Source organism: Streptomyces sp. NPDC048211 (assembly GCF_043202315.1).
Taxonomy (GTDB): domain Bacteria; phylum Actinomycetota; class Actinomycetes; order Streptomycetales; family Streptomycetaceae; genus Streptomyces.
In genome coordinates this window covers 228390-284440 of sequence record NZ_JBIDAD010000011.1, presented here as the reverse complement: position 1 = coordinate 284440, position 56051 = coordinate 228390, and the positions used below count along the sequence as shown (strand labels likewise).

General features: G+C 71.4%; 54 protein-coding genes (2 of these 54 cut by a window edge). 21 read left to right on the top strand and 33 right to left on the bottom strand.

Annotation, left to right across the window (positions count from 1 at the left end; genetic code table 11):
- The 4 genes from ilvD to ACGFZA_RS33505 all read right to left on the bottom strand — a co-directional run.
- Positions 1-181, bottom strand: partial view of a dihydroxy-acid dehydratase gene (ilvD, locus tag ACGFZA_RS33520; protein WP_385288294.1) — the beginning only. Its footprint begins 1670 nt before the window's first position; the window shows 181 of its 1851 coding nt (coding positions 1-181); the start codon lies at positions 179-181; the stop codon falls past the left edge of the window.
- A gap of 179 nt (positions 182-360) precedes the next feature.
- On the bottom strand, positions 361-1038 hold the full coding sequence (locus tag ACGFZA_RS33515) for a TetR family transcriptional regulator (protein ID WP_385288297.1): 678 nt from the start codon (positions 1036-1038) through the stop codon (positions 361-363).
- Positions 1035-1844 carry a sugar phosphate isomerase/epimerase family protein gene (locus ACGFZA_RS33510; protein WP_385288324.1) on the bottom strand — a complete coding sequence of 270 codons (810 nt, stop codon included), beginning with the start codon at positions 1842-1844 and terminating at the stop codon, positions 1035-1037. Before ACGFZA_RS33510 ends, ACGFZA_RS33515 begins: the two co-directional genes overlap by 4 nt.
- A gap of 106 nt (positions 1845-1950) precedes the next feature.
- Positions 1951-2901, bottom strand: coding sequence for a Ppx/GppA family phosphatase (locus tag ACGFZA_RS33505; RefSeq protein ID WP_385288298.1), 951 nt, complete (start codon positions 2899-2901; stop codon positions 1951-1953).
- Positions 2902-2996: 95 nt separating this feature from the next.
- On the opposite strand from ACGFZA_RS33505, the gene ACGFZA_RS33500 reads away from it, so the two are divergent.
- Positions 2997-3836: a hypothetical protein gene (locus ACGFZA_RS33500; RefSeq protein ID WP_385288300.1), complete on the top strand. Its 840-nt coding sequence runs from the start codon at positions 2997-2999 to the stop codon at positions 3834-3836.
- 14 nt (positions 3837-3850) lie between these two features.
- Here ACGFZA_RS33500 and ACGFZA_RS33495 read toward each other — a convergent pair whose 3' ends face one another.
- Positions 3851-5749, bottom strand: a complete 1899-nt coding sequence (locus ACGFZA_RS33495; protein WP_393684139.1) for a hypothetical protein — start codon at positions 5747-5749, stop codon at positions 3851-3853.
- Between the two features lie 183 nt (positions 5750-5932).
- Here ACGFZA_RS33495 and radA point away from each other — a divergent pair, with 183 nt between their 5' ends.
- Both radA and disA read left to right on the top strand, forming a co-directional pair.
- A complete protein-coding gene (gene radA / locus ACGFZA_RS33490; RefSeq protein ID WP_385288305.1) occupies positions 5933-7345 on the top strand; it encodes a DNA repair protein RadA in 1413 nt (470 codons plus the stop codon).
- Positions 7346-7491: 146 nt separating this feature from the next.
- Entirely contained in the window at positions 7492-8616 is a 1125-nt protein-coding gene (gene disA / locus ACGFZA_RS33485; protein WP_114245192.1) for a DNA integrity scanning diadenylate cyclase DisA, read from the top strand.
- A 333-nt stretch (positions 8617-8949) separates the two neighbouring features.
- Here disA and ACGFZA_RS33480 read toward each other — a convergent pair whose 3' ends face one another.
- Positions 8950-9774 carry a hypothetical protein gene (locus ACGFZA_RS33480; protein WP_393684136.1) on the bottom strand — a complete coding sequence of 275 codons (825 nt, stop codon included), beginning with the start codon at positions 9772-9774 and terminating at the stop codon, positions 8950-8952.
- 336 nt (positions 9775-10110) lie between these two features.
- On the opposite strand from ACGFZA_RS33480, the gene ACGFZA_RS33475 reads away from it, so the two are divergent.
- From ACGFZA_RS33475 to cseC, 5 genes are all read left to right on the top strand, one after another.
- Positions 10111-11013 carry an A/G-specific adenine glycosylase gene (locus tag ACGFZA_RS33475; protein WP_385288311.1) on the top strand — a complete coding sequence of 301 codons (903 nt, stop codon included), beginning with the start codon at positions 10111-10113 and terminating at the stop codon, positions 11011-11013.
- A gap of 205 nt (positions 11014-11218) precedes the next feature.
- Positions 11219-11863 (top strand): SigE family RNA polymerase sigma factor, encoded by a 645-nt coding sequence (locus ACGFZA_RS33470; RefSeq protein ID WP_385288314.1) that lies wholly within the window; start codon positions 11219-11221, stop codon positions 11861-11863.
- Positions 11851-12594 carry a hypothetical protein gene (locus ACGFZA_RS33465; RefSeq protein WP_393684134.1) on the top strand — a complete coding sequence of 248 codons (744 nt, stop codon included), beginning with the start codon at positions 11851-11853 and terminating at the stop codon, positions 12592-12594. Before ACGFZA_RS33470 ends, ACGFZA_RS33465 begins: the two co-directional genes overlap by 13 nt.
- Before the next feature lie 10 nt (positions 12595-12604).
- Positions 12605-13309: a two-component system response regulator CseB gene (cseB, locus tag ACGFZA_RS33460; protein WP_393684132.1), complete on the top strand. Its 705-nt coding sequence runs from the start codon at positions 12605-12607 to the stop codon at positions 13307-13309.
- Positions 13306-14703, top strand: coding sequence for a two-component system sensor histidine kinase CseC (gene cseC, locus ACGFZA_RS33455; RefSeq protein ID WP_393684130.1), 1398 nt, complete (start codon positions 13306-13308; stop codon positions 14701-14703). Before cseB ends, cseC begins: the two co-directional genes overlap by 4 nt.
- A 79-nt stretch (positions 14704-14782) precedes the next feature.
- Here cseC and ACGFZA_RS33450 read toward each other — a convergent pair whose 3' ends face one another.
- Positions 14783-16354, bottom strand: coding sequence for an MDR family MFS transporter (locus tag ACGFZA_RS33450; protein ID WP_393684128.1), 1572 nt, complete (start codon positions 16352-16354; stop codon positions 14783-14785).
- A gap of 123 nt (positions 16355-16477) precedes the next feature.
- Between ACGFZA_RS33450 and ACGFZA_RS33445 the strand changes: the two genes are divergently transcribed.
- The gene (locus tag ACGFZA_RS33445) at positions 16478-17062 is read left to right on the top strand and encodes a TetR/AcrR family transcriptional regulator (protein WP_385289106.1); all 585 of its coding nucleotides are present in this window, start codon (positions 16478-16480) and stop codon (positions 17060-17062) included.
- Between the two features lie 21 nt (positions 17063-17083).
- Here ACGFZA_RS33445 and ACGFZA_RS33440 read toward each other — a convergent pair whose 3' ends face one another.
- The 3 genes from ACGFZA_RS33440 to ACGFZA_RS33430 all read right to left on the bottom strand — a co-directional run bounded on the left by ACGFZA_RS33440 (position 17084) and on the right by ACGFZA_RS33430 (position 22338).
- Entirely contained in the window at positions 17084-17809 is a 726-nt protein-coding gene (locus ACGFZA_RS33440) for a M23 family metallopeptidase (RefSeq protein ID WP_385289103.1), read from the bottom strand.
- A 583-nt stretch (positions 17810-18392) separates the two neighbouring features.
- Positions 18393-19586 carry a PQQ-binding-like beta-propeller repeat protein gene (locus ACGFZA_RS33435; protein WP_393684125.1) on the bottom strand — a complete coding sequence of 398 codons (1194 nt, stop codon included), beginning with the start codon at positions 19584-19586 and terminating at the stop codon, positions 18393-18395.
- 223 nt (positions 19587-19809) lie between these two features.
- Entirely contained in the window at positions 19810-22338 is a 2529-nt protein-coding gene (locus ACGFZA_RS33430; RefSeq protein ID WP_148020025.1) for an ATP-dependent Clp protease ATP-binding subunit, read from the bottom strand.
- A 442-nt stretch (positions 22339-22780) separates the two neighbouring features.
- On the opposite strand from ACGFZA_RS33430, the gene ACGFZA_RS33425 reads away from it, so the two are divergent.
- The gene (locus tag ACGFZA_RS33425; protein WP_385277403.1) at positions 22781-23401 is read left to right on the top strand and encodes an SCO3374 family protein; all 621 of its coding nucleotides are present in this window, start codon (positions 22781-22783) and stop codon (positions 23399-23401) included.
- On the opposite strand, the gene ACGFZA_RS33420 is transcribed toward ACGFZA_RS33425, so the two are convergent.
- The 10 genes from ACGFZA_RS33420 to ACGFZA_RS33375 all read right to left on the bottom strand — a co-directional run bounded on the left by ACGFZA_RS33420 (position 23380) and on the right by ACGFZA_RS33375 (position 31527).
- Positions 23380-23715, bottom strand: coding sequence for an Lsr2 family protein (locus ACGFZA_RS33420; RefSeq protein ID WP_359134104.1), 336 nt, complete (start codon positions 23713-23715; stop codon positions 23380-23382). The genes ACGFZA_RS33425 and ACGFZA_RS33420 overlap by 22 nt on opposite strands.
- A 144-nt stretch (positions 23716-23859) precedes the next feature.
- On the bottom strand, positions 23860-24417 hold the full coding sequence (locus ACGFZA_RS33415; protein WP_385277401.1) for an amino-acid N-acetyltransferase: 558 nt from the start codon (positions 24415-24417) through the stop codon (positions 23860-23862).
- A 9-nt stretch (positions 24418-24426) separates the two neighbouring features.
- The gene (locus tag ACGFZA_RS33410) at positions 24427-24876 is read right to left on the bottom strand and encodes a BlaI/MecI/CopY family transcriptional regulator (RefSeq protein ID WP_393684121.1); all 450 of its coding nucleotides are present in this window, start codon (positions 24874-24876) and stop codon (positions 24427-24429) included.
- 124 nt (positions 24877-25000) lie between these two features.
- Positions 25001-25180, bottom strand: a complete 180-nt coding sequence (locus ACGFZA_RS33405) for a hypothetical protein (RefSeq protein WP_385277397.1) — start codon at positions 25178-25180, stop codon at positions 25001-25003.
- Positions 25181-25222: 42 nt separating this feature from the next.
- Positions 25223-25798: a hypothetical protein gene (locus tag ACGFZA_RS33400; protein WP_385277418.1), complete on the bottom strand. Its 576-nt coding sequence runs from the start codon at positions 25796-25798 to the stop codon at positions 25223-25225.
- A 183-nt stretch (positions 25799-25981) separates the two neighbouring features.
- The gene (locus ACGFZA_RS33395) at positions 25982-26779 is read right to left on the bottom strand and encodes a type III pantothenate kinase (RefSeq protein ID WP_024493731.1); all 798 of its coding nucleotides are present in this window, start codon (positions 26777-26779) and stop codon (positions 25982-25984) included.
- Complete coding sequence (nadC, locus tag ACGFZA_RS33390; protein WP_393684118.1) at positions 26779-27822, bottom strand: carboxylating nicotinate-nucleotide diphosphorylase; 1044 nt, start codon at positions 27820-27822, stop codon at positions 26779-26781. Before nadC ends, ACGFZA_RS33395 begins: the two co-directional genes overlap by 1 nt.
- Positions 27823-27824: 2 nt before the next feature.
- Positions 27825-29561, bottom strand: a complete 1737-nt coding sequence (locus ACGFZA_RS33385; protein WP_393684116.1) for an L-aspartate oxidase — start codon at positions 29559-29561, stop codon at positions 27825-27827.
- The gene (panC, locus tag ACGFZA_RS33380) at positions 29558-30574 is read right to left on the bottom strand and encodes a pantoate--beta-alanine ligase (RefSeq protein WP_393684114.1); all 1017 of its coding nucleotides are present in this window, start codon (positions 30572-30574) and stop codon (positions 29558-29560) included. Before panC ends, ACGFZA_RS33385 begins: the two co-directional genes overlap by 4 nt.
- Positions 30571-31527: a Rossmann-like and DUF2520 domain-containing protein gene (locus tag ACGFZA_RS33375; protein ID WP_385277388.1), complete on the bottom strand. Its 957-nt coding sequence runs from the start codon at positions 31525-31527 to the stop codon at positions 30571-30573. The genes panC and ACGFZA_RS33375 overlap by 4 nt, the downstream gene beginning before the upstream one ends.
- Positions 31528-31714: 187 nt before the next feature.
- Here ACGFZA_RS33375 and ACGFZA_RS33370 point away from each other — a divergent pair, with 187 nt between their 5' ends.
- Positions 31715-32929 carry a threonine aldolase family protein gene (locus tag ACGFZA_RS33370; RefSeq protein ID WP_393684111.1) on the top strand — a complete coding sequence of 405 codons (1215 nt, stop codon included), beginning with the start codon at positions 31715-31717 and terminating at the stop codon, positions 32927-32929.
- 124 nt (positions 32930-33053) lie between these two features.
- A complete protein-coding gene (locus ACGFZA_RS33365; RefSeq protein WP_385277384.1) occupies positions 33054-34172 on the top strand; it encodes a DUF5937 family protein in 1119 nt (372 codons plus the stop codon).
- A 152-nt stretch (positions 34173-34324) separates the two neighbouring features.
- On the opposite strand, the gene ACGFZA_RS33360 is transcribed toward ACGFZA_RS33365, so the two are convergent.
- From ACGFZA_RS33360 to ACGFZA_RS33350, 3 genes are all read right to left on the bottom strand, one after another.
- On the bottom strand, positions 34325-34933 hold the full coding sequence (locus ACGFZA_RS33360) for an AAA family ATPase (protein WP_385277382.1): 609 nt from the start codon (positions 34931-34933) through the stop codon (positions 34325-34327).
- A 3-nt stretch (positions 34934-34936) separates the two neighbouring features.
- Positions 34937-35611 carry a response regulator gene (locus tag ACGFZA_RS33355; protein WP_385277380.1) on the bottom strand — a complete coding sequence of 225 codons (675 nt, stop codon included), beginning with the start codon at positions 35609-35611 and terminating at the stop codon, positions 34937-34939.
- A 71-nt stretch (positions 35612-35682) separates the two neighbouring features.
- On the bottom strand, positions 35683-36903 hold the full coding sequence (locus ACGFZA_RS33350; RefSeq protein ID WP_385277378.1) for a sensor histidine kinase: 1221 nt from the start codon (positions 36901-36903) through the stop codon (positions 35683-35685).
- A gap of 96 nt (positions 36904-36999) precedes the next feature.
- On the opposite strand from ACGFZA_RS33350, the gene ACGFZA_RS33345 reads away from it, so the two are divergent.
- Together ACGFZA_RS33345 and ACGFZA_RS33340 are read left to right on the top strand one after the other, a co-directional pair.
- Positions 37000-37992 (top strand): SAM-dependent methyltransferase, encoded by a 993-nt coding sequence (locus ACGFZA_RS33345; protein WP_393684107.1) that lies wholly within the window; start codon positions 37000-37002, stop codon positions 37990-37992.
- 58 nt (positions 37993-38050) lie between these two features.
- A complete protein-coding gene (locus ACGFZA_RS33340) occupies positions 38051-39193 on the top strand; it encodes an NADH-quinone oxidoreductase subunit D (protein WP_393684105.1) in 1143 nt (380 codons plus the stop codon).
- Positions 39194-39334: 141 nt separating this feature from the next.
- On the opposite strand, the gene ACGFZA_RS33335 is transcribed toward ACGFZA_RS33340, so the two are convergent.
- From ACGFZA_RS33335 to ACGFZA_RS33320, 4 genes are all read right to left on the bottom strand, one after another.
- Positions 39335-40369 carry a hypothetical protein gene (locus tag ACGFZA_RS33335; RefSeq protein WP_393684103.1) on the bottom strand — a complete coding sequence of 345 codons (1035 nt, stop codon included), beginning with the start codon at positions 40367-40369 and terminating at the stop codon, positions 39335-39337.
- Between the two features lie 204 nt (positions 40370-40573).
- Positions 40574-41560: an ABC transporter substrate-binding protein gene (locus ACGFZA_RS33330; RefSeq protein ID WP_385277371.1), complete on the bottom strand. Its 987-nt coding sequence runs from the start codon at positions 41558-41560 to the stop codon at positions 40574-40576.
- Between the two features lie 70 nt (positions 41561-41630).
- Positions 41631-42305 (bottom strand): ABC transporter permease, encoded by a 675-nt coding sequence (locus ACGFZA_RS33325; RefSeq protein WP_385277369.1) that lies wholly within the window; start codon positions 42303-42305, stop codon positions 41631-41633.
- Between the two features lie 4 nt (positions 42306-42309).
- A complete protein-coding gene (locus tag ACGFZA_RS33320; protein WP_385277367.1) occupies positions 42310-43023 on the bottom strand; it encodes an ABC transporter permease in 714 nt (237 codons plus the stop codon).
- A gap of 129 nt (positions 43024-43152) precedes the next feature.
- Here ACGFZA_RS33320 and ACGFZA_RS33315 point away from each other — a divergent pair, with 129 nt between their 5' ends.
- Positions 43153-44340, top strand: coding sequence for a betaine/proline/choline family ABC transporter ATP-binding protein (locus ACGFZA_RS33315; protein ID WP_393684099.1), 1188 nt, complete (start codon positions 43153-43155; stop codon positions 44338-44340).
- A gap of 319 nt (positions 44341-44659) precedes the next feature.
- On the opposite strand, the gene ACGFZA_RS33310 is transcribed toward ACGFZA_RS33315, so the two are convergent.
- Positions 44660-45781 carry an alpha/beta hydrolase gene (locus tag ACGFZA_RS33310; RefSeq protein ID WP_385277363.1) on the bottom strand — a complete coding sequence of 374 codons (1122 nt, stop codon included), beginning with the start codon at positions 45779-45781 and terminating at the stop codon, positions 44660-44662.
- Positions 45782-45921: 140 nt separating this feature from the next.
- Here ACGFZA_RS33310 and ACGFZA_RS33305 point away from each other — a divergent pair, with 140 nt between their 5' ends.
- The 6 genes from ACGFZA_RS33305 to ACGFZA_RS33280 all read left to right on the top strand — a co-directional run bounded on the left by ACGFZA_RS33305 (position 45922) and on the right by ACGFZA_RS33280 (position 50870).
- Positions 45922-47763, top strand: coding sequence for a phosphatidylglycerol lysyltransferase domain-containing protein (locus tag ACGFZA_RS33305; protein WP_385277361.1), 1842 nt, complete (start codon positions 45922-45924; stop codon positions 47761-47763).
- Positions 47764-47856: 93 nt separating this feature from the next.
- The gene (folP, locus tag ACGFZA_RS33300; protein WP_385277416.1) at positions 47857-48654 is read left to right on the top strand and encodes a dihydropteroate synthase; all 798 of its coding nucleotides are present in this window, start codon (positions 47857-47859) and stop codon (positions 48652-48654) included.
- Positions 48651-49133, top strand: coding sequence for a nuclear transport factor 2 family protein (locus ACGFZA_RS33295; protein WP_393684096.1), 483 nt, complete (start codon positions 48651-48653; stop codon positions 49131-49133). Before folP ends, ACGFZA_RS33295 begins: the two co-directional genes overlap by 4 nt.
- Positions 49134-49345: 212 nt before the next feature.
- Positions 49346-49705 carry a dihydroneopterin aldolase gene (gene folB / locus ACGFZA_RS33290; RefSeq protein WP_326736961.1) on the top strand — a complete coding sequence of 120 codons (360 nt, stop codon included), beginning with the start codon at positions 49346-49348 and terminating at the stop codon, positions 49703-49705.
- Complete coding sequence (gene folK / locus ACGFZA_RS33285) at positions 49702-50313, top strand: 2-amino-4-hydroxy-6-hydroxymethyldihydropteridine diphosphokinase (RefSeq protein ID WP_385277358.1); 612 nt, start codon at positions 49702-49704, stop codon at positions 50311-50313. The genes folB and folK overlap by 4 nt, the downstream gene beginning before the upstream one ends.
- Before the next feature lie 74 nt (positions 50314-50387).
- A complete protein-coding gene (locus ACGFZA_RS33280) occupies positions 50388-50870 on the top strand; it encodes a DUF3180 domain-containing protein (RefSeq protein ID WP_385277356.1) in 483 nt (160 codons plus the stop codon).
- Between the two features lie 31 nt (positions 50871-50901).
- Here the strand turns inward: ACGFZA_RS33280 and folE are convergent, their stop codons facing one another.
- The 5 genes from folE to ACGFZA_RS33255 form a co-directional block, all read right to left on the bottom strand.
- Complete coding sequence (gene folE / locus ACGFZA_RS33275; RefSeq protein ID WP_385277354.1) at positions 50902-51507, bottom strand: GTP cyclohydrolase I FolE; 606 nt, start codon at positions 51505-51507, stop codon at positions 50902-50904.
- 187 nt (positions 51508-51694) lie between these two features.
- The gene (gene ftsH, locus ACGFZA_RS33270; protein WP_385277352.1) at positions 51695-53719 is read right to left on the bottom strand and encodes an ATP-dependent zinc metalloprotease FtsH; all 2025 of its coding nucleotides are present in this window, start codon (positions 53717-53719) and stop codon (positions 51695-51697) included.
- A gap of 196 nt (positions 53720-53915) precedes the next feature.
- Complete coding sequence (gene hpt / locus ACGFZA_RS33265) at positions 53916-54455, bottom strand: hypoxanthine phosphoribosyltransferase (protein WP_037777945.1); 540 nt, start codon at positions 54453-54455, stop codon at positions 53916-53918.
- 99 nt (positions 54456-54554) lie between these two features.
- Entirely contained in the window at positions 54555-55637 is a 1083-nt protein-coding gene (gene tilS / locus ACGFZA_RS33260; protein WP_385277350.1) for a tRNA lysidine(34) synthetase TilS, read from the bottom strand.
- A gap of 201 nt (positions 55638-55838) precedes the next feature.
- Positions 55839-56051: the 3' end of a zinc-dependent metalloprotease gene (locus ACGFZA_RS33255; protein ID WP_393684091.1), read on the bottom strand. 921 nt of this gene lie beyond the right edge of the window; only the last 213 of its 1134 coding nucleotides appear in the window; the start codon falls outside the window, past its right edge; its stop codon occupies positions 55839-55841.

The window sequence follows — 56051 nt, the reverse complement described above, 5'->3', positions numbered from 1 at the left end:
AGACGATCCGGCCGACCGGGGCGAGGTGGGTGTGGCCGGGGACGAACTCCGTGAAGGAGTTGGCGACCGCGATGATCGGCTTGCCGATGTCCTCGCTCGCTACGCCCGAGGCGCGCATAAGGGCGCGCGCGCCCGCCATGTTGCGGCCGTGGGTGACAGTGCGGGACCTCAGCTGCGGCATCGTCTCTCGCTCCTTCGACAGAAAAGACTGACTTCGAGCGTACGCCTCCCGTGCCAGGATCTGGACAGGGTGTCCGAAATGCGGGATGCGGTGCTCAGGGGTTGGGCGGGGTGTACGGGGTGGGTGCGTGCGGGGCGGGTGCGTGCGGGAGTCGGGCCTCGATCACCGGAGCGGCTTGATCAGGGGCTTGGGGAGGGGCCCGTTCTGCCCGGCCGGTCCGGATCGTCGGCGGGGGACGGGTCGGTCAGGTAGCGCTGCAGGGTCGGGGCCACCATCGCGACGATCTTCTCCGGGTCCGCCGATGCCAGGGGCTCCGCCCGGAGCACGTACCGCAGCATCGCGATGCCCACCATGTGCGAGGCGGCCAGTTCGGCGCGGAAGGTGGGGTCGGGTACGTCCAGCTGTTCCGCGATCCGTCCCAGCAGGCGCCGCAGGACGAAGCCGCTCAGGACCTTCGCCGCCGCCTCGTGGGTCAGGGCCGAGCGCAGGACCGCCAGCAGCGGGGTCCTGGACGCCGGGTTCTCCCAGACCGCGATGAAGTAGCGGGCCAGCCGCTCCCCCAGGCCCTCCTTGTCACTGCCCAGGATGGCCGGAATCACCAGGGCGGGCTCGAAGGAGAGCTCGATCGCGGCGGCGAAGACCTCGTCCTTCGTACCGAAGTAGTGATGGACCAGGGCGGCGTCCACGCCCGCCGCCTTCGCGATGCCGCGGACCGACGTTTTGTCGTAGCCGCGTTCGGCGAATTCGGCGCGGGCCGCCTCCAGGATGCGGGTACGCGCGTCCGGACCGGCCGTCGCCGTCGTACGGGAGGGGCGGCCGCGGCGCCTGGGGCCGGGGGCCTCGGCGCCCGGGGTCATGAGCGCGGCACCTGCGCCGACGAGGCGAGGTGCAGCCGGGTGAAGGCGAGCGCCTCGGCGAGGTCGGCCTCGCGTTCGGCGGTGGACATCGCCCGGCGGGTGTTGACCTCGATGACGACATGGCCGTCGAAGCCGGACCGGGCCAGCCGCTCCAGGAGTTCGGCGCAGGGCTGGTCGCCGCGGCCGGGCACCAGGTGCTCGTCCTTGCCCGAACCCTTGCCGTCGGCCAGGTGGACATGGGCCAGCCGGTCGCCCATCCGGTCGACCATCGCCATGCCGTCCGTGCGCGCCGTCGAGGTGTGCGACAGGTCGACCGTGAAGTGGCGGTAGTCGTCGTTGGTGACGTCCCAGTCGGGGGCGTACGCGAGCATCTCGCGGTCCCGGTAGCGCCACGGGTACATGTTCTCGACGGCGAAGCGCACATCGGTCTCGTCCGCCATCCGCCAGATCCCGGTGACGAAGTCACGCGCGTAATTGCGCTGCCACCGGAACGGCGGGTGGACCACGACGGTCGACGCGCCGAGCTTCTCCGCCGCGGCGCGCGCCCGCTGGAGCTTGACCCAGGGATCGGTGGACCAGACCCGCTGCGTGATCAGCAGACAGGGGGCGTGAACGGCCAGGATCGGCACCTGGTGATAGTCCGAGAGCCGGCGCAGGGCCTCGATGTCCTGGCTGACGGGGTCGGTCCAGACCATGACCTCGACGCCGTCGTATCCCAGGCGCGCGGCGATCTCGAAGGCCGTCGCCGTCGACTCCGGATAGACCGAGGCCGTCGACAGGGCGACCTTCGCATCCGGGATGCGCACCACTGGTTCTGCCACGCAGACAGCGTACGGGCAGCGGTGCGCCTCGCCGAGGGGGTCCGGTGGAAAGTGAGAAGGGCCATGACGACGACGCGCCGGGGCGGCCCCTTCAGTTCAGGGCCACGTCCTCGGTGGACGTCAGGTGGTCCAGGCGGCGCAGGATCACTCCCTCGCGCAGCGCCCAGGGGCAGATCTCCAGGTCCTCGACGCCCAGGAGGTCCATCGCGCCCTCCGCGACCAGCGCGCCGGCGAGCAGCTGGGCGGACCTGCCCTCGGAGACACCGGGCAGGTTCCCGCGCTCCTCGACCGTCATCGCGGCCAGCTTCGGCACCCACTCCTCCAGGGCCTTGCGGCTGAGGGTGCGCTGCACGTACAGGCCCTCGGTGGAGCGTGCGGCGCCCGCGATCCTGGCGAGCTGCTTGAAGGTCTTGGACGTGGCCACGACATGGTCGGGGCGGCCGAAGCGGGTGAACTCGCCGACGCTCCGGGCGATCCGCGCCCGGACATGGCGGCGCAGCGCCCTCACCTCCGCCGGGTCCGGCGGATCGCCGGGCAGCCAGCCGGCCGTGAGCCGGCCGGCGCCCAGCGGCAGGGACACCGCGGCGTCCGGTTCCTCGTCGATGCCGTACGCGATCTCCAGTGAGCCGCCGCCGATGTCCAGGACGAGCAGCTTGCCCGCCGACCAGCCGAACCAGCGCCGGGCGGCGAGGAAGGTGAGCCGGGCCTCCTCCGTGCCGCTGAGGACGGCGAGGTCGACACCCGTCTCGTCGCGCACCCGGGTGAGCACCTTGTCGGCGTTGCTCGCCTCCCGCACCGCGGAGGTGGCGAACGCCAGCACGTCCTCGCAGCCCTTGTCCTCGGCGGCCTGGAGCGCGTCGGTGATCGTCGTCACCAGCCGGTCCACGCCGAGGGGGCCGATCGCCCCGTCCTCGTCGAGCAGTTCGGCCAGCCGCAGCTCCGCCTTGTGCGAGTGCGCGGGCAGCGGGCGGGCGCCGGGGTGCGCGTCGACCACCAGCAGATGAACCGTGTTCGACCCCACGTCGAGGACTCCGAGTCTCATATGCAGAACGCTACTGCGGCTTCGCGGGAGGACGGACCGGCGCATCCCGTGCTGCCGCGCCCCGTCCATGCGCCGGGCCGACTTACTCTGGGCGCGTGCCAAAGACGAAAAAGGCGAAGCCGGGCAAAGTCACGAAGAAGCAGAAGACGAAGCAGGAGATGCAGCAGCCGCAGACAGAGGGACCCCAGGGGTCCGACGAGACGGGGATCGACTTCGCGCGGGCGTGGGTGGAGTTCCCTGACCCCGCCGACGACGAGCAGGTCTTCCGGTGCGACCTGACCTGGCTGACGTCCAGGTGGACCTGCATCTTCGGCAGTGGCTGCCAGGGCATCCAGGCCGGTCGCGCCGACGACGGGTGCTGCACCCTGGGCGCCCACTTCTCGGACGAGGACGACGAGAAGCGGGTGGCCGGTCATGTCGCCCGGCTCACCCCGGACCTGTGGCAGTTCCACGACGTGGGTACGGAGACGGGCTGGGTCCAGACCGATGACGACGGGGAGCGTCAGACACGGCGCTGGGAGGGCTCCTGCATCTTCCAGAACCGTCCCGGCTTTGCCGCGGGGGCCGGCTGTTCCCTGCACATCCTGGCGCTGCGGGAGGGCAAGGAGCCCCTGGAGACCAAGCCGGACGTGTGCTGGCAGCTTCCGGTCCGGCGTACGTACGACTGGATCGACCGGCCCGACGACACGCGTGTGCTCCAGGTGACGATCGGTGAGTACGACCGCCGGGGCTGGGGCCCGGGCGGTCACGACCTGCACTGGTGGTGCACGTCGGCCACGTCGGCGCACGGTGCCGGGGAGCCGGTGTACGTGTCGTACCGGCCCGAGCTCACGGAGCTGATGGGCAAGGAGGCGTACGAGCGGCTGGTCGGGCTGTGCGAGGAGCGGCTCTCCTCGCTGCTGCCGATGGCGCCCCACCCGGCGGACCCGGCGTAGGCGCCCGGGGCCCGTCATTCCGCCGCCGGCGGGGTGCTCGGGCCGCCCTCGCCCGGGCCGGTCGGGGACGGGGAGTCCGTCGGGGAGTCCGTCGGGTCCGGGGACGGGCTCGGTGTGCCCGGGTCCGTCGGCGTCGGGGTGGCGGTGTCCGTCGGGCCGGGCGTCGGAGTGTGACCGGGATCCGGGGAGGACGGCGACGGTTCCTCCGGGACGGGCGGATGCGGACGGGACGGGCCGCTCGGCCGCGGCGGGACGGTCGGCGCACGCCCCCCGTACCCGTGTATCGACACGACCGACCCCGAGGGGGCGACGGCGATCCGTGCGGTCCAGTGGCCGGCGGGTTCGCGCGCGTGGTCCACGAGGACGCGGACCGTGATGCTGCCGCCCGCCGCGAGCGTCCCCGAGGTGCTGCTCAGCCGCAGCCAGGACCGGCCCGTGCCCGCCGACCAGACGACGGGGCCCGCCTTCGACGCGGTGAGCGTGATCGTCGTCGTGCCGCCGGACGACCGGGCCTCGACGGTGAGGCGGCCCGTGCCCCTCGATCCCCCGTCCCGGTCCGTGCCCACGCTGATGACCTCGGCGGAGACGTCCGGGAGGCGGTCGCCGTCCGCGAAGCCGGGGCCGGGCTCGGGGCGGGCGTTGCCCGCGTTCTCGTAGTGGCCGTACGGGTCGTCGGATCCGTGTCCGTCGTCCGACTCGGTCGCGGTGACCGCCGCGCCGTCGCGTCCCTCGCCGGTGAGGGGTGCGCCCCGGTAGGCGGACCACAGGGCGATCACGGGGGCGGCGACGACCGTGGCGACGACCGTCGTCGTCATGACCCTGGACCGCAGCCGGTCCCGGCGCGCGGCGTGGTCCTTCGGGTCCATCGGAAAGCCCGTCCGGTCGAACCGGGGAGTGGCGGACCGATTCTTCTGATGCTTCTGGGCATGCAGCATCGCCACATAGGCGGAGGGCCGCGGCGCCTCGACGACCGCCAGCGCGGCCGCGGGCGTGACCGCGGCACCCGGCCACGGGCCCTGGGCACCGGCCCGCTCGGCCGCGCGGCGGCAGCTCGGGCAGTCGTCCACATGCCGTACGAGCTCGCGGCGCAGGGTGGCGGAGAGCAGCACGCGATGGTCGCCGGTGAGCCTGCCGACCGCGGCGCAGTTGCCCTTCTCGACGACGGCGAGGGCGGCCCTCGTCCGTTCCACCTCGCAGGCGGCCGCCGCCAGGAGCTCCCGGGCGGTCGCGGGTTCCAGCCCGAGGACGGCGGCGACCGCGCGCGGGGTGAGGCCGTGGCGCACGGCGAGCTCCAGCGCCTCACGCTGTTCGGGGGTGGTTCCCGCCGCTTCGGGCCAGGCCAGCTGGGCCAGCTCGCGGCGGTGCGCCTCGGCGGCGGCCGGGCTCTCCGCGAACGCGGCGGGCGCCGGGGCTGCGGACGCCGGCCCCGCGGGCCGGGGCGCGGAGGGCGCGAGAGGTGGTGCGGCCACGGCTTTCGAGGCGTGCGCGGACGCGGGTGTGCGCCGGCCCGCGCGGGCCGGCGGTGCGGCGGGACCGCGAGGGTCGTCCTGCGCCCTGGCCGGCTGCCGGCGCGCCTGCGCCCCGTCGGGCCTGCGGTGCGCCTGGCGGCCCGTCTTCTGCTCGCCGAGTCTGCGCAGGCACATCCACCTGGCCAGTGCGTACAGCCAGGCTCTGCGTTCCTCCTCGTCCGCCGGGCACCGCCCGCCCTGCCGCTCCGCCAGTGCCAGCACTCCGCCGAGTGCGTCGGTGGCGGCGTCGTGGTCGCAGAGCACGGAGAGGCAGTACGTGAACAGGCCGTCGAGATGCGGCTCGTAACGGGCGGGAGGCCGCTTCGGCGAGGAGTGGGGCGCGCGGTGCTGCCCCCGGTGTGCGCCGGGGGTGTGGGTGGGGGTCTCCAGCCTGCTGCTCGTCACCTTGCGACCGTAGGCAGGGCAGGGCGGACGCTCGTACCCCTTGAGCACATTTAACCCTTACGGGTGAACGTATCGCTCAATAAGGGACAGGCATCCGTGATTCCGCCCACGGTGGCGGTGCGCGACCCCCGCCCGCACACCGCGCCGGGCCCCACTGTCCGACCTCACCTATACGGTGGCGCCATGGCTGCCCGTACGAAATCCGCGAAGGACCGGCCGTCCTACCGCTGCACCGAATGCGGCTGGACGACCGCCAAGTGGCTCGGCCGCTGCTTCGAGTGCCAGGCGTGGGGGACGGTCGAGGAGTTCGGCGGCGCCCCTGCGGTCCGGACCACGGCGGCCGGCCGGGTCTCCACGGCCGCGCTCCCCATCGGCCAGGTCGACAGCCGCCAGGCCACCGCCCGCTCGACGGGCGTCGGCGAGCTGGACCGGGTGCTGGGCGGCGGGCTGGTGCCCGGCGCCGTCGTGCTGCTCGCGGGCGAGCCCGGCGTGGGGAAGTCCACGCTGCTGCTGGACGTGGCGGCCAAGGCGGCGAGCGACGAGCACCGCACGCTGTACGTCACGGCCGAGGAGTCCGCCAGCCAGGTCCGGCTGCGTGCCGACCGGATCGGGGCGATCAACGACCATCTGTATCTGGCCGCCGAGACCGATCTGTCCGCGGTCCTCGGCCATCTCGACGCGGTCAAGCCGTCCCTGCTCGTCCTGGACTCCGTACAGACCGTCGCCTCCCCGGAGATCGAGGGCGCGCCCGGCGGGATGGCGCAGGTCCGCGAGGTCGCCGGGGCGCTGATCCGCGCCTCCAAGGAGCGCGGCATGTCGACCCTGCTGGTCGGCCACGTCACCAAGGACGGCGCGATCGCAGGGCCCCGGCTGCTGGAGCACCTGGTCGACGTGGTGCTGTCCTTCGAGGGCGACCGGCATGCCCGGCTCCGGCTCGTGCGCGGCGTCAAGAACCGCTACGGGGCGACCGACGAGGTCGGCTGCTTCGAGCTCCACGACGAGGGCATCACCGGCCTCGCCGACCCTTCCGGCCTCTTCCTCACCCGCCGCGACGAGCCCGTGCCCGGCACGTGCCTGACCGTCACCCTGGAGGGCAAGCGCCCCCTGGTCGCCGAGGTGCAGGCCCTCACCGTCGATTCCCAGATTCCCTCGCCCCGGCGCACCACCTCGGGCCTGGAGACGTCCCGGGTGTCGATGATGCTGGCCGTCCTGGAGCAGCGTGGCCGGATCAGCTCGCTGGGCAAGCGGGACATCTACAGCGCCACGGTCGGCGGTGTGAAGCTCTCGGAGCCGGCCGCCGACCTCGCGATCGCGCTCGCCCTGGCCAGCGCGGCGAGCGACACACCGCTGCCGAAGAACCTGGTGGCGATCGGCGAGGTGGGTCTCGCGGGCGAGGTCAGACGGGTCACCGGGGTCCAGCGCAGACTGGCCGAGGCACACCGCCTGGGCTTCACCCACGCCCTGGTTCCGTCCGATCCGGGGAAGGTCCCGGCCGGTATGAAGGTCACAGAAGTCGCCAACATGGGCGACGCTCTGAGGGTCCTCCCGCGCCGCTCTCGCGCACAGGCCCCACAGGAGGACGGCGCACGCCGGTAGACTTTGCCCTGGTCTCGCCCGTCCGTACGAACGGCAAGAGGGACGTGGGGTCTTTCGTTTGGGCGTGCGCGCCGGACCGCGCGAGCCCGGCATGATCCGAACGAGAGGCCCTAAGGGCACCGCAAACCTGTGACCGGAGGAGTGCAGTGGCAGCCAGCGACCGGGCAGCATCGCCCGGAAAGTCCGGCCAAGGCACCGGTAACGAGGCGCTGATGCGCGCCTCGTTGACCGCCGTCGCGCCCGGAATGGCCCTGCGGGACGGCCTGGAGCGCATTCTCCGCGGCAACACCGGCGGGTTGATCGTGCTCGGCATGGACCGGACCGTCGAGTCGATGTGCACCGGCGGTTTCGTGCTGGACGTGGAGTTCACCGCGACCCGGCTGCGCGAGCTCGCCAAGCTCGACGGGGCACTGATCCTCGACAAGGACATGACGAAGATCCTGCGGGCCGGCGTCCAGCTGGTCCCGGACGCCTCGATCCCCACCGAGGAGACGGGCACCCGTCACCGCACGGCGGACCGGGTCTCCAAGCAGTGCAACTTCCCGGTCGTCTCGGTCTCGCAGTCGATGCACCTCATCGCGCTGTACGTGGACGGGGAGCGCCGGGTCCTGGAGGAGTCCGCCGCGATCCTCTCCCGGGCCAACCAGGCCCTCGCCACGCTGGAGCGCTACAAGCTCCGGCTCGACGAGGTGGCGGGCACGCTCTCCGCCCTGGAGATCGAGGACCTGGTGACGGTCCGGGACGTGACGGCCGTCGCCCAGCGTCTGGAGATGGTCCGCCGGATCGCGACCGAGATCGCCGAGTACGTGGTGGAGCTCGGGACCGACGGCCGGCTTCTCTCGCTCCAGCTCGACGAGTTGATCGCGGGCGTGGAGCCGGAGCGCGAGCTGGTCGTGCGCGACTACGTACCGGAGCCGACCGCGAAGCGCTCGCGCACGGTGGCGGAGGCGCTCACCGAGCTGGACGCGCTCTCCCACACCGAGCTGCTCGAACTCCCGGTCGTGGCACGGGCGCTGGGATACAGCGGCTCCCCGGAGACACTCGACTCGGCGGTGTCGCCGCGCGGCTTCCGGCTGCTGGCGAAGGTGCCGCGGCTGCCCGGGGCGATCATCGACCGGCTGGTGGAGCACTTCGGCGGCCTGCAGAAGCTGCTCGCCGCGAGCGTCGACGATCTCCAGACGGTGGACGGCGTCGGCGAGGCACGGGCCCGCAGCGTGCGCGAGGGACTGTCGCGGCTGGCCGAGTCGTCGATCCTTGAGCGGTACGTGTAGGCGGGTACGCGGAACGCGGTTCGTGCGGACCGGTACGCGGTTCGCGACAGGTGCGGACCGGTGCGCGGGTACGTGCGACTGAGGCTGCTCCCGGACCGGTGCGCCTGCTGTGCGTGCACCCGGGGCCGCTCACGGCCCGGCGCGCCTGCGGTACGGAGCCGAGACCGCTCCCCGGACCTGCGGGCCGTCGGGCCCGGGCCCTTCAGACCCTCAGGTCCGCCTGCCCGGTCCGTCGCGGCCCGCCTCAGCCCGTCGCGTCAGGCCCCCGAGCCGCTCCCCTGCGCCGTCCCCCCGCGTCAGTCCCGCGACGGCCCTCCGCATCAGTCCCTCACATCAGTCCTTGGCGAGGACGAACGAGGCGCGCTGCACGGGCTCGCCCGGGGCCTTGGCCTCGACCAGATACGTGCCGGGGCCCACCGCTCCCGCAGGCGGTGTCGCACACTTCGGGGCGCTCTTCCCGCGGTCCCACTCCACGGCGTGCTCGACACTCGCTCCGGCCGGCACCTTCAGCAGCACGGCGGCCGCGTTGCGCGGGCAGTCCTTGGAGGACCACACCTCGTCGTCGTCCCCGCCCGCTTCGGTGACGGTGAGGACCGCGGCCTTCGGGCCGAAGTCGGCCTTGCACGCGGTGGCCGAGGTGTTCGTGGCGATCAGCCGGAACTTCGGCTTCTCGCCGGGTCCGTAACGAAGGTCGGTCTTCAGGGTCAGCCGCAACGCGCTGGGCACACAGTCGGGAAGCGAGGATCCGGCCGGGACCCGCTGCCCCGCGGTTCCGCCGCCCGATCCGGAACCGGCTCCCGTCTCCGAGCCGTTGCCGTTGTCGCCGGTCCCGTCACCCGTTCCGCCGCCCGCTCCACCGGAGCCCGCGTCCGAACTTCCGCCGTTGCTCCCGCCGCTGCCACCGGTGTCGCCCGACTCGTCGCGCCCGCCCGGCTGTTCACTGATCGCGGGACCGGAACCGGAGGGTCCGGGCGTGATCGAGTTCACGGGACCGGAGCCGGGGGCCTTGGAGTCGTCGTGATTCCCCTTGCCGCCACCGGAGGTGACGGCCCATACGATCAGCAACGCGAGCAGCGCAATCAGCGTCGCCGCTACCGCCCTCCGTCGCCAGTAGATGGTGGAGGGAAGCGGCCCGATCGGATTACGCAGAGATCCCACGGCGCAAACTGTACGAGAGAACAGAGCCAACTCCCGCCCCACCCGCCGCCACAGGCCTCCAAGTTTTGCGGATCATCATCCCGGGGCGGCTCGTCCCCGCTCCGGACCCCACAACGAGACACTCCACGTCACCGGTCAAACACTCCGCGTCACCTCCGGGCGACCCATCGGCCAGTTGCCGCAACGGCTCGCGGGGCGTGCCGCCACTTGCCGGAACACGGGTCCGCCAGAGCACGGAAAGACGGGCGGCACTATCACTCCAAGGGCTCTTATGAGGGGCGACACCCCCGTGCCCCTGACCTCTCTCTGCTCTTCCATGCCAGGATCGATGATGCGATGACTGCCACGACTGCGACACAGACGCCCCCCACCTCCCTCCACACTCCCGTCATCGGGTGGTTCGACCAGCACGCCCGCGATCTGCCCTGGCGCCGCCCCGAAGCGGGCGCCTGGGGTGTGATGGTGAGTGAGTTCATGCTGCAGCAGACCCCCGTCAACCGGGTCCTCCCGGTGTACGAGCAGTGGCTGGCCCGCTGGCCGCGCCCCGCCGACCTCGCCGCCCAGCCGCCCGGCGAGGCGGTCCGCGCCTGGGGCCGGCTCGGCTACCCGCGGCGGGCACTGCGCCTGCACGGCGCCGCCCAGGCCATAACGGAACGGCACGGCGGCGACGTGCCGAGCGAGCACGCCCAACTGCTCGCCCTGCCCGGGATCGGCGAGTACACGGCGGCCGCCGTGGCCTCGTTCGCGTACCGGCAGCGGCACGCCGTCCTCGACACGAACGTCCGCCGGGTGTTCGCCCGGGCCGCGACCGGCATCCAGTACCCGCCGAACGCGACCACCGCCGCCGAACGCAAGCTCGCGCGGGCCCTGCTGCCGGAGGAGGACGAGCAGGCGGCGCAGTGGGCGGCCGCGACGATGGAGCTCGGCGCCCTCGTCTGCACCGCGAAGAACGAGGACTGCACACGCTGCCCGATCGCCGGGCAGTGCGCCTGGCGGCTGGCCGGGAAGCCCGCACACCAGGGACCGCCGCGCCGCGGCCAGACCTACGCCGGTACGGACCGGCAGGTGCGCGGCAGGCTCCTCGCGGTGCTGCGCGAGTCCGTGACCCCGGTGCCGCAGTCGGCGCTCGACGCGGTGTGGGAGGAGCCGGTGCAGCGGGCCCGTGCGCTGGACGGTCTGGTCTCCGACGGCCTCGTCGAACCGCTCGCGGGCGGTCAGTACCGGCTGCCGCTGACCTGAGGGCCGTTCGGGCCCGTTCCGCTTCCCGGGGGCCTTTGTCCCTCTCCTCCTGCGCTGTTACACAACCGATGGGCAGCCGTGCGTCTGCGTACGGCTGCTCCGCACAGCCTCGTGACAACCGCTCCGTAGCGTCACCGACGTCAGCCCGACGACCAGGCGGCTGGCGGTGGTTCTACGGGGATTCACGGGGACGGAGGCGGTTGTCATGGCGCAGGGTGAGGTGCTCGGCTTCGAAGAGTACGTACGTACGCGGCAGGACGCGCTGCTGCGCAGTGCGCGCCGGCTCGTCCCCGACCCCGTGGACGCACAGGACCTGCTGCAGACCGCGCTGGCCCGCACCTACGGCCGCTGGGACGGCATCGCCGACAAGTCCCTGGCCGACGCCTATCTGCGCCGCGTCATGATCAACACCCGTACCGAGTGGTGGCGGGCGCGCAAGCTGGACGAGGTCCCCACCGAGCAGCTCCCCGACGCCAGCGTCGAGGACGGCACCGAGCAGCGCGCTGACCGCGCCCTGCTGATGGACGTCCTGGGCGTGCTGGCTCCCAAGCAGCGGAGCGTGGTCGTGCTGCGACACTGGGAGCAGATGAGCACGGAGGAGACGGCCGCGGCGCTCGGCATGTCGGCCGGTACGGTGAAGAGCACGCTCCACCGGGCGCTGGCACGACTGCGCCAGGAGCTGGAGAGCCGGGAAGCGGCGAGCCGCGCGGAGCGTATCCGCGAGGACGGCGACCGCGCGGCGGACGTCCGCGTCGTGGCGCCCCGGAACCCGGTGCGGTCGCGGGCACAGGCAGGGGCGCCCCGCGAGGGGCGTCATGACGAGCGGGGGCGGGAGCGGTGCGCGGCCTGACAGGCAGCGGTGAGGGCGGCGGCGAAAGCGGCGGCGGAGTCACCGGAGGACCCACGGGGGACGGGACCGGCACCGGGCGCGGACGCCTGCTGACCGGCTGGGCGGCGAGCAGTACGGCTCTGGCCGGGCTCGCCGTCTTCGCGCTGTTCGCCGTCGGCTGCTCCACCGGAGGCACGGGCACGCGCGACGAGGGCCCGGCAGGCACCCAGCCGGTCGCCCAGGTCACGCCGAGCACCATGACCCCGTCCACGGCGAAGCCGACGCCCCGGGTCGACCCGGTGGCCCTGCTCAAGGCGGACCCCAAGGTGAGCGAGCGGGTCAGGACCGACCTTCGGGCCTGTACCGGTGACGAATACCCGGTGGACACCTCGTACGGCACTCTGACCGACGGCCCCTCCGCCGACGTGGTCGTGAACGTGATGACCTGCGGCGACTCCGTCGGTGTCGGCACCTATGTCTACCGGCCGCGGTCCGACGGCACGTACAAGAACGTGTTCGCCATCGAGCAGCCCGCGGTCTACGGGACCATCGACCGCGGTGATCTGGTCGTGACGACCCAGGTGTACGAGAAGAAGGACGCGGTCGCCTACCCCTCGGGCGAGGAAGTGATCACGTACCACTGGGCAGGCAGCCGGTTCAGCGAGCAGGACCGGGTGCACAACGACTTCAACAGAGCCGTCGGTACCGGAGAAGGCGACTTCCCGGAGCCCACGGAACCGACGAAGAACTGAGAGCAGTCCGATGGCCGAGACCCATGTCCTGTTCGTCGAGGACGACGACGTCATCCGCGAGGCCACCCAGCTGGCGCTGGAGCGGGACGGCTTCGTGGTCACCGCGATGCCCGACGGGCTCAGCGGCCTGGAGGCCTTCCGGGCCGACCGGCCCGACATCGCGCTGCTCGACGTGATGGTGCCGGGCCTGGACGGAGTCAGCCTCTGCCGGCGCATCCGGGACGAGTCGACGGTGCCCGTGATCATGCTGTCGGCCCGTGCCGACTCGATCGACGTGGTGCTCGGCCTGGAGGCCGGTGCCGACGACTACGTCACGAAGCCGTTCGACGGCGCGGTCCTGGTCGCCAGGATCCGGGCGGTGCTCCGCCGCTTCGGCCATGCCTCGGGCAGCGGGGCGGGCGGCGGCGAGGGCGCGGCGCGGCCCGAGGGCGGCGTCCTGGTCTTCGGCGACCTGGAGGTCGACACCGAGGGCATGGAGGTCCGCAAGGGCGGTGAGCACGTGGGGCTGACCCCGACCGAGATGCGGCTGCTGCTGGAGTTCTCGTCCGCGCCCGGCACGGTGCTCTCCCGCGACAAGCTGCTGGAGCGGGTCTGGGACTACGGATGGGGCGGGGACACCCGGGTCGTGGACGTCCATGTGCAGCGACTGCGCACGAAGATCGGCCAGGACCGGATCGAGACGGTCCGCGGCTTCGGCTACAAACTCAGGGCATGAGGCGCCCGGCCCTGCGGACGGGTGTCCGCTGGAAGATCAGCATCGCGATCGCGTCGGTCGGCGCCCTGATCGCGGTCGCGCTGAGCCTGGTCGTCCACAACGCCGCCAGGGTCTCCATGCTGGAGAACGCGCGCGAGGTCCAGCTGGAGCGGCTGACCTACGCCCAGCTGCTCTACGAGGCGACGAAGACGAAGAAGGCCGATCCCCGCTTCGGAGCGAAGCTCAACGACCCGACGATGCCGAAGAGCCTGCGCCAGGAGACCCGGCGCAACCGGCGTGCGACGCATGTCGAGGACAGCGCCGGGGTGCCCGACGTCTGGGCGGCCGTACCGCTGCCCGGCGGCGACGTGCTCTCGCTGCACACCCGTTTCGCCGACCGCTCCGCCACGATCCTGGGCGATCTCGACCGGGCGCTGATCATCGGTTCGGTCTCGGTGGTCCTCGGCGGCTCCGCGCTGGGTGTCCTGATCGGTGGCCGGCTCTCGCGCCGGCTGCGCAAGGCGGCGGCCGCGGCGGGCAGGGTCGCGCAGGGCCATACCGACGTACGGGTCGGGGACGCCGTCGGCGGGGTCGTGCGGGACGAGACCGATGAGCTGGCCGGTGCGGTGGACGCCCTGACGGACGCGCTGAACGAACGGATCGAGGCCGAGCGCCGCGTCACCGCGGACATCGCGCACGAACTGCGCACGCCCGTGACGGGTCTGCTGACGGCCGCCGAGCTGCTGCCGCCGGGGCGTCCGTCGGAGCTCGTACGGGACCGGGCGCAGGCGATGCGCACGCTGGTCGAGGACGTCCTGGAGGTGGCCCGGCTGGACAGCGCCTCCGAGCGGGCCGAGCTGCAGCAGCTGGCGCTGGGCGAGTTCGTCAGCCGCCGGGTGGCACGGCTGGACCCGGCGGTCAGGGTGCAGGTGGTCCACGAGTCGTGGGTCAGCACCGATCCGCGGCGGCTGGAGCGCATTCTGTTCAATCTGCTGGGCAATGCCGCCAAGCACGGCTCCACGCCCGTGGAAGTCACCGTCGAGGGCCGGGTGGTGCGGGTCCGCGATCACGGTCCCGGGTTCCCGGCGGCGCTGCTGCGGGAGGGGCCGAGCCGGTTCCGTACCGGATCCACCGACCGGGCCGGGCAGGGGCACGGGCTGGGGCTGACGATCGCGGCCGGCCAGGCACGCGTGCTCGGCGCCCGGCTGACCTTCCGCAACGCGGCCCCCGAGGGCGCGGCCGAGGGCGCCGGCGGGGCCATCGCCGTCCTGTGGCTGCCCGAGCACGCACCGACGGACACCGGCAGCTTCCCCATGCTCCAGCCGGCCGAACAGCGCGTCCCGGCACCGGGCGGCCGGAAGTCCGCGGGCACCGGCGCCGGCCCGAGCCCGAGCGGCGGACGGCCGGAGCGCTGAGCCGTCCGGACCGGACATGCGCCGGGGCCCCGGGGTGCGCGCACCCCGGGGCCCCGGCGCATGTCCTGCGGTGCGGAGGTCAGGCCTCCACGACCGGGGGCTTCTCCGGTCCGGTGCCCCGCAGCGGCACCTCCTTGACGAACAGCGCCGCCACCAGGGCGATCAGTCCGACCGAGGCACCGACCAGGAAGGCGATGTGCGTACCGGACGCCACCGCGTACTCGTACGCCTCGCGCACCGGCACCGGCAGCTTCGCCAGGCTCGCCGCGTCCAGCTGGGCGCCGTGCATGGTGGCGCCCGCACCACCGCGGGCGGCCATCTCGTCGCTCACCCGGCCGGTGAACAGCGCGCCCATGATGGCGACACCGAAGGAGCTGCCGAGCGTGCGGAACAGGGTGGTGGAGGACGAGGCGACGCCCATGTCCTTCATCTCGACGCTGTTCTGCGCGACGAGCATCGTGATCTGCATCAGGAAGCCCATGCCCGCGCCGAGCACCGCCATGTAGACGCCGGAGACGAACCGGGTGGTGTCGGTGTCCATCGTCGAGAGCAGGAAGAGTCCGGCGACCATCAGGATCGATCCCACGATCGGGAAGATCTTGTACCGGCCGCTGCTGGTGGTGATCCGCCCGGCGACCAGCGAGACGATCATCATCGCCAGCAGCATCGGCAGGAGCAGCAGTCCGGAGTTGGTCGCGGACGCGCCCTGGACGGACTGCTGGAACAGCGGCAGGTAGAGCACCGCGCCGAACATCACGAAGCCCGCCATGAAGCCGACCACGGACATCAGGGTGAAGTTGGCGTTGCGGAAGATGTGCAGCGGGATCATCGGCTCGGCGGCCTTGGTCTCGACGAAGAGGAAACCGGCCAGCGCGGCGACGCCGATCGCGATGAGCTCCATGATGACGGCGGAGTTCCAGTCGTACTCCGAACCGCCCCAGGTGGTCACCAGCACGATCGCGGTGATGCCGACGGTGAGGAGTCCGGCGCCGAGGTAGTCGACCTTCGCCTTGGTGCGCTCCCGCTTGGGCAGGTGCAGCACGATGGTGATCATGGCCAGGGCGACGGCGCCCAGCGGCAGGTTGATGTAGAAGCTCCAGCGCCAGCCGAGGTGATCGGTGATGGTGCCGCCGACCAGCGGTCCGCCGATCATCGCGATCGCCATGACGCCGGCCATCATGCCCTGGTACTTGCCGCGCTCGCGGGGCGGCACGAGGTCACCGATGATCGCCATGACGCCGACCATCAGACCGCCGGCGCCCAGGCCCTGCACGGCGCGGAAGCCGATCAGCTGGCCCATGTCCTGGGCCATGCCGCTGAGGACCGAGCCGATCAGGAAGATCACGATGGACGTGAGGAAGATGCCCTTGCGCCCGTACATGTCGCCGAGCTTGCCCCAGATGGGGGTGGAGGCGGCCGTGGCCAGGGTGTAGGCGGTGACGACCCAGGACAGGTGCTCGAGGCCGCCGAGGTCACCGACGATGGTCGGCATCGCGGTGCCGACGATCAGGTTGTCGAGCATGGCCAGCAGCATGGCGATCATCAGGGCGAGCACCACCACCCGCACACTGCGCTGCTGCGGGGCGGGCTTCTCCGCCCGTCCGGGCGGTGCCTCCGCCTTCCCGTCCGCCGCCTTCATCAGGTCCGCCATCTTCCCCAACTCCCCAGATCCCCTGTACACCGGGCACTTACTTGCCGCCCGGCTAGTTGACTACACTAGGGGAAAGTAGCCCCGTAACTAGCCGGGCGTCAAGTAAGTTTTTGGGAGAGCACCATGGGCAGCACGCCGCAGCCGCGCCGGGGCGACACCCGCCAGCGCATCCAGGACGTTGCCCTGAGCCTCTTCGCCGAGCAGGGCTACGAGAAGACCTCACTGCGCGAGATCGCCGAGCACCTCGACGTCACCAAGGCCGCGCTGTATTACCACTTCAAGACCAAGGAAGACATCCTGGTCAGCATCTTCGAGGACCTCAACCGGCCCGTCGAGGACCTGATCACCTGGGGCGGGACGCAGCCGCGCACCCTGGAGACGAAGAAGGAGATCCTCAGCCGCTACAGCGAGGCGCTGGCGGGCGCGGCGCCGCTCTTCCGGTTCATGCAGGAGAACCAGGCGACCGTGCGCGACCTGAGTATCGGCGTGACGATCAAGGACCGGGTCCTGGCACTCGTGGACCTCATCAAGGATCCCGACGCACCGCTCACCGACCAGGTGCGGTGCTTCAGCGCGCTCTTCACCCTGCACGCCGGCATGATCGCGCTGAAAGACGTCGACGGCGACCCCGAGGACAAGCGGAAGGCCGCCCTCGAAGTCGCCGTCGAACTGGTCACCCTGGCCCACGACCCGGGTTCCGACCGGTAGCGGGGTGGTACCCCGGCCGGATCAGACCGAGATGCCGTGGTGGTGCAGGAAGTTGACCGGGTTGACCGCCGAACCGTAGTTGGCGGTGGTCCGGATCTCGAAGTGCAGGTGCGGGCCGCTGGAGTTACCGGTGTTTCCGGAGAGGGCAATCTTCTCGCCCTTCTTCACGTGCTCACCGATGTGCACCTGGATCTTCGACAGGTGCGCGTACTGCGAGTACGTGCCGTTCTTGTGCTTGATCACGATGGCGTTGCCGTACGCGGGACCGTCGCCGCCGCCGTTCGGGCCGGCCTTCACGACGGTGCCGTTGTGCGCGGCCTCGACCTTGGTGCCGATCGGCACGGCGAAGTCCTGGCCGGAGTGCTTGTGGGCCCAGCGGCTGCCGTCGTTGCCGAAGCTGGCGCTCAGCTCATAGTGGTCGACCGGGGTCTCCCAGGCGAGCTTCGCGGCCTTCTTCGCGGCGGCCTTCTTCGCGGCCTTCTTCTTGGCGAGGGCCTTCTTCTTGGCCTCGGCCTTCTTCGCCGCGGTGTGCTCGGCCGCCTTGCCCTGCGCGGCCGCCTGCTGGGCGACCGACTCGGCGGTGGTGGCCACGGCCAGGTTCGCCGTACCGGTGGTGCCCGCCGTGCCGGCCGCGAACGCAGCGCCCGCACCGAGAACCATCGACGTTCCCAGGCCGGCTGCGACGACGGCGCCACGGACACGGGAAGCGGACGGGCGGCGGGTCTGGAACGTAACGCGCTTCGACATAAGCAGAAAACCTCCGGGATGACTGGACCCGGCGGCGTGCCGGGCTGGCCATACCTTGGTAACCCGCACCCCCGGATGCACTCAAACCCCCCATCTACGAAGAAAAGCCGTAGTCGGAGGCCCGGGAATTCACTGCCGCGGGGTTCGCCCCCCACCCCCCGAACCGCTGCCGAAAGTCTTCTCCGGAACAGGTTTAACCCCAGTTCCAAACCCTCCATACCGGACACGGCCCCGCCATTCGGGCAGTTCGCCCCAAACACCCGAAAGCCCTGCCGTGCACCGGGCCGAAGGTCCCACCCGCGCCCCGGGGCTTTTCTCCTAAGGTGCCTAGTAGGCCTCGAAAGGGCTGTGCGCCTTGTCACCGGCGGTGGGACCAAGGGCTGTCCGTTTCGGGACCTTCGGCCCGGTGTCCACGAGGCTGTCCCCGCCATCTCCGGGGGATCCGCGCACGGTGTCGGATGCGGTGCGTCGCACGACGGAGGGACGCCCCCGGGGCCCGGATGGATGCACGCGGGCCGCGCCGACAGCGCGGCGAGGTGCCGTAGCGGTCGTCGTGCGCCCGCCGGGGATGACGGGACAGCCCTCAGCCGACGGGCAGCGCCGTCACCTTCTTCGCGTGCAGGGCCACGAGCCGCTTGCCGCCCGCCGCCAGGTACCAGCGCTGGAGGTCGCCGCTGCCGTCGTTGTACGTCCAGCGCAGCTTCCCGCTGCCGGGGTCGTAGGCGTGGATGCCACCGTCCTTGTCGAACTCCGTCGCCCCGTAGAGGACGTCGCCCACCTTCGCGAACTGCCAGGGGGCGGCGACGTCCAGGCTCCCCTTGTCGTGCCAGTGCGCCTTGCCCGTCGCGGGGTCGGCTGCCCAGAGGCCGTGCGCGCTGTCGGAGACGTAGAGGACGCCGTCCAGCACCGCCGGGTCGTTGAACCGGCTGAACTCCTCGGTCCGGAAGGACCAGCGTTCCTTGCCGTCCGACAGGTCGTAGGCGCGCGTCCACTGCCCGTTGGCAAGGATGACGAGGCCGTCGTGGACCACGAAGCCCCGGTTGTTGGACCGGCCGACCTTCTTCGTCCAGACCTGGTGCCCCGTCGCGGTGTCGCGCACCGTGAGGTTCTCCCGGAAGTCCGTGTAGACGAGACGGTTGCCGGCCACCCGCGCGGTGATGCCGTTCTGCTCCGTCCCCTTGTCCCGCTTCTCGCGCCAGACGACCTTGCCCGAGGTGGTGTCGATCGCCGCGATCACGTTCTCCGGCGTCCTGAACTCCTTGTCCAGGATCCCTGCGACGACGTAGACGTGGTTCGCGTCCGCGGCGATGGGCCGGGGCTGGGAGTACTGGTCCCCCATCCGGCTGCGCCAGGTGTCCTTGCCCGTCGCGGGGTCCAGGCCGACGATGTTCCCGTCGTAGCGGGCGCTCTGGAGGTAGAGCGTCCCGTCGCCGATGAGCATGTTGGCGCCCGGGGTGGTGACCTCCGCGCGGGACCAGATCTCCTTGCCGGTGGATATGTCGCGGGCCACCAGCGGGTCGCCCGAGACCAGCACGACGTTGCCGACGACCGCGATCGCGGAGATCCACGCCAGCCCGTCGAACGTGGTGGCGTGCTGCCAGGCGGGCTGCGGCTTGGAACCCGGCGCCGGGTTCCCGGCCGTCTCCTTCGGCACGTCCGGCCCGCCGGCGCCCGGCTCGTCCTCCGGCCCGCAGGCCGACGCCCCGGCCCCCAGCAGCACCAGCCCGGCTCCCGCCGCCTTCATCATCTGCCTGCGTGATACGTCGCTTCCGCGCATGATCTGCCCCGGCCCCCTCGCTGTTTCACCTGCGCCCGGACAACGCGTCCGAAGCCGGGCCAGACTAGCCAGCGATTTTCCGCCGCTGCGCTGCACGGACCCGACCGGGACATCCCTGTGACACGCCCGTCACTGTGTGCGCAACAGCAAAGAGGCGGCCCCGAACCGGTGGGAAACCGGTTCGGGGCCGCCTCTTCGTACGTGCTCGGGCGCTAGGCGCCGGTCACGCTTCCTTCGTCATGTTCGGGCCGGCGCCGCCTGCCGCCTGCTCGATCGGGGGGACGTCGGGCAGAGCCGACTTCTCCTCGCCTCGGAAGGTGAACTTCTGCTCGTCACCCTCGCCCTCGGTGCCGACGACCACGATGTGACCGGGGCGCAGCTCACCGAAGAGGATCTTCTCGGAGAGGATGTCCTCGATCTCGCGCTGGATCGTCCGGCGCAGCGGCCGGGCGCCCATCACGGGGTCGTAGCCCTTCTTCGCCAGCAGGGACTTGGCGGCCGGGCTCAGCTCGATGCCCATGTCGCGGTCCCGCAGACGCTCGTCCACCTTGGCGAGCATGAGGTCGACGATCTGGATGATGTCTTCCTCGGTGAGCTGGTGGAAGACGACCGTGTCGTCGACACGGTTGAGGAACTCGGGCCGGAAGTGCTGCTTGAGCTCTTCGTTGACCTTCGTCTTCATCCGCTCGTAGTTCGTCTTCACGTCGCCCTGGGCGGCGAAGCCCAGGTTGAAGCCCTTGGAGATGTCCCGGGTCCCGAGGTTGGTCGTCATGATGATGACCGTGTTCTTGAAGTCCACGACCCGGCCCTGGGAGTCGGTCAGGCGACCGTCCTCCAGGATCTGGAGCAGGGAGTTGAAGATGTCGGGGTGGGCCTTCTCGACCTCGTCGAAGAGCACGACGGAGAACGGCTTGCGGCGCACCTTCTCGGTGAGCTGGCCGCCCTCCTCGTATCCCACGTAGCCGGGGGGCGAGCCGAAGAGTCGGGAAACCGTGTGCTTCTCGCTGAACTCCGACATGTCGAGGGCGATCAGCGCGTCCTCGTCACCGAAGAGGAACTCGGCGAGCGTCTTGGACAGCTCGGTCTTACCGACACCGGACGGACCGGCGAAGATGAACGAGCCACCCGGGCGCTTCGGGTCCTTCAGACCGGCTCGCGTACGGCGGATCGCCTGCGAGAGGGCCTTGATGGCGTCCTTCTGCCCGATGACGCGCTTGTGGAGCTCGTCCTCCATGCGCAGCAGACGGGAGGACTCCTCCTCCGTCAGCTTGAAGACCGGGATGCCGGTCGCGGTGGCGAGGACCTCGGCGATGAGCTCGCCGTCGACCTCGGCCACGACGTCCATGTCGCCGGCCTTCCACTCCTTCTCGCGCTTGGCCTTCGCCGCCAGCAGCTGCTTCTCCTTGTCGCGGAGAGAGGCCGCCTTCTCGAAGTCCTGGGAGTCGATCGCCGACTCCTTGTCGCGACGCACGCCCGCGATCTTCTCGTCGAACTCGCGGAGGTCCGGCGGCGCGGTCATCCGGCGGATGCGCATCCGGGAGCCGGCCTCGTCGATCAGGTCGATCGCCTTGTCCGGCAGGAAGCGGTCCGAGATGTAGCGGTCGGCCAGCGTCGCGGCCTGGACCAGCGCCTCGTCCGTGATGGACACGCGGTGGTGGGCCTCGTAGCGGTCGCGCAGACCCTTGAGGATCTCGATGGTGTGCGGCAGCGACGGCTCCGCGACCTGGATGGGCTGGAAGCGGCGCTCGAGAGCGGCGTCCTTCTCCAGGTGCTTGCGGTACTCGTCGAGCGTGGTGGCACCGATGGTCTGGAGCTCGCCTCGCGCCAGCATGGGCTTGAGGATGCTCGCCGCGTCGATCGCGCCCTCGGCGGCGCCCGCACCCACCAGGGTGTGGAGCTCGTCGATGAACAGGATGATGTCGCCGCGGGTGCGGATCTCCTTGAGCACCTTCTTCAGGCGCTCCTCGAAGTCACCGCGGTAGCGGGAGCCGGCGACCAGCGCGCCGAGGTCGAGGGTGTAGAGGTGCTTGTCCTTGAGGGTCTCGGGCACCTCGCCCTTGACGATGGCCTGCGCCAGGCCCTCGACGACCGCCGTCTTGCCGACGCCGGGCTCGCCGATGAGGACCGGGTTGTTCTTCGTACGGCGGGACAGCACCTGCATGACCCGCTCGATCTCCTTCTCGCGCCCGATGACCGGGTCGAGCTTGGATTCACGAGCGGCCTGGGTGAGATTCCGGCCGAACTGGTCGAGCACCAGGGACGTGGAGGGCGTGCCCTCCGCGGGGCCGCCCGCTGTGGCCGCCTCCTTGCCGCCCGAGTAGCCGGACAGCAGCTGGATGACCTGCTGGCGCACCCGGTTGAGGTCGGCGCCCAGCTTCACGAGGACCTGGGCTGCGACGCCCTCGCCCTCGCGGATCAGGCCGAGCAGGATGTGCTCGGTGCCGATGTAGTTGTGGCCGAGCTGAAGGGCCTCGCGGAGCGACAGCTCCAGGACCTTCTTGGCTCGGGGTGTGAAGGGGATGTGCCCGGACGGGGCCTGCTGGCCCTGACCGATGATCTCCTCCACCTGCTGGCGGACCGCCTCGAGCGAAATCCCGAGGCTCTCCAGGGCCTTAGCGGCGACACCCTCACCCTCGTGGATCAGGCCCAGGAGGATGTGCTCGGTGCCGATGTAGTTGTGGTTGAGCATCCGGGCTTCTTCCTGAGCCAGGACGACAACCCGCCGCGCGCGGTCGGTGAACCTCTCGAACATCGTTAATCGCTCCTCAGAGCGGTCAGGCAGTAAGGGGTCGGTCCCCTCCCTGTCCTTCCGCAGCTTAGTCCCGCAAGCGGGGACCGCTCATTTCAACTGCCGACACCCGGCCCTGCTTCCCGGGGGGATCTCCTGCCCCGAACGCCGACAACTCCTCCAACCCGATGGTGCGAGACGATGTTCCCGCAGGCCAGGCAGATACCCCTATCGCCAGTACGCCGATGGCGAACGTGAGACGTCCGTGGCTTGCGTGTCGCCCCTCCCCACTAGGGATGTCTTACCCGCAATTACAGACAGTCCATGCGGCGTACGCGGGTTCCCTCCGCTACGGGCGAACATCTTCGTACTCCCGAATGCGCCCGTACGCCCCCAACCCGGACACACTATGCGTTCGATCAGGGACTGTGCGTAACCCCGGGCGGGGATCGGGAGTTCTTCCGTCATGACCCTCACCGTCCCACCGCCCCGCGCCGCGCTCCCCGCAGAGCGGGGCGGCCGCGCCGATGGTGCTTCGCGGAGCGCCTGCGCCCGGTGGTACGAGCAGGAGCTCGGCTGGGCAACCGCCGGCAGCGCACCCGTGCGGCTACTGACCGGGCTGCGGTTCGACGCGCTCGTCGTTCCCGCCGACGCCGGCCACGCGGCGCTGCGGCGGGTGGGTCGCACCGGTCCGGTGGCGCTGACGGGCCGGCGGATGAGTCTGCTGGTGGCGCCGGGGAGCGCCGACGAGCTGCCCGGGCTGCTCGACTGGCTGGAGTGGGGCGGGGTCGCCCTGGAGCTGACCGCTGTCGGCTCGGGCGGACGGATCACCGCACCGCCACCGCCGGGCCGGCCGGGTCCGCCGGGGGCCGCCGTATGGCTGCGGCCCCCCTGCCCAACGCACGAGCAGGAGGGAGAACCGGTGTTTCCGGCTCTCTCCGGCTTCGGGAGCAGGGGTGGGGATGCTCCCGATCTCATCCGGCTCGTGGACGCCGTGGCGACGGAATGCCACCGGGCCCGGTTGACGCGTGCCCGGACGGGGATGTCCCCCGATGAAACGGCTGATCAGCCGTTGGCCTTCTCGTAAGCCTCACGGATCTCCGCGGGAACGCGGCCACGGTCATTCACATTGTGGCCGTTCTCGCGCGCCCACTTACGGATCTCGGCGGTGTCCTTGTTGCCACCGGGAACGGCACGGCCCTTGCCGCGTCCGGACGCCGCGCGGCCACCGGTACGCCGGCCGCTCTTCGCGTACGGCTCAAGAAGCGACCGGAGCTTGTCCGCGTTGCTCGTGGTGAGGTCAATCTCGTACGTCTTGCCATCGAGAGCGAACGTCACGGTCTCGTCCGCCTCGCCGCCGTCGAGGTCGTCAACAAGAAGGACCTGAACCTTCTGCGCCACCGGATTTCCTTTCATCGAAAATGGAGTACGCGGAAAGGAAACCGCTTTTCCCCGGAAAACACAAACCCCCGGGAGAGGTTCAGGAGCACAAGAAGCCGGGAAACATGCGCGATTCGGACATAGGGATCGCTCTTCTTCCGACGGTCACAGGTGCAGAAGCATCCGGCTGTTGCCCAAGGTGTTCGGCTTCACTCGTTCGAGACCGAGGAACTCCGCGACTCCCTCGTCATAGGAACGCAGCAGCTCACTGTAGACATCTCCGTCGACCGGCGTCTCTCCGATCTCCACGAAGCCGTGCTTCGCGAAGAAGTCGACTTCGAAGGTGAGACAGAAAACCCGTCGCACACCCAGCCAGCGGGCCGTCTGCAACAACTTGTCCAGCACTTGGTGCCCGACTCCGGCCCCCTTGATGCTGTGATCGACCGCGAGAGTACGGACTTCGGCCAGGTCTTCCCACATCACGTGCAGTGCGCCGCAGCCGATGACCCGGGCGTCCTCGTCGCGTTCGGCGATCCAGAACTCCTGGATGTCCTCGTAAAGCGTCACCGTCGCTTTGTCGAGCAGGATGCCTTCTCGTACGTAGCCGTCGAGGAGTCGCCGGACCGAGGCGACATCGCTCGTCCTCGCGCGGCGGACGGTGATGGCGGGGTTTATAACAGACGGATCGGTCTGGAAATCGGTATGCGGAAGCTCTGAGGACATACCCCGACGCTATCGCCCGGTGTCCGGCTCCGCGTCATCGGCCGCTTGGACACCTTCACCGGAACCTTCCTCGGCCGGCTGCACGGCGTCCTCGGGAAGTGTGGGCAGAACGATCCGCATGGCGTCCCGAAGGGCGTCACGCTGCTCGGCCGACATCATGCCGAAGAAGGCGACCAGTGCGGCCGCGGGGTTGTCGCTCTGCGACCAGGCTTCGTTCATCAGTGCGGCCGAGTACGCGGCGCGGGTGGAGACCGCCGTATATCGATATGCGCGGCCGTCCACTTCCCGGCGCACCCAGCCCTTCTGATGGAGATTGTCCATAACCGTCATGACGGTGGTGTAGGCGATGGACCGCTCCTGCTGAAGGTCTTCAAGGACTTCCCGCACGGTTACCGGTCGGTTCCATTGCCAGACCCGCGTCATCACGGCGTCTTCCAGCTCTCCCAATTGGCGGGGCACAGCGTCACCCTAGTGCCAGATGTCTGGAATGGCCGGTTATTTACACAGCGAAAGGGCGCACGGCTCTCGGGAGCCGTACGCCCTTCGTATGTGTGCGGTGCGCGGGAAGCGCGGGACCCGGAGGTCAGACCCCGTCGGCGCGCGGCGTCCGCTGAGCCGATTCCGCGTGGCTGATCGCCGCGTCCACGGCCGCGTCCTCCTTGGCCTTGTTCGGCCCGCCCTGGCTCTTGACGATCGTCACGACCAGGCCGATGAAGAAGGCGGCCATCACCACGGGGGGCACAAGCGCGGATACGTAGTCCATGGCGTCCAGAGTAGCGAGCCCGGCCGCACCCGTCGCAGCGCCCTACCCCGCGGCGCGTTGCTGCGGTGGCGGGACCGGGCGGCGGCGGGGCGGGAAGACCTCGGAGGGCTTCGGCGCCGGGCGCTCGGACGGAGCGGCCGGACGGACCGGGGCCGCCGGGGCCTTCGGCTTCTCGGGCTCCGCCGCACGGCCGCCGGGCAGGGCCAGCAGTCTGCTGCGGGGCGCGGGCGCCGTCGCGGAGACCGCGCGGCCGGCGAGGCGGGCCCGCACCGAGCGCTCCGCGAGCACCTGGCAGCGCTCCAGGAGCGCCGCGGCGGCCGCTCCGCCACGCAGGGCGCGCAGAGCGGCGAGATCCTCGGGGCGGGGGTCGTACCCGGCCGCCAGGGCGTCCTGGAGGCGTTCCAGATATCCGCTGAGGGAGCCGGGGAGGGCGTTTCGGTAGCGGACGAGGTCGGCGAGGAGGAAGGCGCGCAGCCGTCCGGCCTCGCCGACCGCCTCGTCGACGGCGCCGGCCAGCCGCAGGCAGTCCTGGACGTCCTCGTCGGGCAGGGGCGCGGGGTGGAGGGCGATGGCGAGGGCACGGCGGAGCACTCGCAGCTCGTCCGCGCTGAACGCCATACCGCCGCGTGATCCGTAGGGCGTGGGCATAGCGCGACAATACGTGCTAAATAGACAAAATCCGTTTAACTGGCCGTCGGTGGCGCGGCGGCTCCGTGAGCCACCGCGCCGGGGCGTGCGCCGGCCGGGCCCGCGTCATACCCGGCGTGTCCGCGGGCCGGACGGGACCTTCCGGGCCGCGGCTCAGAGACGCGACACGTTGCGCTCGTACACCAGGCGCAGCCCGATGAGCGTGAGCCAGGGCTCGTGCTCGTCGATGACGGAGGACTCGCCCAGCACCATCGGAGCAAGGCCGCCCGTCGCGATCACCGTGACGTCGTCGGGGTCGGCCGCCAGCTCCTTCTTCATGCGTCCGACGACACCGTCGACCTGGCCGGCGAAGCCGTAGATGATGCCCGCCTGCATGGCCTCGACGGTGTTCTTCCCGATCACGCTGCGCGGCCGGGCCAGCTCGATCTTGCGCAGCTGCGCTCCCTTGACGCCCAGTGCCTCGACCGAGATCTCGATACCGGGGGCGATGACGCCACCGGTGTACTCGCCCCGGGCGGAGACCGCGTCGAAGGTGGTGGCGGTGCCGAAGTCGACGACGATCGCCGGGCCGCCGTACAGGTCGACGGCGGCGACCGCGTTGATGATGCGGTCCGCGCCGACCTCCTTCGGGTTGTCCATCAGGATCGGCACACCGGTCTTGATGCCAGGTTCGACGAGGACGGCGGGGACGTCCCCGTAGTAGCGGCGGGTCACCTCGCGCAGCTCGTGCAGGACGGCCGGCACCGTGGAGCAGATCGCGATGCCCTCGATGCCGTCGCCCAGCTCCATGCCCAGCAGCGGGTGCATGCCCATCAGGCCCTGGAGCAGCACCGCCAGCTCGTCGGCCGTGCGGCGGGCATCGGTGGAGATGCGCCAGTGCTCGACGATCTCCTCACCGTCGAACAGTCCGAGGACCGTGTGGGTGTTGCCGACGTCGATGGTGAGCAGCATCAGGCGCCGGCCCCGTCGGTGTCACGGAAGTCCAGGCCGATGTCGAGGATCGGCGAGGAGTGGGTCAGAGCGCCGACGGCGAGGTAGTCCACACCGGCCTCCGCGTAGGCGCGGGCGGAGTCGAGGGACAGCCGGCCCGAGGACTCCAGGACCGCGCGGCCGCCGACGAGGGCGACGGCCTCGGCCGTCTGCGACGGGGTGAAGTTGTCCAGCAGGATCAGATCGGCACCGGCGTCCAGGACCTCGGTGACCTGCTGAAGCGTGTCGACCTCGACCTCGATCGCGAGGTCCGGGAACTCCTCCCTGACCCGCTTGAACGCCTCGGCGACCCCGCCCGCGGCGATCACGTGGTTGTCCTTGACCAGTGCGGCGTCGGACAGCGACATGCGGTGGTTGACCCCGCCGCCGCAGCGCACCGCGTACTTCTCCAGGGCGCGCAGGCCCGGAGTCGTCTTGCGGGTGTCGCGGACCTCGGCCTTCGTGCCCTCCAGCACATCGGCCCAGGCGCGGGTGGCGGTGGCGATGCCGGAGAGCCTGCACAGCAGGTTGAGCGCGCTGCGCTCACCGGTCAGCAGGTCGCGCGTGCGGGTGGTGACGGTCAGCAGCTTCTGGCCCGGGACGACGCGGTCGCCGTCCTCGACGTGCCGCTCGACCTCGAACTCGTCCGTACAGACGATGGAGAGAACGGCCTCGGCGACCCGCAGACCGGCCACCACACCCGCCTCACGGGCGGTGAAGTCGCCGGTGGCCACCGCGTCCTCGGGGACGGTGGCGACGGTCGTGACGTCCACCCCGCCGTCGAGGTCCTCCTCGATGGCGACGTGCGCGACGTCCTCGACGGTGACCGGGTCCAGGCCCGCCTCGGCGAGGAGCTGGGCGAGCGCGGGGTCGAGCCCGCACTCCAGGGCGTCCGGGTCGTAGCCGTCCTCCCCGCCGCAGCCGCAGCCGTCCCCGCAGCCGCCCGCGGCAGGTGCGGGCACGCCGATCTGGATCAGCGGTACGTCCACGGGTGTGGGGCGCGGATTCTCTTCGGGCGTGCTCACGGTTACGGCTCCTCGGGAGTGGGGTGGGTGGTGCCTGTTGCTGCGCAGTCTGGTGCCCCGGACGGCTGTACGGGCCCGAATGCCTCGGTATCCGTCCGACGGAGGACGAGCCGGCGGTCGGGGGTGAGCCGGACGACGAGGTGGCGGCGCCAGTTCTCGTCGTCGCGCTCGGGCCGGTCGTCGCGCCAGTGGCAGCCGCGGGTCTCCTCGCGCCGGCGGGCGGCGGCGACCAGGACCCGGGCGACCAGGAGCAGGTTGGTGACCTCCCAGGCCTCGACCCCCGGCACCGCGTCCTTGGGCTCGGCCGCCCCGGCCTTCAGGAACGCGCTGCGGTGCAGGTCCTCCAGCTCATCGGCGGCCCGGGCGAGACTGTCGGCCGACCGCACGACACCGGCGCCGCGGGTCATGATGCGCTGGATCGTGCTCCGCGACTCGGGCGGCAGCAGGGGGGAGGGCGCGGGACTGCCGGCGCCGGTGCCGGTGCCGTCCCAGGGCAGGCCCTCGACGATGTCGGCCGCGATGCGCTCGGCGAAGACGAGGCCTTCCAGCAGCGAGTTGGACGCCAGCCGGTTCGCGCCGTGCACCCCGGTGCAGGCGACCTCGCCACAGGCGTAGAGGCCGGGCACGGTCGTGCGTCCCCGCAGGTCGGTGCGGACGCCGCCGGAGGCGTGGTGCGCGGCCGGGGAGATCGGGATCGGCTCGGTGACCGGGTCGATGCCATGGGCGCGGCAGGCCGCCAGGATGGTGGGGAAGCGCTGCTCCCACATCTCGGCGCCGAAGTGACGGGCGTCCAGGTACATGTGCTCGGTGCCGTGCAGCTGCATCTGGCGGGTGATGGCCTTGGCGACGATGTCGCGCGGGGCCAGCTCCGCCAGTTCGTGCTGCCCGACCATGAAGCGCGTACCGGAGGCGTCGACGAGATGGGCGCCCTCGCCCCGTACCGCTTCCGAGACGAGCGGCTGCTGGCCCTCGGCACCGGCTCCGAGGAAGAGGACCGTGGGGTGGAACTGGACGAATTCGAGGTCCGAGACCTCCGCGCCGGCCCGCAGCGCGAGTGCCACGCCGTCGCCCGTGGCGACCGGCGGGTTGGTGGTGGCGGAGAAGACCTGGCCCATGCCGCCGGTGGCGAGGATGACCGCGGGGGCGTTGACCGCGCCGACGCCGTCGTGCTGACCCTCGCCCATGACGTGCAGGGTGACGCCCGCGGTGCGGCCTTCGGCGTCGGTGAGCAGGTCGAGCACGAGGGCGTTCTCGACGGTGTGCAGGGCCGCCTCGCGGACCGCTTCGACCAAGGCGCGGGAGATCTCCGCGCCCGTCGCGTCGCCGCCCGCGTGGGCGATGCGGCGGCGGTGGTGGCCGCCCTCACGGGTCAGCGCGATGGTGCCGTCGTCCGCGGTGTCGAAGTGGGCGCCGGTGCCGATCAGCCGGCGTACGGCGTCGGGGCCCTCGGTGACGAGGGTGCGGACCGCCTCCTCGTCGCACAGCCCGGCGCCCGCCACCAGGGTGTCGTCCAGGTGCTGCTGCGGAGTGTCGCCCTCACCCAGGGCCGCGGCGACGCCGCCCTGGGCCCAGCGGGTCGAGCCGTCGTCGAGCCGGGCCTTGGTGACGACGACGGTGGCGAGGCCGGCGGCGGCGCAGCGCAGTGCGGTGGTGAGTCCGGCCACGCCGGAGCCGACGACCACGACATCGGCGTCGATGGACCAGCCTGGGGCGGGGGCGGTCAGCCGTATTCCGGTCACGCGGTGGCTCCGAAGGTCAGCGGGATGTTGTCGATGAGGCGGGTGGCGCCCACCCGGGCGGCGACGGCGAGGATCGCGTCGCCCGCCGTGCGGTCGTCGGGGATCTCGGTGAAGTCCGCCGGGTCCACGAGCGCCAGGTAGTCGAGGGCGAGCGGGGGATGGTCGGCCGCCGCCTCGTCCAGGACCGCGCGGGCCGCCGCGCGGACGGCCGCGGGGCCGCCGTCCGGCCGTGCCCGGGCGACCGCCTGGGCATCGGCGGCCAGCCTGGCCTCACCGAGCCGGGTGAGTCCGGCGGCCCTGCCCTCGGTGGCCCCGGTGGTCTGCGCGCGGGCGTGCAGCGCCTGCTGGGCGGCGAGCCGGTCACGGGCCGCGAACAGCGCCCGTGACAGGGCGAGCGCGGTGTGGCGCTCGTACACGTCGAGGAAACGGTTGCGGCTGGAGAGCGCCAGGCCGTCGGGCTCCCGGGCCGTCTCCACGCCCAGGATCTCCACGGGGAAGTTCAGATCGCGCACCATGCGGCGGATCAGCGCCAGCTGCTGGGCGTCCTTCTGCCCGAACAGCGCGATGTCGGGGCGGGTGAGGTGCAGCAGCTTGGCGACGACGGTGAGCATGCCGTCGAAGTGACCGGGCCGGGACGCGCCTTCCAGGCGCTCGCCCATCGGGCCCGCGGAGATCCGGACCTGCGGTTCGCCACCGGGGTAGACCTCGTCGACGGACGGCGCGAAGACCACGTCGGCGCCGGCCGCGCCGGCCACCGCGAGATCGGCGTCCAGGGTGCGCGGGTAGCGGTCGAGGTCGGCGGCCTCCCCGAACTGGAGCGGGTTGACGAAGACCGTGACGACGACCTGGCCGGCCGGTCCGATAACCGCGCGTGCGGTTTGTATCAGGGAGGCGTGGCCCTCGTGCAGAGCGCCCATCGTCATGACGACGGCACGCCCGGACCGCTCGCCTTCGGGGGCGTACCCCGCCAGTTCGGCGGCGGTGCGGAGCAGCGTGGAGGCGGATGCGGTCATCGGGACTCCTCCGGTCCGGTGCCCGCGCTGCCGGATGCGCCCGAACCGTCGGCCAGGACGTCGAGCAGGTCTTCGGCGAGCTCCGGCTTGAGCATGCCGTGGGAGAGTGCGCGGTCGGCGGTGGCGCGGGCCATCGCGACGTAACCGGCGACCGCCTGCGGGGCGTGGGTGCGCAGCTCGCCGATGTGCGCGGCGACCGTGCCCGCGTCGCCCCGGGCGACCGGGCCGGTCAGGGCGGCGTCACCGGAGCGCAGGGCGTTGTCCAGGGCGGCGCCGAGGAGCGGGCCGAGCATCCGGTCGGGGGCGGCGACCCCGGCCGTGCGCAGCAGCTCCATCGACTGGGCGACCAGGGTGACCAGGTGGTTCGCGCCGAGGGCGAGCGCCGCGTGGTACAGCGGGCGGGACTCCTCGGCGATCCACTCGGGCTCGCCGCCCATCTCGATGACCAGCGCCTCGGCGGCGAGCCGCAGCTGCTCGGGGGCGGTGACCCCGAAGGAGCAGCCGGCCAGTCGCTGGACGTCCACGGAGGTACCGGTGAACGTCATCGCCGGGTGCAGGGCGAGCGGCAGGGCACCGGCCCGCAGCGCGGGATCCAGCACCTTCGTCCCGTACCGCCCCGAGGTGTGGACGATCAGCTGGCCCGGGCGGACCGCACCGGTCTCGGCGAGGCCCTCGACGAGCCCCGGCAGGGCGTCGTCGGGCACCGTCAGCAGGACCAGTTCCGCGCGCGCGAGGACCTCGGCGGGCGTGACCAGGGGGACGTCGGGAAGCAGGGCGGCGGCGCGGCGCACCGAGGCGTCGGAGACGCCCGACACGGCGACGGGGCGGTGCCCTGCGAGTGCCAGGGACGCGGCGAGGGCAGGGCCGACGCGGCCCGCGCCCACGACGCCGACGGTGAGCCGGGCGGGGCGGTCCCTCGCGTCGAGGGGGTCCTGAGAGGCAGTTGTATTCACGCGGCGGTGGCCTTCCGTTCCAGTCCGCGGGGGGTACCGGACGACTTCTCTGCATGCTACGCCAGCGTTTCGTCCGGCCCCCGGGCTGTCCACAGGCTGTGGGAAACTCCGCGCCCCGACGGCGCCGGCCGGCCGGTGGCGCCGATACTCCGTGGGCAGCGGCCGGGTTCTGCGTGATGATCGTCCCATGGCAGACAGAGACGAGCAGGTGCACGACGAGGCGGCGGACGGGACAGAGGCCCCCGGCGGACACGGGGACGAGGACTCCGAAAGGCAGCGGCAGCGCCGCATCGGCGCGTGGCGGCAGGCCGACCGGATCCTGGCCCGGATGCCGGTGGACCGTTCACTCGGCGAGCAGCTGGCGGCACTGACCGCGGGCGCGGCCACGGTCACGGATCCGGACCGGCCCGCGGACATCTACGGCGACGGCGTGGTCACCGAACTGGAGCAGCGGATCGCCGGGCTCCTGGGCACCGAGGCCGCCGCCTTCTTCCCGACCGGGACGATGGCGCAGCAGGTCGTGCTGCGCTGCTGGGCCGGACGCACCGGCAACGCCACGGTGGCCCTGCACCCGCTCGCCCATCCGGAGGTGCACGAGCGCGGCGCCCTCGCTTCGGTCAGCGGACTGCGTACCGTCCACCCGACGTCCGCGCCGCGGCTGCCCACGGCGGACGAGATCCGCGACTTCGCGGAGCCGTTCGGCACCCTGATGCTGGAGCTGCCCCTGCGCGACGCCGGCTTCGTCCTGCCCACGTGGGAGGAGCTGGAGGCCGTGGTGGCGGCGGCTCGCGAGCGCGACGCGGTGGTGCACTTCGACGGGGCGCGGCTGTGGGAGTGCGCCTCCCGCTTCGGGCGGGAGCTGCCGGAGATCGCGGCGCTCGCGGACAGCGTGTACGTGTCGTTCTACAAGACGCTCGGCGGGATCTCCGGGGCGGCGCTCGCCGGTTCCGCCTCGCTGATCGAGGAGGCCCGCACCTGGCGCCACCGGTACGGCGGCCAGCTCTTCCAGCAGTTCCCGGCGGCGCTCGCCGCGCTGATCGGCCTGGACCGGGAGCTGCCGAAGCTGCCGGCGTACGTGGCGCAGGCGAAGGTGGTGGCCGCGGCGCTGGCCGAGGGGTTCGCGGAGGCCGGTGCCGGATGGTTCCGGGTGCACCCCGACCCCCCGCACACGCACCAGTTCCAGGTCTGGCTGCCCTACCCGGCGGACGTCCTCGGGGAGGCGTCCCTGCGTCAGGCCGAGGAGACGGGCACGGCCCTCTTCCGCAGGTGGCACCCGGCGGCCGCGGGCCCGCCCGGGCTGTCGTTCACCGAGGTCACGGTGTCGGAGGCGGGGCTGGAGTGGACGGCGGCGGAAGTCCGCGCGGCGGTGGCGGAGTTCCTGAAGCGGGTGGACCCGCGGTAGGGGCGCGCACGCGGCGCCCTGAAGCGAATGGCCCCGCGGTGGGGCGCGCCCGCGGCGGCCCCCCGATTGACGCCGGTCGTCAATCGGGGTCCGGACCGCCCCGGTCACCCCGCACCATGGACGGGTGAGCGTAACCATCGACATCGCGGGGCTCGACCCCGGCCGCGTCGTCTTCGAGACCTCCCCCCTCGTCGAGCTGGGGGTCGCCCTGCACGCGCTGTCGGAGCCGGGACACCACCCCGGGCTGCACGGCTGGACGACGGCCACCACCACCTCTCTGGAGCCGGACCTGGCCGACCGGCTGCACGAGGCCGACTTCCTGTGGCGGAACACGTTCTCGGACATCTTCATGCCGTTCGCGGGCGTGCTCGGCGGCAACGGGAGGACGGGCGCCGACCTCGCGGAGGACCTGGACATCCTGGACCGGCTGGACGACGAGCGGTTCGTCTCCGCGGCCCTGGAGTTCACCTGCGCGAACCTGTACGGGACCGGCGCGGCCTCCCCGCTCCGCGATCCCGGCATGCGGGCCCGGGCCCTGGACATGGCGGCGGCGCGCGGCCCGCAGCAGGTGGAGTTCACCCAGCGGCTGCTGGCCGACCCCGCCCCCGTACGCCGCTGGATCCGGCGCCTCTTCGAGGACTGCGATCAGGCGTTCTTCGCGGACACCTGGCAGCGGGTGCGGGTCCAGCTGGTGGCCGACGCACGGCACAAGACGGATCTGCTGCGGCACAAGGGGCTCACCGAGGCCGTGCGGGCCGTCTCCCCCGCGCTCTCGGTCGACGAGGACGGGAAGCGGATCAGTGTCGACAAGCTGACCGAGGGCTCGACCGACGCCACCGACCCGGCCGTCGGCGCGGGGCTCACCCTCATCCCGACCAGCTTCGGCTGGCCGCATCTGATGGTGCTGCACGCCCCGGGCTGGCGCCCGGTGATCCACTATCCCGTGCACCGTCCGGAGCTGCCCTCGCCCGCCTCCGTGGAACTGCTCCAGCTCCGGATGGAGGCCCTGGCCCACCCGATGCGGATGCGCCTGTGCCGCAACATCGCCCGCTCGGCGTACACGACGGGGGAGCTCGCCGACACGAACGGGATCACCTCCCCCGAGGTCTCCCGCCACCTCACCGTCCTCAAGAAGGCCGGCCTGGTCACGACGCGGCGCCGCGGCCGGTACGTCCTGCACCAGCTGGACCTGACCGTGGTGGCGCGACTCGGCAGCGACTTCCTGGAGGGGATCCTGCGCTGAGGGGGGGGGGCGGCGCGATCCTGCGCTGAGGGGGGCGGCGCGGAGCCGGACCCCGGCTCCCGGTCCGACCGGACGCGCCGCACATACGCCTCAGTCCAAGCGGATGTGCCGGACGCCCGCCTCAGTCCGACCGGACGCGCCGCATACCCGCCTCAGTCCAAGCGGATGTGCCGGATGCCCGTCCAGGCCCGCCGCACCCGGTGCCGCAGTGCGCTGTCCGTGTCCGGCAGCAGGGTGAGGCCCGCCGACGCGGCGATCCGGTCGGCGACCTGGGGGACGGTCAGCCGGTCGGTCCGGATGTGCTCGGCGAACTCCGGGCCCGCGAGCCGCTCCAGGCAGTGGTCCAGTTTCGCGACGGCGAAGCTCTCGCGCTTCAGCCCGCGCCCGAGGCCGCGTTCGCTCAGCCGTCGCAGTACCGTCCCGCGCTCGGCGAGCAGGGCGAAGTGGTGCACCGGGTGCCCGTCCTCACGCAGCCGCCCGACGACCTCGTCGAAGTAGCCGGCGTCGACCAGCGTCATCGGGGCGATGACCGTGCCGGGATGCCCGCGCAGGGCGAGAGCGAGCATGTCGTGCACCCCCTGCCGCCAGGCCGGCAGATCCTGGAAGTCGCCGCGCAGCGCGGGCGGCAGCGTCCGGTGCAGCCCGAAGCCGACATGCTCCGGATCGCAGACCACGCTCCCGGGCAGCCGTCGCTGCACCTCGTACGCCGTCTGCGTCTTGCCACCGCCGAAGGGGCCGTTGATCCAGAGGAGCGCGCCCACCGGTCAGCCCGCCCCGCCGCCGGCGCGCACCAGCCCGGTCTCGTACGCGAGGACGACGACCTGCACCCGGTCGCGCAGGCCCAGCTTGGTGAGAATGCGGCCGACGTGCGTCTTCACCGTCGCCTCGGAGAGCACCAGTCGTCCCGCGATCTCGCCGTTCGACAGGCCCTGGGCCACCAGGAGCATCACCTCGCGTTCGCGTTCGGTGAGCTTGGCCACGTCCTTGTGCTGCGGCTCGGCCGTGCCGCTGGGCAGCATCGACGAGAAGCGGTCGAGGAGCCGGCGGGTGGTGGACGGGGCGACGACGGCGTCGCCGCTGTGCACGGAACGGATCGCGGCGAGCAGTTCGCCCGGCGGCACGTCCTTCAGCATGAAGCCGCTGGCCCCCGCCTTCAGCCCCGAGAAGGCGTACTCGTCGAGGTCGAACGTCGTCAGGATGAGCACCTTGGGCGCATCGGGCTCCGCGCAGATGCGGCGGGTGGCCTCGACGCCGTCCAGCCGGGGCATGCGCACGTCCATCAGCACCACGTCGACCGCCGTGGAGCGGAGGTTCTCGATCGCCTCCGCGCCGTCGCCCGCCTCGGCGACGACCTCCATGTCCGGCTGCGCGGCGAGCACCATCCGGAAGCCGGTACGCAGCAGCGCCTGGTCGTCGACGAGCATCACGCGGATCGCCATGGGGTCCCTGTCTCCTGTTCGTCCTGCGGTCGGTATCGGCGTATCGGCAGACCCGAGGGCCTCGAAAGACCCTAGTTCGCGGCCTTGAGCGGCAGCAGCGCGCTGATCCGGAACCCGCCGCCGGGGCGCGGTCCGGCGTCGAGTGTGCCGCCGACCATGCCGACCCGTTCGCGCATGCCGATCATGCCGTGGCCCGCGCCGTCGGCGCCGCCGTCCTCGTACAACTCGTGCGCGGCGCCCCGGCCGTCGTCCTCCACCAGCAGGCCGAGACCGTCGTCGAAGTAGACCAGCCGCACGCTGGCACCGGCGTTCGGACCGCCGTGCTTGCGGGTGTTGGTCAGGGCCTCCTGCACGATGCGGTACGCCGTCAGCTCCACTCCGCTCGGCAGCGGGCGCGGCGTGCCCTCGATCTTGAAGTCGACGGCCAGACCGGCAGCCCTGACGTGCTCGATCAGGTCCTCGATCTGGTCGACGTCGGGCTGCGGGACGTACTCCCCGGTCTCCGGGGTGTCGCCCGTGCGCAGCACGCCGAGCAGCCGCCGCATCTCCGCGAGCGCCTGCCGGCCGGTGCTGGAGATGGTCTCCAGGGCCTGCCGGGCCTGGTCGGGGGCCGCGTCCATCACGTAGGCGGCACCGTCCGCCTGCACCACCATCACGGAGACGTTGTGCGCGACGACGTCGTGCAGTTCGCGGGCGATACGGGCCCGCTCGGCCGCGACCGCGACCTTCGACTGCGCCTCGCGCTCCCGCTCCAGCCGGGCGGCCCGCTCCTCCAGCTGGTCGAAGTAGGCCCGCCGGGTCCGCATCGAGTCGCCGAGCACCCACGCCAGGACGAACGGCACCGTCATCACGACGACGAGGAACACCGTCGCCACCCAGCCGCGCGGCGCCCCCTCCTGCTCCGGCCAGCGGAGCTGGGAGACACCGGCCGCGCACAGGCTGCAGCCCAGGGCGAGCCGGGACGCCCAGCGCTCGCCGACGGTGGCCACGGTGAAGGTGATCACCAGCATGGCGAAGTTCGCCAGGGTGGGTCTGACCCCGATCACCAGCTGGGCCACACCCATCGCGATGGCGAGCAGCAGCATCTTCTCGGGCGCGCGCCGGCGCAGGGCGACGACGGTGCACAGGCCGATGACGATCGGCACTATGGCGATGCGCTGGGCCCGCCCGCCGTCCCCGGCCCCGGCTCCGCCGACCACGATCGTCATGCCGGAGATCCCGAGGAGGAAGACGGCCCAGAAGCTGTCGACGCCCGTCGGGTGTCTGCGGATGAAGTCGTAGAGGCGCTGCACGTGACCCAGCGTAGGGAAAGCCAATGGGTGCCGGGGTCAGCCGAAGGGCCGATCCGGGTCCGGAGACCGTACTCCCCAAGGTGGAGACTTGGGAACGTGACGGATGAGTGGCGTGGGTGGCAGGAGGCGGCCGAGACCGCTTTGTATGGGGACGAGGGGTTTTACCGGAGCCCCGAAGGACCTGCGGGGCACTTCCGCACCTCGGTGCACGCCTCCCCGCTGTTCGCCGCGGCCGTCGCCCGGCTGCTGGTCAGGACGGCCGCGGAACTGGGGACCCTTGATGTGGATCTGGTGGATCTGGGCGCGGGGCGCGGAGAGCTGTTGACGGGGGTGCTCGCCGCGCTGCCGGCCGAGGGCGGCGACGGCCTCACGGTACGGGCGCACGCCGTCGAGCTCGCGGGCCGCCCGTCCGGCCTGGACCCCCGGATCCGGTGGTGCGCGAAGCCGCCGCAGGGGGTGCGCGGGCTGCTGTTCGCCAACGAGTGGCTGGACAACGTGCCGGTACCGGTCGCCGAGACGGACGCGGACGGCGTCGAACGGTACGTCCTGGTGCGAACGGCGGACGGCGCGGAACGGCCGGGCGAACCGGTGGGCGGGGCGGACGCGCGCTGGCTGCACCGCTGGTGGCCGTCGGCGGGACCGGGCAGCAGGGCCGAGATCGGCCGCCCGCGCGACGAGGCGTGGGCGGGCGCGGTGTCCACACTGACCGCCGGGCTGGCGGTGGCGGTGGACTACATGCACGTACGGGAGGAGCGGCCGCCTTTCGGCACGCTGACCGGCTTCCGGGCGGGGCGGGAGGTACGTCCGGTGCCGGACGGCAGTTGCGACCTCACCTCGCACGTGGCCCTGGACGCGTGCGCCGCGGCGGGCGGCCCGGGCGCGGAGATCCGCAGCCAGCGCGCGGCGCTGCGGCAGCTGGGCGTCAGCGGTGAACGCCCGCCGCTGTCCCTGGCGTCGGAGGATCCGGCCGGATACGTGCGGGCCCTGGCGGCGGCGGGCCAGGCGGCGGAGCTCACGGCCCGTGGCGGCCTGGGCGACTTCGGCTGGCTGATGCAGCGGGTGGGCCCTCCCGGCCCCTCCGGCGATTGAGGAGCGGGGTCCGGGGCCAGCGCCCCCGGCCCCGGGCCCGCAGGCAATACTGTCCCCCATGACGGAGACGACAGTCGGCATCGGCGGCGCGGCGGAGAGCACCGACATGGTGCTCAACATCGGCCCCCAGCACCCTTCCACCCACGGCGTGCTCCGTCTGCGCATCGTCCTGGACGGCGAACGCATCCAGCACGCCGAACCCGTCATCGGCTATATGCACCGGGGCGCGGAGAAGCTCTTCGAGGCCCGCGACTACCGGCAGATCGTGATGCTCGCCAACCGCCACGACTGGCTGTCGGCGTTCTCCAACGAGCTGGGCGTCGTGATGGCCGTCGAGCGGATGCTCGCGATGGAGGTCCCCGAGCGCGCGGTCTGGACACGCACCCTGCTCGCCGAACTGAACCGGGTCCTCAACCACCTGATGTTCCTCGGTTCGTACCCGCTGGAACTCGGCGGGATCACCCCGGTGTTCTACGCGTTCCGGGAGCGCGAGGAACTCCAGGCCGTGATGGAGGAGGTCTCCGGCGGCCGGATGCACTACATGTTCAACCGGGTCGGCGGCCTCAAGGAGGACCTCCCGGCGGGCTGGCTCGGCCGCGCCCGGGACGCCGTCGCCTCGGTCCGCTCCCGGATGGACGTCTACGACAAGCTGGTGCTCGGCAACGAGATCTTCCGGGGCCGTACCCGCGGAGTGGGCGTGCTCTCGGCCGAGGCCGCACACGCCTACGGGGTGTCCGGGCCGATCGCCCGCGCCTCAGGGGTCGACTTCGACCTGCGTCGTGACGAGCCGTACCTCGCGTACGGGAAGCTCCAGGACACCCTGAAGGTCGTCACCCGGACCGAGGGCGACTGCCTGGCCCGGTTCGAGTGCCTGCTGGAGCAGACGCACAACGCGCTGGACCTGGCGGACGCGTGCCTGGACCGGATGGCCGACCTGGCGCCCGGTCCGATCAACCAGCGGCTGCCCAAGGTCCTGAAGGCCCCGGAGGGCCACACCTACGCCTGGACCGAGAACCCGCTCGGGATCAACGGCTACTACCTGGTGTCCAAGGGCGAGAAGACCCCGTACCGGCTGAAGCTCCGCTCCGCCTCGTTCAACAACATCCAGGCGCTCACCGAGCTGCTGCCGGGCACGCTGGTCGCCGACATGGTGGCGATTCTCGGTTCGCTGTTCTTCGTCGTCGGCGACATCGACAAGTAACGGTCTGCCGCCGGCTCCGTCGCACGGGATCGCGCTGCGGCCTGCTCGAGCTCCTGCGGATCGCGAGGCTTCGGCACCTACGGGATGGCGCTGCGGCCTGCCCCGGCTCCTCCGGGATCGCGCTGCCGCCGGCTCCGGCTCCTACGAGATCGCGCTGCGGAGCTCCGCCACGTCCAGCTGCTCGGTCTCGTCGTGGGCGGTGAGGTCGATGACCTTGCCGACAGCCCGGTTCCCGGCCACGCCCGTGCGGTGCGCGGCCAGTGCCTCCTCACCGACCACGTCGGCGAGGTCCTCGTTCTGCACGGACTCGATCGCGGCGTGCGCCTTCTGCGTGCCGAAGAAGTCGAAGCTGCCCTGCGGCACCAGATGGCGGCGCGACGCGGCGTACGGAACGACCGCGCTGGCGGCCGGAACCGGGCGCGGGGCGGGGAGCGCCGCGGACGGCCGGGGCGCGGGCAGGGCGGTCTGCGGGCGGCGGTGCTGCTCGGCAGCCGTCCGCCCGGCAGCCTGCTGCGAGCCCGCGGCTGCCGCGTGCTTGCCCTGCGGCTCCTCCGCCTCCCTGGCCCGCTCCGCGAGATCGCGCTCCCTGGCCTGCTCGGCCGTGCGCCGCGCCTCCTGGAGCGCCGCGTTGCGCGTGAGGTCGTCGAGGGCCTGGGCGGCACGCAGATACGCGGACGGCGTGGGGGTGCTGCGCGCGGCGGGCAGTTCGCGGGGCGGCGCGGCCGCCTCCAGTGCGAGCTGCCGGCGGCTCTCCAGCACGCTGGCACGCTCGGTCTCGGCGTTGGCGTACCTCCGCAGCAGCGCGGCGTGCTCGCCCCGCAGCCCGGCGAGTTCCACGCGCTTGCGGCGCAGCTTCGTCTCCAGGCGTGCGCGCAGCTCGCGCGACTCCTCCAGATCGGCTTCCAGTTCCGCCAGGCGTTCCTCGGCGCGCCATTCGTCACCGGCGCGGGCGCGCGTCAGCTCCGCGACGCGTCGGCCCGCCTCCCGGTCCCAGCTGCGCATCAGATACGCGCCGGTCACGGCGGCGGCCGCCGCGGCGGCGACCAGTCCGCGCAGGACCAGCGGCTCGGCGAGCAGCCAGGCTCCCGCGGCACAGAGGACCGCGGCTCCGGCGACGGCCGAAGGCGGAAGGATTCTGTGCAGTGGTGGCGAATGGCGATGGCGTCCACGTGGCATGGCCTGAAATTTACCGTGCGTACGGGCCGCTTGGGGGGCCACCCGGCAATCTGTTCCCGGCCAGTTACCTGACGGCCCCTGAATCACTCACTCCGCGCCTGCCGGAGGGAGTTCCCGCGGGCCTTCCGGTACACCTTCCGAGCCGCTGTCGGGCGCACCCCGCACGGCCCTTTCGGAACCGTGCGGGGCCTTGCGAGGCGTTCCTTACTTCTTGATCAGACCTTTCGTCTCCAGGTATTCCTTGGCGACATCGGCGGGCTTGGCGCGCTCGGCGTCGACCTTGCGGTTCAGCTCCGCCAGATCCTCGGTGGTGAGTGCGTCGGTGAGCTTGCCGAGGGCGTCGGCTATGTCCTGGGAACCCGCGTCCTTCGCATTGAGGACGGGCAGCACGTTGTCCGCGTTCTGGAGCTTCTTGTCGTCCTCCAGGAAGAGCAGGCCGAAGGTGTCCAGCACCGCGTCCGTGGTGGTGGTGAGGACCAGCTGGTCCTTGCCGTCCTTGACTGCCTGCTTGGACTGCGGGGTGCCGACCCCGGTGGGGTCGATGCCGGTGACGTCGATGCCGTACGTCTTCTTCAGGCCGGGTGCGCAGAACGGCCGCACCTCGCACTCGTCACCCGCCGCGATCTTCACCTTGATCTTGGAGGCGCCGAGATCCGAAAGGGTCTTGAGCTTGTTCTTGTCGGCGAATTCCTTGGTGACCGCGAAGGCGTTCTGGTCGACGGCCTTGCCGGCCGGCAGCACCTTCAGTCCGCGCGGGGTGGCGAGCTTCTCCAGAGCGGCGACGGTGGCCGCGGCGTCGCCCGAGGCGACCGGATCGGACTCGGCCGCCTTCGCGCCGTTCACCTTGGCGTTGAGGAATTCCGCGATCGTCGCCGCGTATTCCGGGACGACGTCGATCTCGCCCTTCTCCAGGGAGGGTTCGTAGAGTTCACGGTTCTTCACCGTGGTGACCGACGTGCTGTATCCGGCATCCGACAGAACACCGGCGTACAGCTCCGCGAGGACCTTGGACTCGGTGAAGGCGGCGGCGCCGACGACGAGCGAGCCCTTCTTCCCCGAGCCCTTGTCCGCGTCGGAGGCGGCGGATCCGCCCTTGTCCTTCTCCAGGCTGTCGCCGCCGCAGGCGGCGAGCGAGCCCGCGAGCGCGACGATGCCGATGACCGCACCGGCCAGGCGCGAGGTCCTGCTCATACTGTTCTCCGTCCACGGCAACGAGGCCATTTGCGATATGCGTTGTCGGTTGAGTGGGCCGTCCGGACGCTCATGCGGTCCGGCGGCGGCGCAGCGGTGACAGCAGCCGGTCGATGCCGACCAGTGCCGCCTCCACCAGCAGGGCGAGCACGGCGACCAGCAGGGCGCCCGCGACCACCTGCGGTGTGTTGTACGTGTTGAAGCCCGCGGTGATGATCCGGCCGAGGCCGCCCTGGCCGACCATGGCGGCGATCGTCGCCGTGGCCACGACCTGCACCGCGGCCGAACGCAGCCCTGTCATGATCATCGGGTAGGCCAGCGGGAGTTCGACCCGGAGGAAGAGCTGGCCCCCCGACATGCCCATCCCGCGCGCGGCCTCCGCCACCGAACGGTCCACCTCCGTCATCCCGACGTAGGCGTTGGTCAGCAGCGGCGGCACGGCGAACAGCACCAGGGCGATGATCGTCGGTACGTACCCCGCGTTGCGCAGGGGGGAGACCATGAAGAGGGCCAGCACCGCGAAGACCGGGATGGCGCGCCCGACGTTGGAGATGTTGACGGCCAGCGCACCCCCCTTCCCGATGTGTCCCAGGTACAGGGCGATGGGCAGCGCGATGGCGCAGGACAGGGCGAGCGCCACCCCGCTGACGTACAGGTGCTCGCCGAGCCGGTGGGCCACCCCGCTCTCCCCCGACCAGTTGGCGCCGGTGGTGAGCCACGTCCATGCCTCGCCGAGAACTCCCATGGACTCAGACCGCCTTCGCCGGGCCGGCCGCGCTCACGGCATCGTGGGTGGCCGGTATGCGCGTCCACGGGGTAAGAAGTCGCTGCACACCGAGCAGCAGCAGGTCCGCGACCACCGCGAGCAGCACGCAGAGCACCGAGGCGGCCAGCACCTGCGCCTTGAAGAAGCTCGGCAGGGCGTCCTCGATGAGATTGCCCAGGCCACCGCGGCCGACGATCGAGCCGACCGTGGTCAGCGCGATCGTGGACACCGTGGCGATCCGTATCCCGGCCATCAGCGCGGGCATCGCCAGGGGGAGTTCGACCTCCCACAACAGCCGCACCGGCCCGTATCCCATACCCCGGGCGGCTTCCTTCGCCTCCTGCGGAACCGCCTCCAGGCCGGCCAGGATGTTCCGCACGAGAATGGTCAGCGAATACAGCACGAGCCCGGTGACGACGAGCGCCGCGGAGAGCCCGAACAGGGGCAGCAGAAGCGAGAACATCGCGAGTGACGGCACCGTGTAGAGCACCGTCGTCAGCCCGAGCACCGGTCCGGCGAAGCGCCGGCCGCGACGGGCGAGCAGCGCCAGCGGAAAGGCCACGGCGACCCCGATCGCCACCGACACCGCGGTGATCCAGATGTGCTGCACCGTCGCATCGGTCAACTCCTGGCTGCGGGAACGGAGATACTCCCCGCAGATCCAGTCGTTCGTCACCAGGCAGTTCTGTCCGGCCATCCGTCCCCCACCTCCCGATCGCCTCTCGTACTGATGTCCGGCGAGCCTATCCTCGACCACCGACAATCGCCGAGGCCGTTGTATTCCAGCAACACGTCCTTCACAGAACACGCGTCACAATGGGGAACCATGATCCGTTTCGAGCACGTCACCAAGCGGTATGCGGACGGCACCACCGCCGTCGACGACCTTTCCTTCGAGGTCGCCGAAGGTGAACTCGTCACGCTCGTCGGACCGTCGGGCTGCGGCAAGACGACCACCATGAAGATGGTGAACCGGCTGATCGAACCGACCGAGGGCCGGATATTCCTCGACGGGGACGACATATCCGCCATCGACCCGGTCCAGCTGCGGCGCCGGATCGGCTATGTGATCCAGCAGGTCGGGCTGTTTCCGCACCGGACCGTGCTGGAGAACACCGCGACCGTCCCCCACCTCCTCGGCTGGAAACGCGGAAAGGGCCGGGCCCGCGCGGCGGAACTCCTCGACCTGGTCGGACTCGATCCTTCCGTTTATGGCGACCGCTATCCGGAACAGCTGTCCGGCGGCCAGCGTCAACGCGTCGGTGTGGCGCGGGCTTTGGCGGCGGACCCGCCGGTGCTGCTGATGGACGAGCCTTTCGGCGCCGTCGACCCGGTGGTCAGGGAACGGCTCCAGAACGAATTCCTGCGGCTTCAGGCCCAGGTACGGAAAACGGTGCTGTTCGTCACGCACGACATCGAGGAGGCCGTCCGGCTCGGCGACCGTATCGCCGTCTACGGACAGGGCTCGATCGAGCAGTTCGACTCACCGGCCACCGTGCTCGGCGCCCCGGCCACCGACTACGTCGCCGACTTCGTCGGCGCGGACCGCGGGCTCAAGCGGCTCTCCGTCACCCCCGTCGAGGAGAGCGACCTCGACCGGCCACCGGTCGTCCACCTCGACGACCCGCTGGACAGGGCGACGGAACGGCTGCGCGCGGACGGGGCACGCTGGGCCGTGGTGCTGGACGGCGACGGCCGGCTGCACGGCTGGATCCCCGCCGGGGACGCGCTCACCGGCGCCCGGGGCACGGTCCGCGAACACGCCCGCCGGATGGATGCCTGGCTGCCCGTCGGCGCACCGCTCAAGCAGGCGTTCGCCACCATGCTCCAGCACGACGCCGGCTGGATCGCGGTCATCGACGAGCAGAGCGAGGGCCGGTTCCTCGGCGTCCTCACCCCGGCCCGCCTCCACGAGGCGCTGCGCCGTTCGATCAGCGCGGACGACCGGGCCGTGCCGCGCGCCGAAGTGGCCGTGGAGAGCGTGGCGGTCGTCGCGAACACCGCAGGGGACTGAGCCGCCCACGTCCCCGGCGCGGCCCCGGCCGGATCCGGCGCGGGGCCTGCCCCCACGTCCCCGGCGCGGCTCCGGCGAAGGAACCTGAGAGCCGTCCCGCGCCGCCCGGGAAGGCCCCTCAGGGATGCCCCGTGTCTTCCGCGGAAGGCACCCCGCCCGCCCGGATCCGGCGAAGGCACCCGAGGGCCCTCCCGCGCCACCCGGGAAGGCCCCTCAGGGCTCTTCCGCGCCACCGCGGAAGGCGCCCCGCCCGGCGCGGCTCCGGCGAAGGCCCCCTGAGGACCGTCCCGCGCCGCCCGCGGAAGGCGCCCCGCCCCGGTCAGTTCTCGCTGAGCCGGCTGCTCATCCAGTCCAGGGTCGCGGGGATCTCCCGGCGCCAGGTGTTGAAGTTGTGCCCGCCGCTGTCGAGCACGATCGACGACACCTGGGCCGGCCGCTTCACCTTGGCCACGAACGCCCGGGTGGCGGCGTAGTTCGACTCACCCGTGCGGGACGTCGTCACCAGGAAGGACGAGTCGGGCTGCGGCCGGTGGTCCAGGGACCACAGCAGGTCGGCCCGCTCGCGCTGCCCCTGGTCGCCGTGGAAGAGGTCACCGGTCGTCGGGTCCTCGGCCGCCTTGTAGTACGCGGAGAGTCCCGCGCTCGCCGTGAAGCGTGCCGGATGGTGCAGGCCGATCTTCAGGGCGCAGTAGCCACCCGTCGAGTTGCCGATGATGCCCCAGTTGCGGGCGTGCCGCCCGACCCGGTAGCCGGCCGAGATCGCGGGCGGCAGATCGTCCGCGAAGAACGTCTCGGTCTTCGGACCGCCCTTTATGTCCACGCACTCGGTGTCGCGCGGCGGCGCCAGGGTCGGCCGCAGCATCACCAGGACCATCGGCTGCGCGCGGCCCGCCCGCACCCGTTCGAGCGACGTCTTGGGGTAGGCGAGCCCCTTGATGAGGTTCTCCGAGGTACCCGGATATCCGGTGAGCACCACGACCGCGGGGAACTTCCGGCGGGCGTACGCCTCCTGGAAGTACTCCGGCGGCAGGTACACGTACGCCGACGTCTCTATCCCCGAGTGCCGCCCCGCGATCACGACCTTGTCGATCCGGCCTGCCAGGGCGGGCCGCGAGCCTCCCGGCACGTCGGGCCGCTGCGTCCCCACCCGGACGATGTTCTTCGCCGCCAGGGTCCCCTGGGCGTGGTCGGTCACCACGCCCAGCTCCTGCTTCCGGCCGAACAGGTCGGCCCAGGAACCGTAGAAGAGGAACGAGTTGTTGGCGATCAGCCCCACGGAGGCGAAGACCGCCACCTGGGTGGCCAGCAGCAGCCCCACCCTGCCGAACACCGCGGAGACGCTGCGCCGGGCGAGCCTCGGCCAGAGCCAGACCGTGACGACGAACAGCGCGACGGCAAGCACGATCGCCAGGATCAGGACTGCGTTACCGGTAAGGCCCATGGCGGTTGAACTTTCTTGTCAGGAAATTTCCGGGTCCTGGGTGAACCCACGACCCGGAAGCCTCGTCCTAGAGGTCGCACATCGTCCGCAGGGCTCCGGCCGACGGACTCCAACAATCTCTCGCGGAACCACGGGAAGCGATGTCTGTCACGCTAGATGGGGATAAATCGGGATTGGTTCCGAAGGGCGTACGCAAGTTCGCCCACGGACCGCGACCCGAGACCGTGCCGGCCCTCGTCGGCACCGCCTGCACCGCCGTCGGCCTGATCGACGTGGCAGCGGGCGTCTTCCCGCGCTTCCGGCACAGCCGGATGCACACCCTCGCCGAGGTGCTCCCCGGAGCCCTCGGTCCTTTCGCCGCAGCGCTCGCACTCAGCGCCGGCGTCCTGCTGCTGCTCCTGGCCCACGGCCTGAAACGGCACAAGCGACGGGCCTGGCGGGCCGCCGTCGTCCTTCTCCCGGCCGGTGCGGTGGCCCAGTTCGTCTACCGCCACTCGGTCCTGGGCACCGTCGTGTCGCTGACGCTCTGCTACCTGCTGGTACGCCACCGGAGTGAATTCGCCGCGCTCCCCGACCCGCGCAGCCGTTGGAGGGCACTGGCCAACTTCGTCCTGCTCGGCGCGGGTTCGCTCGGCCTCGGCCTGGTCATCGTCAGCGTCCACCCCGGCCGCCTGGTCGGGAACCCCAGCATCGCCGACCGGCTCCAGCACGTGCTGTACGGGCTGTTCGGCTTCGAGGGCCCGGTCGACTACGCCGGCGACACCTCCTGGACCGTGGGCTACTCGCTCGGCGCCCTGGGCCTGCTGACGGCCGTCACCACCATCTACCTCGCGTTCCGGCCGGAACACCCGGCCGCTCGGCTCACCGAGGACGACGAGGTACGGCTGCGCGCCCTGCTGGAGCGGCACGGCGGCCGCGACTCGCTGGGCCACTTCGCGCTCCGCCGCGACAAGGCCGTGGTCTTCTCGCCCAGCGGCAAGGCCGCCGTCTGCTACCGCGTGGTCTCCGGGGTGATGCTGGCCAGCGGCGACCCGATCGGCGACGTGGAGGCGTGGCCCGGCGCCATCGAGCGCTTCATGGACGAGGCGAGGGCGCACTCCTGGACCCCCGCCGTGATGGGCTGCAGCGAGACCGGCGGCGAGGTCTGGACCCGCGAGACCGGACTCGACGCCCTGGAACTCGGCGACGAGGCGGTGGTGGATGTCGCGGATTTCTCGCTCGCCGGGCGCGCGATGCGCAACGTGCGCCAGATGGTGAAGCGCATTGAGCGCGGCGGCTACGAGACGCGGGTCCGGCGCGTGGCGGACATCGGCGAGACCGAACTGGCCCGCATCCGGCGGGCCGCCGCCGACTGGCGGGGCACGGACAACGAACGCGGCTTCTCCATGGCGCTCGGCCGGATCGGCGACGGCGCCGACCGGGACTGCTTCGTCGCCACCGCCCACAAGACCGAGGAGAACGACGCCGACTCCCCGTACGGCGACCTGAAGGCCGTCCTCCACTTCGTCCCGTGGGGCACCGACGGGATGTCCCTCGACCTGATGCGCCGCGACCGCGCCGCCGACCCGGGGATGAACGAGCTGCTCATCGTCGCCTCCCTGCAGGCCGCGCCCAGGCTCGGCATCACCCGCGTCTCGTTGAACTTCGCGATGTTCCGCTCCGCCCTGGCCCGTGGCGAGAAGCTGGGGGCCGGACCGGTGCTGCGGATCTGGCGCGGGCTGCTGGTCTTCCTGTCGCGCTGGTTCCAGATCGAGTCCCTGTACAGGTTCAACGCCAAGTTCCGGCCCCGCTGGGAGCCCCGGTTCGTGGTCTACCGCACCGCCCGCGACCTGCCCCGTATCTCGCTGGCCGCCATGCAGGCCGAGGGCTTCGTGAGCTTCGCGCTCCCCCGCCCCCTGGCCCGCCGGCTGCCGGCGGCCGGACGACGCCCGTGCCCCCACGTACGGGCCTCCGCCGCCGAGCAGGGCGTCCGCCCGGCGTGACCGGCATCGCGACGGGCCTAGGCTGGTCGTATGAGTACGTTGCATGGACGAGGAACGGTCCAGGGCCTGCCGGAGTGGGACCGCTGCGCGGTCATGGGTGTCGTCAACGTGACCCCCGACTCCTTCTCCGACGGAGGTCGCTGGTTCGACACCACGGCTGCCGTGAAGCACGGCCTCGACCTGGTCGGCGAGGGTGCCGACCTGGTCGACGTCGGCGGTGAGTCGACCCGCCCCGGTGCGAGCCGGGTGGACGAGGCCGAGGAGCTGCGGCGGGTGGTCCCGGTGGTCCGCGGCCTGGCCTCCGAAGGGGTCACGGTCTCGGTCGACACCATGCGGGCCCGGGTCGCCGAGCAGGCCGTCGCCGCCGGAGCGGTCCTGGTCAACGACGTGAGCGGCGGGCTCGCCGACCCGGACATGGTCCCGGTCGTCGCCGCCGCCGCGGTGCCGTTCGTCGTCATGCACTGGCGCGGTTTCAGCGAGTCCATGAACAGCAGGGCGGTGTACGGGGACGTCGTCGCCGAGGTCGTCGACGAGCTGCGGGCCCGGATGGACGCCGTGGTCGCCGGGGGTGTCGCCCCCGAACGGATCGTGATCGACCCGGGCCTCGGCTTCGCCAAGGACGCCGCCCACGACCTGTCGCTCATCGCCCGCCTGGACGCGCTGCACCCACTGGGCCGCCCCCTGCTCGTCGCCGCCTCCCGCAAGCGGTTCCTGGGCCATGTGCTGGCCGGTGAGGGCGCCGCCCCGCCCCCCGCCCGCGAGCGCGACGCGGCCACCGCCGCGGTCTCCGCGCTCTCCGCCCGGGCCGGCGCCTGGGCCGTCCGGGTCCACGAGGTACGGGCCACCGCCGACGCCGTGCGGGTCGCCCGCGCGGTCGAGGGAGCCGCGTGAACGAGCCGCAGGACGAGCATGCCTCCGCCGCCGACGACATCGAGGCGGTCGAGCGGGCCAACACCGCCTTCTACGAGGCCATGGAACGCGGCGACCTGGACGAGCTGACCGGACTCTGGCTGCCCGGGGAGGACCTCACCGTCTCCTGCGTCCACCCCGGCTGGCCGGTGCTGACCGGACGCGGCGAGGTACTGCGCAGTTACGCCCTGATCATGGCGAACACCGAGTACATCCAGTTCTTCCTGACCGATGTCGGGGTCTCCATGACGGGCGACACCGCTCTGGTGACCTGCACCGAGAACATCCTCAGCGGCGGCCCCGCCGAGGAGGGCAGCTCCCTGGGGCCGCTCGTCGGCCAACTGGTCGTCGCGACCAATGTGTTCCGCCGCACTCCGGACGGCTGGAAGCTCTGGTCCCACCACGGGTCTCCCGTACTGGCCGAAACCGGCGAGGAAGAGGACGAGGACTCCCCCTCCTGAGCGGGCGGAAGGCCGCGGGAAACACCAAAGGCGGCTCGGCGGGATTGGACGCGGGCACATCGGGGTATCAGCGGCTACCAGTCCCGTGCCGCCGTGTCCATAGCCCCCGCGGGGGAGGACTGTCGGCGCTCGCAGGTAGATTCGGAAATGGGTACGTGGCCGCCCGCACGCGGTTCCGTGCCCCTTCGACAACAACAGCAGGAGTGATTCGCGTGGATCGTGTCGCGCTGCGCGGCCTCAAGGCCCGTGGGCACCATGGCGTCTTTCCCCGGGAACGGGAAGAGGGCCAGACGTTCATCGTGGACCTGGTGCTCGGCCTCGACACCCGCCCCGCGGCAGCCGCCGACGACCTCACGAAGACCGTCCACTACGGCGTGGTCGCCGAGGAGGTCGTCGCCGTGGTCCAGGGCGAACCCGTCGATCTGATCGAGACGCTCGCGGAGCGCATCGCCCAGCAGTGCCTGAAGCACGAAGGCGTCGAGGAGGTGGAGGTCGTGGTCCACAAGCCGGATGCGCCCATCACCGTCCCCTTCGACGACGTCACCGTCACCATCACCCGGAGCCGAGCATGACTGCATTTTCTACCGAGGGGCAGAGCGACCCGACCGTACAGCCGGTCCCCGCCTCCGTGGTCGAGCAGGTGGACGCCGCGGACATCACCCTCTCCAACCCCAAACGCGCCGTGATCTCCCTGGGCTCCAACCTGGGCAACCGCCTGGAGACGCTCCAGGGCGCCATCGACGCCCTGGAAGACACCCCGGGCCTCCGGGTCAAGGCGGTCTCCCCGGTGTACGAGACGGAGCCGTGGGGCGTCGAACCCGGCTCCCAGCCCTCGTACTTCAACGCGGTCGTCGTCGTGAAGACGACACTGCCCCCGTCCTCGCTCCTGGAGCGGGGCCAGGCCATCGAGGAGGCCTTCGAACGGGTCCGTGAGGAGCGCTGGGGGCCGCGCACCATCGACGTGGACATCGTCGCGTACGCGGACGTCGTCTCCGACGACCCGGAGCTCACCCTCCCCCACCCCCGGGCCCGCGAGCGCGCCTTCGTGCTCGCTCCGTGGCACGACGTGGACCCCGAGGCCCAGCTGCCCGGTGCCGGCCCGGTCGCCGACCTGCTGGCCGGTGTGGGACGCGGCGGGGTACTGCCCCGGGCCGACCTGGAACTCCGGCTGCCCGAGTAGTCGTTAGGCTCGAAGAAGACAGCAGGACACCCACAGGCCAGGACATCCACAGGCGGCGAAGGGCGGCTCACCCGGTGAAGCAACTACGGCTCGGAGTACTGGCCGGCCTCTTCGCCGCCGCCGGGGTGCTGTCCTGGGGCGGCGCCCGCCTCTGGGACTCCCTCGGCACCCTGCCCGGTGTGCCGCTGGCCGCACCCATCGTGCTCGCGGTGATCGCGGTGGTGCTGCTCGCGACGGCGCTCTCCCTCCGCTCCCGGCTGCGCGCCCAGCGCGAGCGCCGGCCGGGCGCGAAGGGCGTCGAGCCCCTGATGGCGGCCCGGGCCGTGGTCTTCGGCCAGGCCAGCGCGCTCGTCGTCGCACTGGTCGCCGGGATGTACGGCGGCGTGGGCGTCTTCCTGCTCGGCTCCCTCGACATGCCGGCCCGCCGCGATCAGGCCATCTACGCGGGCTTCGCGGTCCTGGCCGGCTTCGCGGTGATCGCGGCGGCCCTCTTCCTGGAGCGCGTCTGCAAGCTCCCGGACGACGAGGACGACAACAAGAACGCGGCCGCGGCGTAGGACGCCGCCGTCCCCCTGCCTGACGGAGGCGTCAGCGCGCCATGATCAGGCTCATGGCCTCGGCGCGCGTCGCGGGGTCGCGGAGCTGTCCGCGGACCGCGGAGGTCAGCGTCTTCGCCCCGGGCTTGCGGATCCCCCGCATCGACATGCACATGTGCTCGCACTCCACGACGACGATGACGCCGCGCGGCTCCAGGATCGCCATCAGCGACTCGGCGACCTGCGTGGTGAGCCGCTCCTGGACCTGCGGACGGCGGGCGTAGACGTCGACCAGACGGGCCAGCTTCGACAGGCCGGTGATCTTGCCGCTGGTCGCCGGGATGTACCCGACGTGCGCCACTCCGCGGAACGGCACCAGGTGGTGTTCGCAGGTACTGAACACCTCGATGTCCTTGACCAGCACCATCTCGTCGTGACCCAGGTCGAACGTGGTCGTCAGGACGTCCTCGGGCTCCTGGTACAGGCCCGCGAATATCTCCTTGTACGCCCGAGCCACCCGACCCGGCGTCTCCCGCAGCCCCTCCCGGTCCGGGTCCTCCCCGACCGCGAGGAGCAGTTCGCGTACGGCCGCCTCGGCCCGCTTCTCGTCGAACTCGCCGATCGAACCCTGGCCGTCCAGCGTCACCGGGTCGGTCATCTGTGCCTCGTTCCTCTGAGCTGTCACTGCGTGGACATCCGCGCAGGTGTGGGGCCGGTCCGGCGGATCGGGGCCGGACGGGGCCCAAGGGAAAAGCCGCGCCCCCACAGGCTAAAACCTGGGGGGCGCGGCATCCATTCCGGGCCCGGTGAAGCCCCCGTGACAGGGGCCACACCGGGGTCGGTGTCTAGCTCTCGGGACGCTCCTCGGGGATCGCCTCGGTCGCCGGAACCGTGTCCGTGACCGAGCCGTTCGCCGTGGTGGCGCCGTTGGTGAGGGCGAGCTCCTTCGGGGAGAGCACCGGCGGCCTGGTGGACGGCGTACGCCGGGCGGAGCCGGTCCACGCCGGACGGGCCGGGCGCTTGACGATCGGAGCGAAGATCTCGGCGATCTCCGCCTTGCCGAGGGTCTCCTTCTCAAGGAGCTGGAGAACCAGGGCGTCCAGAACGTCGCGGTTCTCGACGAGGATCTCCCACGCATCGTTGTGCGCGGTCTCGATGAGCTTCTTGACCTCTTCGTCGACCAGCGCGGCGACCTCTTCCGAGTAGTCGCGCTGGTGGCCCATCTCGCGGCCCACGAAGGGTTCGGTGTTGTCGCCACCGAACTTGATCGCGCCGAGCCGCTCCGTCATGCCGTACTGCGTGACCATCGCGCGGGCCGTTGCCGTGGCCTTCTCGATGTCGTTCGCAGCGCCGGTCGTCGGGTCGTGGAAGACCAGCTCCTCGGCCGCGCGCCCGCCCAGCATGTAAGCCAGCTGGTCGAGCATCTCGTTGCGCGTCGTGGAGTACTTGTCCTCCTCCGGGAGCACCATCGTGTAACCGAGGGCGCGGCCGCGGGAGAGGATCGTGATCTTGTGGACCGGGTCCGACTGAGGTGAGGCCGCCGCGACCAGGGCGTGTCCGCCCTCGTGGTACGCGGTGATCTTCTTCTCCTTCTCGGACATGATCCGGGTCCGCTTCTGCGGACCCGCCACGACGCGGTCGATGGCCTCGTCGAGCATGGCGTTGTCGATCAGCTTCTGATTGCCGCGCGCCGTCAGGAGCGCCGCCTCGTTCAGCACGTTCGACAGGTCGGCACCGGTGAAGCCGGGCGTACGACGGGCGACGGCGCCGAGATCGACGTCCGGTGCGACCGGCTTGCCCTTCTGGTGGACCTTGAGGATCTCCAGACGGCCCAGCATGTCCGGCCGGTCGACCGCGATCTGCCGGTCGAAACGGCCCGGGCGCAGCAGCGCCGGGTCGAGGATGTCCGGACGGTTCGTGGCGGCGATCAGAATGACGCCGCCCTTCACGTCGAAGCCGTCCATCTCGACGAGCAGCTGGTTCAGCGTCTGCTCGCGCTCGTCGTGACCGCCGCCCATACCGGCACCGCGGTGCCGGCCGACGGCGTCGATCTCGTCGACGAAGACGATCGCCGGGGCGTTCGCCTTGGCCTGCTCGAAGAGGTCACGGACTCGGGAGGCACCGACACCGACGAACATCTCGACGAAGTCGGAACCGGAGATCGAGTAGAACGGGACGCCCGCCTCGCCGGCGACGGCGCGTGCGAGCAGCGTCTTGCCCGTACCGGGAGGCCCGTACAGCAGGACACCCTTGGGGATCTTGGCGCCGACGGCCTGGAACTTCGCCGGCTCCTGGAGGAACTCCTTGATCTCGTGGAGCTCCTCGACCGCCTCGTCCGAGCCCGCCACATCGGCGAACGTCGTCTTCGGGGTGTCCTTGGTGATCAGCTTGGCCTTGGACTTGCCGAACTGCATGACCTTGGAGCCGCCACCCTGCATCTGGTTCATCAGAAACAGGAAGACGACCACGATGAGGACGAAGGGCAGCAGCGAGAAGAGGATCGAGACGAACGGGGACTGCTTCGACGGCGAGACGGTGTAGCCCTTGTCGATGTCACCGCTCTCGAACTTCTTCTGCAGCGTGTCGGCGAGCTGGACACCCTGGTTGCCGATGTAGCTCGACTGGAACTTGCTGCCGGACTCGCCGGAGAGTTTCTGGCCGTCCTTCAGCTCGATCTTGATGATGTGATCGTCACCGGTGGTGAGCTTGGCCTGCTCCACCTGGTTCTTACTGATCGCCTGGATCACCTTGCCGGTGTCCACCGTCTTGTAGCCGCCACCCGAGCCGACGACCTGCATCAACACGACCACGGCGAGGACGGCCAGCACGATCCACATGACCGGCCCACGGAAGTATCGCTTCACGTCCATCCATACGGAGCGAAGTCGCCCCGTCCCTCCTGCCCGTAGGTAAATGCTGCTGTGAGTAAAGACTGTTCTTCGGACGGTACACCGGCATTGTCACCGACGACCGCCGAGGACGTCTGTCAAACCCGCCTTCGAAGGCTCAACGGCGGGAAATCGGTGAGGGTTCCCCGGAGCCGGAGCGGGTTCGCCGACGGCGCCGTCAGCCGCCGTAGACGTGCGGGGCGAGGGTGCCGACGAAGGGGAGGTTGCGGTACTTCTCCGCGTAGTCCAGCCCGTAGCCGACGACGAACTCGTTGGGGATGTCGAAGCCGACCCACTTGCAGTCGAGCGCGACCTTCGCCGCGTCCGGCTTGCGCAGCAGGGTGCAGATCTCCAGCGATGCGGGCTCGCGCGAGCCCAGGTTCGACATCAGCCAGGACAGCGTCAGACCCGAGTCGATGATGTCCTCGACGATCAGGACGTGCTTGCCCTTGATGTCGGTGTCCAGGTCCTTGAGGATCCGGACGACACCGGAGGACTGGGTGCCCGCGCCGTACGACGAGACGGCCATCCAGTCCATGGTGACGGGGGTGGACAGCGCGCGCGCCAGGTCCGCCATGACCATCACCGCGCCCTTGAGGACTCCGACGAGGAGCAGGTCCTTGCCCGCGTACTCCGCGTCGATCTTCGCGGCCAGTTCGACGAGCTTCGCGTCGATCTCTTCCTTGGTGAGGAGCACCGACTGAAGGTCGGTGCCCATGTCCTTCTCGTTCACCCGCGTCTCTTTCTTTGCCTGCCGGGTCCGGGATGGTGTCCCGGACCTGCGCGGCCGCTCGCCTGCATGTCAGCCGCTTGTGCGTCAGCTCTGCCGAATCACCAGTCTGCCACCCTGGCGCAGGGCTTCGACGCGGCCGGGGAGGTTGATGGCCTGCTGGCCGCGCCAGCCGGTGATGAGGCGGTCGACTTCCTCGATGTGCCGGGCGAAGAGGGAACCGGCCGGAGAGCCCGCCTCTATGGCCGCACGGCGCAGGACGCGGCGGCGGACGGCGGGCGGCAGGACGTGCAGTTTGGCGCACTCCAGCCGGCCCGCGTCGTCGCGAACGTCACGTCCGGCCTCGGCCGCCCAGGTGTCCAGGGCGTCGGCGTCGTCACGGGAGAGCTGCGCCGTACGGGCCAGCGCCTCGACGACTCCTTTGCCCAGCGCCTTCTCCAGGGCGGGCAGGCCCTCGTGGCGCAGCCGGGAACGGGTGTAGGCGGGGTCGACGTTGTGCGGGTCGTCCCAGACGGGCAGGGACTGGGCCAGACAGGCCGTGCGGGCGGTCTGCCGGTCGAGCTGGAGGAAGGGGCGGCGGTAACGGCCCGCCGGCCCGGACGCGGCGGCCATGCCGGACAGGGAGCGGATGCCGGAGCCGCGGGCGAGGCCCAGCAGCACCGTCTCCGCCTGGTCGTCGCGGGTGTGGCCGAGCAGCACGGCGGCGGCGCCGTGACGTTCGGCGGCGGCGTCCAGGGCCGCGTAGCGGGCGTCACGGGCCGCGGCCTCGGGCCCGCCCTCGTGGCCGACACGCACCGCGACGGCCTCGACCGGGTCGAGGTCCATGGCGGTGAGGCGGCCGACGACTTCGGTGGCGCGGGCGTCGGAGCCGCTCTGGAGGCCGTGGTCGACGGTGATGCCACCGGCCCGGACGGCGAGTTTGCGGGCCTCGAAGGCGAGGGCGGAGGCGAGCGCCATGGAATCGGCGCCGCCGGAACACGCGACCAGTACCAGGGGGGTATCGGTCCGTTCGGGGAGCGCGGGGCGCCGCCTGCCCGCCCCGGCCTCGGCGAGCTCGGGGTGCGGGGCGCGCCCGGTACGTTCGGTCTGATCGGCGAATTCGGTGATGACGTCGTGGAGTACGCGGCGGACCGCCAGGCGTATCGCCGCGACCGCAGGATGGGGACCCATGTCCGGTGCCCTTCGTGAGCTTCTGGAGAGGTGCCTCCGAGTGCCGGGACGGACGAAAGTGCCGTCACTCAGAGTGCGTCGATGGTGACAGAGCAAACCCGTTCATCGAGCATTGCACGCCTTCCCATGCCCCTACGGTCCCTCGGATGGGTGATTACCGGCGCGTTGCCCTCGGGTCCCCGCCCTGTGCGCGGCCCGTGATCATGACTCTGCCTTACGGTGCACCCGCGCGATCCAGTCCTCCGGTTTGGCGATCTCCGCCTTGGTCGGGAGGGTGTTGGGCGAGGTCCAGACCCGGTTGAAGCCGTCCATGCCGACCTCGTCGACGACGGCGCGCACGAACCGCTCGCCGTCCCGGTACTGGCGCAGCTTGGCGTCGAGCCCGAGCAGCTTGCGCAGCGCCTGGTCGAGGCG

Coding starts and splice junctions, on each gene's coding strand:
- ACGFZA_RS33325 (WP_385277369.1), bottom strand. CDS start 42,305: ATGGGAGTTCTCGGCGAGGCATGGACGTGGCTCACCACCGGCGCCAAC.
- cseB (WP_393684132.1), top strand. CDS start 12,605: ATGGCCGAGACCCATGTCCTGTTCGTCGAGGACGACGACGTCATCCGC.
- hpt (WP_037777945.1), bottom strand. CDS start 54,455: ATGGGCACCGACCTTCAGTCGGTGCTCCTCACCAAGGAAGAGATCGAC.
- ACGFZA_RS33310 (WP_385277363.1), bottom strand. CDS start 45,781: ATGGGCCTTACCGGTAACGCAGTCCTGATCCTGGCGATCGTGCTTGCC.
- ACGFZA_RS33450 (WP_393684128.1), bottom strand. CDS start 16,354: ATGGCGGACCTGATGAAGGCGGCGGACGGGAAGGCGGAGGCACCGCCC.
- ACGFZA_RS33415 (WP_385277401.1), bottom strand. CDS start 24,417: ATGTCCTCAGAGCTTCCGCATACCGATTTCCAGACCGATCCGTCTGTT.
- tilS (WP_385277350.1), bottom strand. CDS start 55,637: ATGGGTCCCCATCCTGCGGTCGCGGCGATACGCCTGGCGGTCCGCCGC.
- ftsH (WP_385277352.1), bottom strand. CDS start 53,719: ATGGACGTGAAGCGATACTTCCGTGGGCCGGTCATGTGGATCGTGCTG.
- ACGFZA_RS33370 (WP_393684111.1), top strand. CDS start 31,715: ATGGCAGACAGAGACGAGCAGGTGCACGACGAGGCGGCGGACGGGACA.
- ACGFZA_RS33445 (WP_385289106.1), top strand. CDS start 16,478: ATGGGCAGCACGCCGCAGCCGCGCCGGGGCGACACCCGCCAGCGCATC.
- radA (WP_385288305.1), top strand. CDS start 5,933: ATGGCTGCCCGTACGAAATCCGCGAAGGACCGGCCGTCCTACCGCTGC.
- panC (WP_393684114.1), bottom strand. CDS start 30,574: ATGACCGCATCCGCCTCCACGCTGCTCCGCACCGCCGCCGAACTGGCG.
- ACGFZA_RS33320 (WP_385277367.1), bottom strand. CDS start 43,023: ATGGCCGGACAGAACTGCCTGGTGACGAACGACTGGATCTGCGGGGAG.
- ACGFZA_RS33515 (WP_385288297.1), bottom strand. CDS start 1,038: ATGACCCCGGGCGCCGAGGCCCCCGGCCCCAGGCGCCGCGGCCGCCCC.
- folP (WP_385277416.1), top strand. CDS start 47,857: ATGGGTGTCGTCAACGTGACCCCCGACTCCTTCTCCGACGGAGGTCGC.
- ACGFZA_RS33440 (WP_385289103.1), bottom strand. CDS start 17,809: ATGTCGAAGCGCGTTACGTTCCAGACCCGCCGCCCGTCCGCTTCCCGT.
- ACGFZA_RS33400 (WP_385277418.1), bottom strand. CDS start 25,798: ATGGCGTTCAGCGCGGACGAGCTGCGAGTGCTCCGCCGTGCCCTCGCC.
- ACGFZA_RS33470 (WP_385288314.1), top strand. CDS start 11,219: ATGGCGCAGGGTGAGGTGCTCGGCTTCGAAGAGTACGTACGTACGCGG.
- ACGFZA_RS33305 (WP_385277361.1), top strand. CDS start 45,922: ATGTCTGTCACGCTAGATGGGGATAAATCGGGATTGGTTCCGAAGGGC.
- ACGFZA_RS33405 (WP_385277397.1), bottom strand. CDS start 25,180: ATGGACTACGTATCCGCGCTTGTGCCCCCCGTGGTGATGGCCGCCTTC.
- ACGFZA_RS33335 (WP_393684103.1), bottom strand. CDS start 40,369: ATGCCACGTGGACGCCATCGCCATTCGCCACCACTGCACAGAATCCTT.
- cseC (WP_393684130.1), top strand. CDS start 13,306: ATGAGGCGCCCGGCCCTGCGGACGGGTGTCCGCTGGAAGATCAGCATC.
- ACGFZA_RS33425 (WP_385277403.1), top strand. CDS start 22,781: ATGACCCTCACCGTCCCACCGCCCCGCGCCGCGCTCCCCGCAGAGCGG.
- ACGFZA_RS33435 (WP_393684125.1), bottom strand. CDS start 19,586: ATGCGCGGAAGCGACGTATCACGCAGGCAGATGATGAAGGCGGCGGGA.
- folE (WP_385277354.1), bottom strand. CDS start 51,507: ATGACCGACCCGGTGACGCTGGACGGCCAGGGTTCGATCGGCGAGTTC.
- ACGFZA_RS33505 (WP_385288298.1), bottom strand. CDS start 2,901: ATGAGACTCGGAGTCCTCGACGTGGGGTCGAACACGGTTCATCTGCTG.
- ACGFZA_RS33315 (WP_393684099.1), top strand. CDS start 43,153: ATGATCCGTTTCGAGCACGTCACCAAGCGGTATGCGGACGGCACCACC.
- ACGFZA_RS33475 (WP_385288311.1), top strand. CDS start 10,111: ATGACTGCCACGACTGCGACACAGACGCCCCCCACCTCCCTCCACACT.
- folK (WP_385277358.1), top strand. CDS start 49,702: ATGACTGCATTTTCTACCGAGGGGCAGAGCGACCCGACCGTACAGCCG.
- ACGFZA_RS33430 (WP_148020025.1), bottom strand. CDS start 22,338: ATGTTCGAGAGGTTCACCGACCGCGCGCGGCGGGTTGTCGTCCTGGCT.
- ACGFZA_RS33330 (WP_385277371.1), bottom strand. CDS start 41,560: ATGAGCAGGACCTCGCGCCTGGCCGGTGCGGTCATCGGCATCGTCGCG.
- ACGFZA_RS33340 (WP_393684105.1), top strand. CDS start 38,051: ATGACGGAGACGACAGTCGGCATCGGCGGCGCGGCGGAGAGCACCGAC.
- ACGFZA_RS33355 (WP_385277380.1), bottom strand. CDS start 35,611: ATGGCGATCCGCGTGATGCTCGTCGACGACCAGGCGCTGCTGCGTACC.
- ACGFZA_RS33395 (WP_024493731.1), bottom strand. CDS start 26,779: ATGCTGCTCACCATCGACGTCGGCAACACCCACACGGTCCTCGGACTG.